This is a genomic window from Paenibacillus jilunlii (assembly GCF_900102965.1).
Taxonomy (GTDB): Bacteria; Bacillota; Bacilli; order Paenibacillales; family Paenibacillaceae; genus Paenibacillus_AQ; species Paenibacillus_AQ jilunlii.
Genome location: NZ_FNGM01000002.1, coordinates 362,082 through 419,752, shown reverse-complemented (window position 1 = coordinate 419,752; position 57,671 = coordinate 362,082). Strand labels below are relative to the sequence as shown.

At 47.7% G+C, this 57,671-nt stretch carries 46 protein-coding genes, 1 tRNA gene and 2 pseudogenes (1 of these 49 only partly in view); 19 read left to right on the top strand and 30 right to left on the bottom strand.

The window, feature by feature from the left end:
• From BLQ82_RS06615 to BLQ82_RS06600, 4 genes are all read right to left on the bottom strand, one after another.
• A protein-coding gene (locus tag BLQ82_RS06615; protein WP_020427543.1) for a carbohydrate ABC transporter permease crosses the window boundary here: on the bottom strand, positions 1–631 show its 5' portion. 251 nt of this gene lie to the left of the window's left edge; the window shows 631 of its 882 coding nt (coding positions 1–631); the start codon lies at positions 629–631; its stop codon lies off the left edge, out of view.
• Between the two features lie 225 nt (positions 632–856).
• Positions 857–1,684: a response regulator gene (locus tag BLQ82_RS06610; RefSeq protein ID WP_062523601.1), complete on the bottom strand. Its 828-nt coding sequence runs from the start codon at positions 1,682–1,684 to the stop codon at positions 857–859.
• 30 nt (positions 1,685–1,714) lie between these two features.
• On the bottom strand, positions 1,715–3,490 hold the full coding sequence (locus BLQ82_RS06605) for a sensor histidine kinase (RefSeq protein ID WP_143013361.1): 1,776 nt from the start codon (positions 3,488–3,490) through the stop codon (positions 1,715–1,717).
• 279 nt (positions 3,491–3,769) lie between these two features.
• Positions 3,770–5,113, bottom strand: coding sequence for an ABC transporter substrate-binding protein (locus tag BLQ82_RS06600; RefSeq protein ID WP_244280712.1), 1,344 nt, complete (start codon positions 5,111–5,113; stop codon positions 3,770–3,772).
• Positions 5,114–5,359: 246 nt separating this feature from the next.
• On the opposite strand from BLQ82_RS06600, the gene BLQ82_RS06595 reads away from it, so the two are divergent.
• Positions 5,360–6,082: a GntR family transcriptional regulator gene (locus BLQ82_RS06595; protein ID WP_062523599.1), complete on the top strand. Its 723-nt coding sequence runs from the start codon at positions 5,360–5,362 to the stop codon at positions 6,080–6,082.
• Positions 6,083–6,142: 60 nt separating this feature from the next.
• On the opposite strand, the gene BLQ82_RS06590 is transcribed toward BLQ82_RS06595, so the two are convergent.
• Positions 6,143–7,228 (bottom strand): hypothetical protein, encoded by a 1,086-nt coding sequence (locus tag BLQ82_RS06590; RefSeq protein WP_062523598.1) that lies wholly within the window; start codon positions 7,226–7,228, stop codon positions 6,143–6,145.
• A gap of 350 nt (positions 7,229–7,578) precedes the next feature.
• Between BLQ82_RS06590 and BLQ82_RS06585 the strand changes: the two genes are divergently transcribed.
• Both BLQ82_RS06585 and BLQ82_RS33170 read left to right on the top strand, forming a co-directional pair.
• Positions 7,579–9,963 carry a phosphoketolase family protein gene (locus tag BLQ82_RS06585; RefSeq protein WP_062523597.1) on the top strand — a complete coding sequence of 795 codons (2,385 nt, stop codon included), beginning with the start codon at positions 7,579–7,581 and terminating at the stop codon, positions 9,961–9,963.
• Between the two features lie 367 nt (positions 9,964–10,330).
• Positions 10,331–10,886: pseudogene (locus tag BLQ82_RS33170) on the top strand (PD-(D/E)XK nuclease family transposase).
• 76 nt (positions 10,887–10,962) lie between these two features.
• On the opposite strand, the gene BLQ82_RS06575 reads toward BLQ82_RS33170, so the two are convergent.
• A complete protein-coding gene (locus BLQ82_RS06575) occupies positions 10,963–11,811 on the bottom strand; it encodes a TIGR03915 family putative DNA repair protein (RefSeq protein WP_062523594.1) in 849 nt (282 codons plus the stop codon).
• Positions 11,811–13,130: a putative DNA modification/repair radical SAM protein gene (locus BLQ82_RS06570; RefSeq protein ID WP_062523593.1), complete on the bottom strand. Its 1,320-nt coding sequence runs from the start codon at positions 13,128–13,130 to the stop codon at positions 11,811–11,813. Before BLQ82_RS06570 ends, BLQ82_RS06575 begins: the two co-directional genes overlap by 1 nt.
• Before the next feature lie 189 nt (positions 13,131–13,319).
• Here BLQ82_RS06570 and BLQ82_RS06565 point away from each other — a divergent pair, with 189 nt between their 5' ends.
• Positions 13,320–13,508 carry a hypothetical protein gene (locus BLQ82_RS06565; RefSeq protein ID WP_020427553.1) on the top strand — a complete coding sequence of 63 codons (189 nt, stop codon included), beginning with the start codon at positions 13,320–13,322 and terminating at the stop codon, positions 13,506–13,508.
• Positions 13,509–13,567: 59 nt separating this feature from the next.
• Here the strand turns inward: BLQ82_RS06565 and BLQ82_RS06560 are convergent, their stop codons facing one another.
• Entirely contained in the window at positions 13,568–14,647 is a 1,080-nt protein-coding gene (locus BLQ82_RS06560) for a helix-turn-helix transcriptional regulator (RefSeq protein WP_062523592.1), read from the bottom strand.
• Between the two features lie 119 nt (positions 14,648–14,766).
• Between BLQ82_RS06560 and BLQ82_RS06555 the strand changes: the two genes are divergently transcribed.
• The 6 genes from BLQ82_RS06555 to BLQ82_RS06530 all read left to right on the top strand — a co-directional run bounded on the left by BLQ82_RS06555 (position 14,767) and on the right by BLQ82_RS06530 (position 22,963).
• Positions 14,767–15,483 (top strand): class I SAM-dependent methyltransferase, encoded by a 717-nt coding sequence (locus BLQ82_RS06555; RefSeq protein ID WP_062523591.1) that lies wholly within the window; start codon positions 14,767–14,769, stop codon positions 15,481–15,483.
• A complete protein-coding gene (locus BLQ82_RS06550) occupies positions 15,480–16,616 on the top strand; it encodes a saccharopine dehydrogenase family protein (RefSeq protein ID WP_062523590.1) in 1,137 nt (378 codons plus the stop codon). Before BLQ82_RS06555 ends, BLQ82_RS06550 begins: the two co-directional genes overlap by 4 nt.
• A 123-nt stretch (positions 16,617–16,739) precedes the next feature.
• Positions 16,740–19,529, top strand: coding sequence for a glycoside hydrolase family 3 C-terminal domain-containing protein (locus BLQ82_RS06545; RefSeq protein WP_062523589.1), 2,790 nt, complete (start codon positions 16,740–16,742; stop codon positions 19,527–19,529).
• A gap of 107 nt (positions 19,530–19,636) precedes the next feature.
• Positions 19,637–20,341 carry a guanylate kinase gene (locus BLQ82_RS06540; RefSeq protein ID WP_244280711.1) on the top strand — a complete coding sequence of 235 codons (705 nt, stop codon included), beginning with the start codon at positions 19,637–19,639 and terminating at the stop codon, positions 20,339–20,341.
• Between the two features lie 200 nt (positions 20,342–20,541).
• On the top strand, positions 20,542–21,420 hold the full coding sequence (locus BLQ82_RS06535; protein WP_244280718.1) for an SDR family oxidoreductase: 879 nt from the start codon (positions 20,542–20,544) through the stop codon (positions 21,418–21,420).
• A gap of 259 nt (positions 21,421–21,679) precedes the next feature.
• Complete coding sequence (locus tag BLQ82_RS06530) at positions 21,680–22,963, top strand: glycoside hydrolase family 18 protein (RefSeq protein WP_062523587.1); 1,284 nt, start codon at positions 21,680–21,682, stop codon at positions 22,961–22,963.
• Here the strand turns inward: BLQ82_RS06530 and BLQ82_RS06525 are convergent.
• Entirely contained in the window at positions 22,953–23,333 is a 381-nt protein-coding gene (locus tag BLQ82_RS06525) for a winged helix-turn-helix transcriptional regulator (protein ID WP_062523586.1), read from the bottom strand. The two genes, BLQ82_RS06530 and BLQ82_RS06525, sit on opposite strands and share 11 nt — an antisense overlap.
• 175 nt (positions 23,334–23,508) lie before the next feature.
• Between BLQ82_RS06525 and BLQ82_RS33165 the strand changes: the two are divergent.
• Positions 23,509–24,155, top strand: a pseudogene (locus tag BLQ82_RS33165) (NAD(P)H-dependent oxidoreductase).
• A gap of 91 nt (positions 24,156–24,246) precedes the next feature.
• Here BLQ82_RS33165 and BLQ82_RS06510 read toward each other — a convergent pair.
• Entirely contained in the window at positions 24,247–24,648 is a 402-nt protein-coding gene (locus BLQ82_RS06510) for an LSm family protein (protein ID WP_062523584.1), read from the bottom strand.
• Between the two features lie 488 nt (positions 24,649–25,136).
• On the opposite strand from BLQ82_RS06510, the gene BLQ82_RS06505 reads away from it, so the two are divergent.
• Together BLQ82_RS06505 and BLQ82_RS06500 are read left to right on the top strand one after the other, a co-directional pair.
• Positions 25,137–28,979 (top strand): S-layer homology domain-containing protein, encoded by a 3,843-nt coding sequence (locus BLQ82_RS06505; RefSeq protein WP_143013359.1) that lies wholly within the window; start codon positions 25,137–25,139, stop codon positions 28,977–28,979.
• A 124-nt stretch (positions 28,980–29,103) separates the two neighbouring features.
• Positions 29,104–30,015, top strand: coding sequence for an AraC family transcriptional regulator (locus BLQ82_RS06500; protein ID WP_062523582.1), 912 nt, complete (start codon positions 29,104–29,106; stop codon positions 30,013–30,015).
• Between the two features lie 97 nt (positions 30,016–30,112).
• Here the strand turns inward: BLQ82_RS06500 and pseI are convergent, their stop codons facing one another.
• The 12 genes from pseI to BLQ82_RS06440 form a co-directional block, all read right to left on the bottom strand.
• Positions 30,113–31,162, bottom strand: a complete 1,050-nt coding sequence (pseI, locus tag BLQ82_RS06495) for a pseudaminic acid synthase (protein ID WP_062523581.1) — start codon at positions 31,160–31,162, stop codon at positions 30,113–30,115.
• Entirely contained in the window at positions 31,140–31,712 is a 573-nt protein-coding gene (gene pseH, locus BLQ82_RS06490; protein WP_062523580.1) for a UDP-4-amino-4,6-dideoxy-N-acetyl-beta-L-altrosamine N-acetyltransferase, read from the bottom strand. Before pseH ends, pseI begins: the two co-directional genes overlap by 23 nt.
• A complete protein-coding gene (pseG, locus tag BLQ82_RS06485; RefSeq protein ID WP_062523579.1) occupies positions 31,699–32,772 on the bottom strand; it encodes a UDP-2,4-diacetamido-2,4,6-trideoxy-beta-L-altropyranose hydrolase in 1,074 nt (357 codons plus the stop codon). Before pseG ends, pseH begins: the two co-directional genes overlap by 14 nt.
• A gap of 16 nt (positions 32,773–32,788) precedes the next feature.
• Positions 32,789–33,586, bottom strand: a complete 798-nt coding sequence (locus tag BLQ82_RS06480) for an SDR family NAD(P)-dependent oxidoreductase (protein ID WP_062523578.1) — start codon at positions 33,584–33,586, stop codon at positions 32,789–32,791.
• Position 33,587: 1 nt separating this feature from the next.
• A complete protein-coding gene (locus BLQ82_RS06475) occupies positions 33,588–34,502 on the bottom strand; it encodes an aldo/keto reductase (RefSeq protein ID WP_062523577.1) in 915 nt (304 codons plus the stop codon).
• 23 nt (positions 34,503–34,525) lie between these two features.
• On the bottom strand, positions 34,526–36,295 hold the full coding sequence (locus BLQ82_RS06470; RefSeq protein ID WP_062523576.1) for an N-acetylneuraminate synthase family protein: 1,770 nt from the start codon (positions 36,293–36,295) through the stop codon (positions 34,526–34,528).
• 17 nt (positions 36,296–36,312) lie between these two features.
• Positions 36,313–37,512 (bottom strand): UDP-4-amino-4,6-dideoxy-N-acetyl-beta-L-altrosamine transaminase, encoded by a 1,200-nt coding sequence (pseC, locus tag BLQ82_RS06465; RefSeq protein WP_062523575.1) that lies wholly within the window; start codon positions 37,510–37,512, stop codon positions 36,313–36,315.
• Positions 37,509–38,474: an NAD-dependent epimerase/dehydratase family protein gene (locus BLQ82_RS06460; RefSeq protein ID WP_062523574.1), complete on the bottom strand. Its 966-nt coding sequence runs from the start codon at positions 38,472–38,474 to the stop codon at positions 37,509–37,511. The genes pseC and BLQ82_RS06460 overlap by 4 nt, the downstream gene beginning before the upstream one ends.
• 11 nt (positions 38,475–38,485) lie before the next feature.
• Positions 38,486–39,490 carry an SDR family NAD(P)-dependent oxidoreductase gene (locus BLQ82_RS06455; protein ID WP_062523573.1) on the bottom strand — a complete coding sequence of 335 codons (1,005 nt, stop codon included), beginning with the start codon at positions 39,488–39,490 and terminating at the stop codon, positions 38,486–38,488.
• A gap of 23 nt (positions 39,491–39,513) precedes the next feature.
• A complete protein-coding gene (locus tag BLQ82_RS06450; protein ID WP_062523572.1) occupies positions 39,514–40,935 on the bottom strand; it encodes a glycosyltransferase family protein in 1,422 nt (473 codons plus the stop codon).
• 16 nt (positions 40,936–40,951) lie between these two features.
• Positions 40,952–41,734, bottom strand: a complete 783-nt coding sequence (locus tag BLQ82_RS06445; protein WP_062523571.1) for a glycosyltransferase family 2 protein — start codon at positions 41,732–41,734, stop codon at positions 40,952–40,954.
• A 226-nt stretch (positions 41,735–41,960) separates the two neighbouring features.
• The gene (locus BLQ82_RS06440) at positions 41,961–42,941 is read right to left on the bottom strand and encodes a CgeB family protein (RefSeq protein ID WP_062523570.1); all 981 of its coding nucleotides are present in this window, start codon (positions 42,939–42,941) and stop codon (positions 41,961–41,963) included.
• Between the two features lie 109 nt (positions 42,942–43,050).
• Here BLQ82_RS06440 and BLQ82_RS06435 point away from each other — a divergent pair, with 109 nt between their 5' ends.
• The 3 genes from BLQ82_RS06435 to BLQ82_RS06425 all read left to right on the top strand — a co-directional run bounded on the left by BLQ82_RS06435 (position 43,051) and on the right by BLQ82_RS06425 (position 45,439).
• Entirely contained in the window at positions 43,051–43,488 is a 438-nt protein-coding gene (locus BLQ82_RS06435; protein WP_062523569.1) for a hypothetical protein, read from the top strand.
• A gap of 289 nt (positions 43,489–43,777) precedes the next feature.
• Positions 43,778–43,861, top strand: a tRNA-Leu gene (locus BLQ82_RS06430).
• 186 nt (positions 43,862–44,047) lie between these two features.
• The gene (locus BLQ82_RS06425) at positions 44,048–45,439 is read left to right on the top strand and encodes an MATE family efflux transporter (RefSeq protein ID WP_062523568.1); all 1,392 of its coding nucleotides are present in this window, start codon (positions 44,048–44,050) and stop codon (positions 45,437–45,439) included.
• Positions 45,440–45,469: 30 nt separating this feature from the next.
• On the opposite strand, the gene BLQ82_RS06420 is transcribed toward BLQ82_RS06425, so the two are convergent.
• On the bottom strand, positions 45,470–46,675 hold the full coding sequence (locus BLQ82_RS06420) for an MFS transporter (RefSeq protein ID WP_062523567.1): 1,206 nt from the start codon (positions 46,673–46,675) through the stop codon (positions 45,470–45,472).
• A gap of 282 nt (positions 46,676–46,957) precedes the next feature.
• Here BLQ82_RS06420 and BLQ82_RS06415 point away from each other — a divergent pair, with 282 nt between their 5' ends.
• A complete protein-coding gene (locus BLQ82_RS06415) occupies positions 46,958–47,497 on the top strand; it encodes a PadR family transcriptional regulator (protein ID WP_062523566.1) in 540 nt (179 codons plus the stop codon).
• A gap of 65 nt (positions 47,498–47,562) precedes the next feature.
• On the opposite strand, the gene BLQ82_RS06410 is transcribed toward BLQ82_RS06415, so the two are convergent.
• The gene (locus BLQ82_RS06410; RefSeq protein WP_062523565.1) at positions 47,563–48,849 is read right to left on the bottom strand and encodes a Gfo/Idh/MocA family protein; all 1,287 of its coding nucleotides are present in this window, start codon (positions 48,847–48,849) and stop codon (positions 47,563–47,565) included.
• 173 nt (positions 48,850–49,022) lie between these two features.
• Between BLQ82_RS06410 and BLQ82_RS06405 the strand changes: the two genes are divergently transcribed.
• Both BLQ82_RS06405 and BLQ82_RS06400 read left to right on the top strand, forming a co-directional pair.
• Positions 49,023–49,790, top strand: coding sequence for a helix-turn-helix transcriptional regulator (locus BLQ82_RS06405; RefSeq protein WP_062523676.1), 768 nt, complete (start codon positions 49,023–49,025; stop codon positions 49,788–49,790).
• Between the two features lie 60 nt (positions 49,791–49,850).
• Positions 49,851–50,276, top strand: coding sequence for a MaoC family dehydratase (locus BLQ82_RS06400; protein ID WP_062523564.1), 426 nt, complete (start codon positions 49,851–49,853; stop codon positions 50,274–50,276).
• Between the two features lie 88 nt (positions 50,277–50,364).
• Here BLQ82_RS06400 and BLQ82_RS06395 read toward each other — a convergent pair whose 3' ends face one another.
• The 6 genes from BLQ82_RS06395 to BLQ82_RS06370 form a co-directional block, all read right to left on the bottom strand.
• A complete protein-coding gene (locus BLQ82_RS06395; protein WP_062523563.1) occupies positions 50,365–51,699 on the bottom strand; it encodes a 6-phospho-beta-glucosidase in 1,335 nt (444 codons plus the stop codon).
• 6 nt (positions 51,700–51,705) lie between these two features.
• The gene (locus BLQ82_RS06390; protein ID WP_062523562.1) at positions 51,706–52,701 is read right to left on the bottom strand and encodes an N-acetylglucosamine kinase; all 996 of its coding nucleotides are present in this window, start codon (positions 52,699–52,701) and stop codon (positions 51,706–51,708) included.
• A gap of 125 nt (positions 52,702–52,826) precedes the next feature.
• The gene (locus BLQ82_RS06385; protein ID WP_062523561.1) at positions 52,827–53,816 is read right to left on the bottom strand and encodes a LacI family DNA-binding transcriptional regulator; all 990 of its coding nucleotides are present in this window, start codon (positions 53,814–53,816) and stop codon (positions 52,827–52,829) included.
• Between the two features lie 86 nt (positions 53,817–53,902).
• Positions 53,903–55,288, bottom strand: coding sequence for an ABC transporter substrate-binding protein (locus BLQ82_RS06380; protein WP_062523560.1), 1,386 nt, complete (start codon positions 55,286–55,288; stop codon positions 53,903–53,905).
• Positions 55,289–55,343: 55 nt separating this feature from the next.
• Entirely contained in the window at positions 55,344–56,222 is an 879-nt protein-coding gene (locus tag BLQ82_RS06375; RefSeq protein WP_062523559.1) for a carbohydrate ABC transporter permease, read from the bottom strand.
• Positions 56,219–57,076 (bottom strand): carbohydrate ABC transporter permease, encoded by an 858-nt coding sequence (locus tag BLQ82_RS06370; RefSeq protein ID WP_062523675.1) that lies wholly within the window; start codon positions 57,074–57,076, stop codon positions 56,219–56,221. Before BLQ82_RS06370 ends, BLQ82_RS06375 begins: the two co-directional genes overlap by 4 nt.
• Positions 57,077–57,671: the final 595 nt, after the last annotated feature.

The following is a 57,671-nucleotide window of genomic DNA, read 5'->3' as shown; positions in this document are numbered from 1 at the left end:
CCAGAGGCCAGAGGATGCTGCGGACGGTCTGCCAGGTGCGGGCCCCATCGATTTTGGCTGCTTCCAGCAGTTCACCGGAGACCTCCTGCAGCGCAGCCAGATAGATGATCATATTGTAGCCGAGCATGAACCAGATCCAGATGATATCAATGGCGTACATGGAAGATTCCATGGTAGACAGCCATCCGGGAGGATTGGCAATGCCAATCGCCCGCAGGATGCCGTTGATAGGGCCGTTATTCGGCTGGAACAGCAGCATCCAGACAAAAGCAACGGCCACCCCGCTAGTGATGTAGGGCATGAAATACAGCGCCCGCAGCAGTTTTTTCAAATATACAGAACGGTTGAGAACTACTGCTACAATGAAGGCAAGTCCAATGGATACAGGTACAGACAACAGGAACATCAGGGTGTTCTTGATGGCAATATAGAATACTTCATCGCCCAGCATTCTTTGAATGTTGTCCAGGCCTACAAACTTTGTATCGGGGCTCATAAACTTGTAGTCTGTGAACATCAGATAAAAGGAATAGATGGCAGGTATAATAAAAAATAGAATCACGCCAATCATATTGGGCCCGATAAACAGATAGCCCAGATGCTGCTGCCGCTTCATCCAAGATGTTTTCACATCGTTTCACTCCTCTTCTTCGTATGCTTCTTCATGTCAAGCATAACAAGCGGAATGAAAGCGGTTAAGGAACAAAACCCCCGACTTCATGCTACAGAAGTATACATTTGCGCCCGGCGGCTGCACGGCTCATTCGTAGTTTTGTTCTATTTTGTATCTGCACACCAAAACAGCGGCCCTCCTGTTACGGAAAGCCGCTGCTGTACAGCCGGGCGAAATCAAGATTTAGATGGTGACGGGTTCAGGTTTGCTTTTTTGGTTCTGCCTGTACTGGCTTGGTGTTTGTGCGGTCAGGCGCTTGAATATTTTGATAAAATAATTATCGTTAACGAAGCCCACCCGGTTGCCAATCTCATATACGGGCAGGTCAGAATGGCACAGGTACTGAACCGCCTGATTCACGCGCACCCGGTGCAGGTAATGGATCAGCGTTTGCCCGGTTTTCTTTTTGAACAAGGTGCTGACATAATTTTCACCCATCATGACATACTGGGACATCGACTTCACGGTAATATCCTCCGGGTAATGGGCATGGATGTACTGCAGAATTTTCTGGATCTCCGGATGGGAGGTGATTTCTTCATGGAGAAGCGGCTGCAGCCCTTTGGTGTTCCGCTCATCGGTTCCGGTCTTCACCTGCACCAGGGCAGGACTACTGCCGCGCTTATCACCGTCCTTCAGCAGCTCATTGCTGATTTTGCGCAGCGTCTCCCGCAGCGAATTCACACTCATGGACAGCTTCAAAATGTAATTCGAAGCCCCGTATTCCATCGCCTGCCGGACATATTCGAAATCGCTCATGCAAGTGAGCATTACAAAACGGGAGCCATAGCCTTCTTCCCTGGCTCTTCTAAGCAGCTCGACGCCATCCATTTCAGGCATAATAATATCCGTAATCACCAGGTCGGGTGCGTCCCGCCGGATCATATCGAGGGCTTCTGCGCCATTACCTGCCTCCCCGCTAACCGTGAAACCGAGTTCTTCCCAGGCGATGATCTCCCGCACAGACTCCCGTACAAAGACTTCATCTTCAACCAGCAATACTTTCCACATGAATGATTACCTCCCGGTGTATAGGATGTATTAAGCCGGATGTTCCGTGCCGTAAGGTGTGGATAACAGAAAAGGCAGGGTGAACCGGACCGTGACGCCTTGGTCAGAGGAGAGGATGTCCATAGAGCCTTCCCCGCGGAACAGTAGCCGCAGCCGCTCCTCAATATTGCTGAGTCCGATGCCCGGACGCCTGCGTTCCGTACGTTTGAGCTTGGATTGCTCCATACCCACTCCGTTATCCTTAATCTCCACAATGAGCTTGCCGGGCCCCTCCCGGTATACTTTAATTTCAATTAAGCCGTTGCCCGGCAGCGGTCCGATCCCGTGAATAATGGCGTTTTCTACAAGCGGCTGCAGGCTGAGCTTAGGGACCAGCGCGTACAGAATGTCTTCATCATACTCACAGGTGACCTCGAATTTATGGCGGTACCGGACCTGCTGGATATGGACATAGGCCTGCACCAGCTCGATTTCATCTTTTAGATAGATCAGATCCTTATCGGTGTTCAGACTGGCCTCCAGCAGCTTGCCGAGGGAAAGGGTCATATTGGTGATGTCCTCATTCTGCTCCCGGATGGCGATCCATTTGATGGTATTCAGCGTATTCAGCAAAAAGTGAGGATTGGTCTGGGCCAGCAGCATTTGAAAATGGACGGCTTCCTTCTGCCGCTCTTCCGTCTTCAGCTTCTGAATCAGCAGGTTGGTGTCATCCAGCATAGTATTGAAGGTCCGGGTCAGATCCAGAATCTCACCTCTGAATTTATGCTCCGGCAGCCGGATTTTCAGGCTTTTCTGCACAGCAGCCTTCATCTTGTTCTGCAGGTGGGACAGCGGGCGGGTAATCGTTGTAGCAATAAGGAAGGTCATCATCAGAAAAATACCCATCAGCGCAAAAAAAGTGATAAAGTACTGCCGCTTCAGCTCCTCAATCTCCACAAACAGCACGGACTGCGGGATGCGGTTGACGATGTACCAGTCCAGGGATTCCACATAGATATAATTAATCAGAGAGTTAGAATCTTTGTCGATAAAATATTGCTGCTGCGGATGCTCAGCGATTCTGGCCTTGACCTGCTCCGGCAAAATGCTCTTCGGAACCGACTGTGAAATGTCTTCCCCCGTGTGCGTGATTAAAAAGTATTGCTGCTGAAGATCCGATTGCTTGTGAATGGACTGCAGCCAATACGAATAATCAATGCTGATCCGGGCCATGCCGTAAGGCTTGTTCTGCGTATTCTCCAGATAAGCGTATAAGGACAACAGGTAGGCACTGGTCGACACATCCCTCAGCACATAGTTGCTGTCATTGGGAACCCAATGATACGAGCTGGGATTCATCAGTTTCCGGTCAAACCCGGGACTCTCGCGCAAATCCTTGTAAATCAGAGACTCTCTTGGCGGGTATGAAGTGTATGCGCTTTCATATAAATCGAGAATCATAAAATAAACCGAAGGATTATAGAGAAAGAAGCTGTTATTCAGATTTTTGAAAATGTTCTCGATCCGCCTTTTGTTTTCAAGCCCGCTTTGCTGCTCGGGATGGGTCAATACCGATCTTACCGTCTCATCCTGCTTGAGGAAGATGAGAGTTTTAAAAGCGATGCTGATCTGATCCTCCAGTGTCCGGTACATCTGCTCCAGCTGATAGTGGCTCTGCTGGCTGATTTTTTTCTGAACCAGGCTTTCAATGCGCTGATAGTTGTAGATATTCAGAACACAGAAGGGCAGCAGGATCAAAAAAACAAAGGCTGCGAACAAGCGGTATTTCAGCTTCTGGGGAATCAGTAAACGCATTAGTTTTGACACACGGATGCGACCTCCAATACGTTGTGGGCGTTACATAAATTATAACATAATAATAAATATACATACGCAATATCTAAAATTGCATGGTTTTGTTGCAAGAAGGCGGTCTTTAGGCGGAAAAATACAAAGATTTGTTCTACTCGGGCGGTAGCGTGACACAAAAAATAGCGGAGAGGGCAATGCCCGCTCCACTATGGACAGGTTCTTTCTGCTAGTGGAAATAAGTTGAATTAGTGTTCCCAGCATAGAAAATTATAAGTTCAATCTATATATCCCTCTTTATTTATTTTGCTTCAAATAACTATCATGCCGGGCCACCATGGCATCAATGGTCTGATCCAGCGACTGTGAACCAAGGAAGTATTTCTCATACTCCTGGGAACGCAGATCCATGACCTCCTGCGGCAGACTGCGCACATAAGTTGGCGTCTTGTCGTCGAACATGACATACATGAGTGAATCCAGGTCATAGGTATCGCGTTTATCACCGAGGAGGCTGTTCAGGGCATCGTCCTGGTTCGCATCCTTGGAGGCCGGAAGTCTTCCCCCTGCAGCCATCGGGGCCATACCTCCGTCGGAGTACCATTTCAGGAATTCCCAGGCTGCCTCTTGTTTTTTGGAATTGGCGTTAATGGAGATGTAGTCTCCCAGGCCTCCGCGGGTCACATATTGGTCTGCACTGCCTGCAAGCCGGGGAACCTGGGCAAAGGCAATCTTGAAATCGCGCGGGAAATCCGTGAAGTTGTTCGAGCTGCGCAGCAGCCAGGCCCCAATGTTGAGCATAGGCACTTCACCGCTCAGGAATACCTGTTCAACGGGCATTTTGGAAGTCAATTGTTCGCCAAGCGGCGGGGTGGTCTTATCCTCCAGCATCATTCCATTCAGCGTTTCCAGCCACTTCCGGACAAGGGGGTGATCCAGATTTGAAGTACCGTCCGCTTTGGTGTAACCCTCCTGCGACAGCACAGAATCAATAGGGTCCACGAACGGTTCCATATTCTGAATGAATCCGTATTTGTCGCCTACCTTCAGTTTTTTCGCGTATTCACGCAGTTCATCCCAGGTCCAGTCCTTCGGAACCGGCAGGCCCGCAGCGTCAAGGGCATCTTTGTTCAGTGCAATGAAGAATGCGCTTTTTGTCGTGGGAACACCGTAATATTTACCGTCAATCTTCCAGCCTTCCGCATCACTGCCCATTTTCTCATCAATATTGTAATCAGTGAATTTGCTGAGGTCGAGCGCCAGATTGGATTCTACCCGTTTGGCCGCATGGGAGACCGTATAGTTCACGAATAAGTCTACATCCTGCCCGGTAATCATGGCCGTGTCGAGCTTGAGATTTCCGTCATCATCATTGACGAAGCGGACGTATTCCACCTGAATCTCGGGATGCGCCTTATTCCAATTGTCGATAACCTCTTGCGGCCCTGATTCCGGCGGAACGCCGCCCCACATTTTCAGCGTAACTGTACCTTTGGATGACTCAGAATTATTTTTGCCAGCGCTTTCATTATTGGGAGCAGATGAATTGCTATTGCCGTTACCGTTGCCGGAGCATCCTGCCAGCAGCCCTGTTAGAAGAACGAGTGATGTCATCCCCGCAAGCCATGTTTTCTTTTTCAAAAGCGACAACCTCCCTTATAAACTTTGTAGTACCGCTTACAAATCCAGAATAGCAGATCAGGAAAACTGCCAGAAGTAACAAAATAACAGAGTATATGGAACATAACTTTACAATAAAGACGCTTACACGAGCCGCATTTGTATGAAAACGTTCTATTTCATCCGTCCGGTATGAACCCTGTCCTAATTATGATATATTTAATCGTGAATGTTTAGTTCTGTATAGATTTCAAAAAGGAGTACCCCATGAGCCAATTTGTCTATAAGCAAATTATTGATGACCTCAAAATGAAGATCTTTGCGGGACAGTTTGCCGATATGAGGTTGCCGGATGAACGCAGTCTTAGCGAAACTTACCAGGTGAGCCGCAGTTCGATCAAACGTGCACTGATGAAGATGGAGAATTCGGGAATTATTTTCAAAAAACGGGGTTCAGGCACCTTTATCAACCCGTTATACATAAAAAATGAATCGATCTTTAACTACGAGGGCACTAATCTGGGGGTTACCGACAATTTTCAGATGGATGGCAAAAAGCCTAAGGTCAAAGTGCTGAATTTTGAGGTGATCCGGCCTACGGAAGAGCTGCAGCGTGATTTGTTCCTGCAGCCCCATGATTTTGTATACAAAATTATCCGCCTGCGCCTGTTCGATGACGAGCCGTTTATGATCGAAACGGGCTACATTCCCATCAAAATTGTCCAGAATCTGGACCAGACGATTATCGAAGGCTCGATCTTTCATTATTTGGAGGAGTCGCGGAATCTGGCGGTGACCAAATCCTTTTTATCCATTTTTGCCGAGCCGTCCGGGACCCATGATCAAGAGCTGCTCCATCTGCAGGCAAATGAACCTGTGGGAATTATGGAGGGAATATTCTTCCTGGATAATGGCACGCCCTTCGAATTCTCGCATATGCGGTTCCATTATAAATATTTGAAGTTCAACACGTTTGTATCAGTTCAATAACGAAAGGACCGGGAAATTTCCCGGTCCTTTTTAGGTCGGATCGTTAACTATAGCTTCGATTTAGCGCGGATTCACTGTTTTACGGGAATGCTTGAACAGCTCTTTCAGAGCAGCCAGACTGCTCACTTTACTTAACTCTTCTCTTTTAAGGGTTACTGTCTCTGTCTCTTTGTTGGTTTCGTACCTCAGGTTAAGGGCAGTCATGTTAAGAGGCAGCTTAGGGACAAACATAATCGCCTTGGTATAGCACTCATAAATTTCGGCAAGCGCTTCTTCCCTTCCCTCTGCCGTTACCGTGTGGGCGGACACATTGGCTTCGAAGTTGTTCAGGTCATTCTCCGTAAACTTTATAGCAAAGCTCCCGCCCGTATCCGGATATTCCGCATCAAAAGCGTAGGATACCCGTTTGGCAATCCCCCCTCCAATCTGGCTTACCATCTTCTGTTTGAATTCCATTTCACTCAAAGCCCGGAACCCTTTTTTCCAGTGCTCTCCTACTTTGAACTTAAAGCCAAGCATTTCGAACCGCTGCGGCTCTGTACCTGCATCTCCGGAGGAAAAGCTCATGTCATCCTCGAAGCGGAAAAACAGTTTTTTGAGTCGATGGCTTTCCGCTTCACTGAAGAATGCTGTGGCTCTGGAAACGATGTCGTCCAGATTCGCTCTGGTCACCACTATGAAATTTTCATCGGATATCTCACGGGATGAATCGGCCCCCCAATAAACTGACATAGGAATATCCTGTAACTCGATTCCAAAATGTTTTTTGACCAGGAGAGGGTAATACTTTTGTTGTGCGGTTTCCTCATAATTGTCGCTGAGCTGCCTCCATAGCGGAAGGCCGCCATCAACGTGGCCGTTGACCCGGCTTACTGTAAATACTAGGCTGCGGTCATTCGCCGGGGATGCTTTGAACACCTGATATCCATCATCATTCCGTCCTTCTTTAGACACAATTACAAATTTAGATTGATACGTTGAATTTAAGGCCTTGATGATACCCTTTTGATAAAAATGTCCGCTTTTGGCAAAGAATAAGCCGAGTCCTGCCCAAAAGGCTATGCCGATTGCAGCTAGAGCAACGAATCCTACGATTGTTAGTACTACCGTATTGCGGATGAGGGAGGGCTTATGTGATGTCTTCACTGTTACTCTGTTCTCCTTCCTGATAGCAGTGGATAAGTAGATTGTTTTCGTTCCATATTTGCAGGTAAATTCCACCAGAATAATACCGTATTTAGAATGAGGTTGTCCAGAACATCCAGTGCGCTTAAGGATTTTTTTCCTAAATATTGAATAGAATATAATTACATTTTGTATAAAATAAAATCTATTTTACATAGTATTGCTCTGATTTTCATACTATGTTCAAAATTTCACAAAATTGGACCGTATCAATTGTTAAAATGATTGAATTTTATAAACGCAGAGGTATGATGTACTTGTGAAAGTAATTAGGTTCAGGAAAAAGAAAAATGGATTAGGAGTGGATTGAAATGGGATTGTCAACTCTGCCTGTGGATTATTCATCAAAAACGTACTTGGCCAAACTCGACGCTTATTGGCGTGCAACTAACTACATATCGGTGGGACAGCTGTATTTGAAGGATAACCCGTTGTTAAGAGAACCTTTGAAGGATGCAGATATCAAGGTTAAACCTATTGGACACTGGGGAACCATTCCCGGCCAGAACTTTATTTATGCCCATCTGAACCGCGTGATTTGCAAATATGATCTGGATATGTTCTATATTGAAGGTCCGGGCCATGGCGGCCAGGTTATGGTATCCAACTCCTATCTGGATGGAAGCTACACCGAAATCTACCCGGAAATCACGCAGGATATCCCTGGCCTCAAAAAATTGTTCAAGCAATTCTCCTTCCCTGGCGGTGTGGCATCACATGCGGCTCCGGAAACTCCAGGGTCGATTCATGAAGGCGGAGAGCTCGGCTACTCCCTGTCCCACAGCGTGGGGGCAATTCTGGATAACCCGGATCTGATCTCTGCCGTGGTTGTGGGTGATGGTGAAGCTGAAACCGGCCCGCTGGCGGCTTCCTGGCTCTCCAACCGGTTCATCAATCCGATTACAGACGGTGCGGTGCTGCCGATTCTGCATTTGAACGGCTTCAAGATCAGCAACCCGACGATTCTGTCCCGGATGTCGAAAGAGGAGTTAACCGCATATTTCACAGGCATGGGCTGGGAACCGTTCTTTGTAGAAGGTGAAAATCCTGACCTGATGCACCCGGAGATGGCGAAGGTTCTGGACACAATCATCGAGAGAATTGCAGCAATCCAGAAGAACGCGCGTGAAAACAATGACACTGCCCGCCCAGTATGGCCGATGCTGGTTTTCCGCACACCTAAAGGCTGGACCGGCCCGAAAGAATGGGATAAAGTGCCGAACGAAGGCTCTTTCCGTGCCCACCAGGTTCCGATTCCAGTGGATCAAAAGAACATGAAGCACGCTCCTGCACTGCTTGATTGGCTGAACAGCTACAGACCGGAAGAGTTGTTCGACGAGAATGGCCGTTTGAACGCAGACCTGGCTGAAATCCTGCCTGTTGGCGACAGACGTATGGGTATGAACCCTGTAACGAACGCCGGGCACCTGATTAAAGACCTGCATAAACCCAATTTCCGCAACTATACACTCGATAACTCCGTTCCTGGGCAAGTCATTGCACAAGATATGGCGGTACTGGGCAAATACCTGAAAGAGGTTGTAACACTCAATGAAGAGAACCGCAACTTCAGAATTTTTGGACCGGATGAAACGATGTCGAACCGCCTGGGACCTGTGTTTGAAGTGACCAAACGCCAATGGATGGATGAAATTAAGGAACCGCACGATGAGTTCCTCGCTCCTTATGGACGTGTAATCGATTCGCAGTTATCCGAGCATCAGGCAGAGGGCTTCCTGGAAGGTTACGTATTAACAGGCCGTCACGGTTTCTTCGCAAGCTATGAAGCATTCCTGCGTGTAGTGGACTCGATGATTACCCAGCACTTCAAATGGCTGCGCAAAGCAACAGACCAAAGCTGGCGTGCGGATATTCCGTCCCTGAATGTCATCGCAACATCGACAGTGTTCCAGCAGGACCATAATGGCTACACTCACCAGGACCCGGGCTTGCTCGGCCACTTGGCAGACAAGAAACCGGAATTTATCCGTGAATATTTGCCGGCGGATGCCAATACCCTGCTGGCTGTCTTCGATACGATCTTAAACGACCGTCAAAAGATCAACCTGATTGTGTCGTCCAAACATCCGCGCCCGCAATGGTTCTCGGCTGACGAAGCCCAAGAGCTGGTGGACAAGGGACTGAAAATCATTGACTGGGCTAGCACAGACAAGGGTGGAGAGCCTGATGTGGTGATTGCTTCGTCCGGTACTGAGCCTACCATGGAGAGCTTGGCTGCGATTTCCATCCTGCATGAAAAACTGCCTGATCTGAAAATCCGCTATATCAACGTGGTTGATCTTCTGAAGCTGAGAAGCCAGAAGCTGGACCCGCGCGGTTTATCTGACGATGAGTTTGATCAATTTTTCACAAAGGATAAACCGGTCATTTTCGCATTCCATGGCTATGAAGGGCTGATCAAGGATCTGTTCTTCGACCGCCACAACCATAACCTGCATGTGCACGGGTACCGGGAGAACGGCGATATTACGACACCATTTGATATGCGTGTACTGAATCAGATGGACCGCTTCGACCTGGCGAAGGAAGCTGTACTGAGCTTACCGGATGCCGGTAAATATCAGGCAATCACAGATGAAATGGATGCTATGGTGAAGAAGCACAACCAATATATCCGTGAAGAAGGCATCGATCTGCCGGAGGTAGAAAACTGGGTATGGAAGGCTTTGAACTAAAGGCATAAAGATCTATATAGGGATGTCCTGAACGTCATGAAAATGGCTGCCGGGCATCCTTTTTTATTTTTTAGCAGGTGAACAGTGCTAGAGGGAAAAAGGGAACTTATTTCTCCCACAAATCAATAATTGTGAGAAATAAGTGGAAAAAGGAAACTTAATTGGGCCATATTACTTAGTCAGGGGCGAAATGAGCTGAATTAGTTAACCTTTTTCCACGGCAACGCAAACTGAAATCTTTCCAGTCAATTGGAGACACCTTTCGGGGTGTCTTTGCTTTTCTTAAATGGACGATGGAATGCAAATATTTGTCTCTGTATAAAATGGGTTTAAGATTAATGATATAATTGCGGTATACGATTGAGTGATGATTTTGGAATTACTAGACGCACGGAACGGTTTTATTTTTAAACGCATATTTGGCAGTGAAAATAATAAGGATGTCCTGCTGGCTTTTTTAAACAGTACGTTTATGGAGGCCGGTGAGCCACCGCTTACTGAAATCATATTAATGAATCCATATACAGACAAAGATACGCCCGCAAAAAAACAGTCGATTCTGGATATAAAGGCTAAAACCGCAGAAGGCAAACGTATTAATATCGAGATGCAGTTGTTTAATCCCTTTGAATGAACCGATGTTGAAAAAGGCGATGGATACATTGGAGTTCCTGAGTCAGGATACCGCTACGCGTATGGAGTACGAAGCCCGGATGAAATATCTGCGTGATGAGGTTTCACGGATGGAAGGGGCTAAGGCAGTAGGCATGGCTGAGGGAATAACTGAAGGTATTATCAGGGAAAAGAAAGAAATGGCGCGAAAGCTTCTGGCAATGGGAAATGATGTGGACTTTGTAGTTCAGCTCACCGAATTACCGGAGCAGGAAGTTAAGTCGTTAAGTAAAGAGATCAAGCCCAATTAAATATCGTTTATTTAAAAGCGAAGCCTTGGATTTACGGGGACTTCGCTTTTTTAGTTGTTATTTGTAAAAAGGGTTTCTACTGCGAGTTAAAGACTTCCCCATCTCCCAGCCGTGGGGCACCTTCTTCCAGCATCTTGCTGCTGCCGGTTGGCTTACCGCCACTTACTGCTGTTGTGCTGCCCTTCATCTCCGTAAGGTGCTTCCAGTACCGCTTGGGCATCAGCGAGGAACGCAGCCGGTCGTTCCTGCGCTCGCGGATGCCGATGGCGTTATAGAACCCCTTCCATAGGCGGCGGTATTCTTCCTCCGCAGCATCCGGCTCCGGCGGTATCCATTCCTCGAGCGGAATAATGGCCTGCTGTCCGGGCTGGTGGATAAGGGCCATGCGGTGGGTTTTGTCGTAAATCATGAAGCTTTCGCCGTAGAAGCGGTCGCAGAAATGATCCTGAATGACGGGCAGTACGAATCCCTTGGGCTCAATGACCGCCGCCATAACCGGACCGTACACGGAAAAGCGCACAAAACCCAGGTACAGATGTGCCTCCCGCCGGAGCTGCTGAACCGCCTTATGCAGGGTATTCACCGTATCGTCAGCAAGCATGTTCATTACCTTGCGGCCATGGGTGAAGCCGAGGTACAGAAAATTCAGCAGCAGCAGTTCCTTGTCCGGTGTGCATGACCAGAAACCCAGGCGCACAAGTTCCTCTGCCTCAGGACAAATGCGCAGCGGGAGCGATTTCAGCACCCGGCCTGCTCTGCTGCTGTCGGTAGCAATCCATTTCGATTCCAGCAGCAGGCCCTGTTCTTCTCCGTCCGAATGAATGGCAAGCGGGGTTTCCTTCCATTGATAGCTCTCGAACACGCAGCACAGCAGGCCTTCGAAGCTGCCGTCGTAGGTATAGGCCAACGCAGCTGGTTTAAACATCAAGGCCAGTCTCCTCCCTTATGCGCCGCTGCTCCTGCCGCCGGCAGCGCTGCGAGATCGGAGTCGCTGAAGAGAGTGAGCTGCTCGTACTGCGGGGGCTCTATTGCAGCAAGCTCCTGTCCCGACATGAGTGAACGCAGCAGGGTGTGTTCGCTTACTTTTAGCCCCTCCAGCATCCTTCCCTTGCAGGTAATAAAAAATTGTGCTCGCTTGAGTACCACGCCAAGCTTCTTCAGGGCAGTGAAATCCAGTGCTCCGGCACGGCGCGCCTTAACAATCCGCTGGGCACTCCTTACACCGATTCCGGGTACCCGCAGCAGCTGTTCATACGCAGCGCGGTTGATTTCAACCGGGAATTGCTCCCGGTGGTTCACCGCCCAGCTGCATTTGGGGTCCAGCAGGGGATTAAAGTTAGGCGCAGCTTCATCCAGTAACTCCCCCGCCTGAAAGCCGTAGAAGCGCAGCAGCCAATCGGCCTGATAGAGGCGGTGCTCCCGCAGCAGTGGCGGTTTGGTGTCTAGCGCGGGCAGAAGGGAATGCTCCACCACAGGTGTATAGGCAGAGAAAAACACACGTTTCAAGCCGTACTTCCGGTACAGCCCTTCAGTGAGGGTCAGGATACGGAAGTCCGTGTCAGGCGTGGCCCCTACAATCATCTGGGTGCTCTGACCGGCAGGAGCGAAGCGGGGGGCGTGGTTATATTTGACGAGATCCGAGCGGTTCTCGTTAATCTTTTCCTTAATCAGGGACATGGGCTTCAGAATGGAATTTTTGCTCTTGTCGGGGGCCAGCAGGCCAAGACTTTGTTGGGAAGGCAGCTCGATATTGACGCTCATGCGGTCAGCCAGCAGGCCAAGTCTCGACAGCAGCACATCGTCTGCGCCAGGTATCGCCTTCACATGGATATAACCCCGGAAGTGGTAGGTGTTCCTTAGGAGTTCAAGAGCGGCAATCATTTGCTCGGTTGTATAATCGGGACTCCGCATAATCCCGGAGCTGAGAAACAGACCTTCTATGTAATTGCGGCGGTAAAACTGCATGGTCAAATCCGCTAGCTCTTCTGGTGAAAGTGCAGCCCGGCGTGTCTGGTTCGATTTACGGTTCACGCAGTAAGCGCAGTCGTATATGCATCCGTTGGTCATCAGCACCTTAAGCAGCGAAATGCAGCGTCCATCTGCTGCAAAACTGTGGCAAATACCCATGCTGACCGCATTGCCCAGGCCGCCGGCCTGGTTTTTACGATCGGAACCGCTGGAGGTGCAGGCGACATCATATTTGGCCGAAGCCGTTAAAATTTCTAGTTTCTCCATCATATCCATACAGAATCCCCCTCATATTGGGAATTATATACCGAACATGTGTTCTTGTCAAAGAGAGATGGTGTGGATGATGCCGGGCTTTTTTGCGAAAATGTATGCGCATTCCTTCTTATGCTATAATAGCAACTAATAGCTAGGAGCATAAGCATTATTAGTTGTCATTAATAATAGAGCGGGAGTGTTGAGGGGATGAGAGGGTATAATATTTGGCGTCCATTGATGCTGATTATGGTTGCGCTGCTTACAAGAACATTGGTGAATAGCGTGTGCCTCATGTTTGGGATGTCGCCGGATTCGGCAAGCAGTGTTGCGATGATCGGGATGATTATTGCCGCGCTGGTGATGTATAACCGGATGATGAAGCAGCGGAGGAAGTAACCGAATACGTCCGGCAGTCTGCATGACCAGTTTTTTGCAGTTTTCACTTCACCCTTGGGCTAATTGGAATGATATTGTGAGTATAACAGCCAAATAAGCTCTCTGCGGCTGCTGACGCCAGCTTTGGTGAAAATGGATTTCAGATGATCCTGTACTGTATATGCAGAGATATGGAAGTATTGGGCAAGCTCCTTGGTGGATTTCCCCTTCGATAGTTGGTCTACGATTTCTTTCTCGCGTTCCGTCAAGCCGTATGCTTCGGTGATCAGGGGGAGCAGCTCTGATGCCTTTGTTGCCGTAAAAGAAACTGCAAGCTGAACAAGGCCGGAAGGTCCCTCAAGCTTGCTGGCTGTAAGCGTCAGGAATTGCCCGGTCTCCACTGGAATACAGAGCTTTGCTCCCGGAAAGCTGCGGTCTGGAGTCTTCTCTTCAGCCAACGCTCTTAAGCTGGCCGCACGAATCGGGCCGGGTAAGGACTGCGGCGCCTGACGCTCTGCAAGCCGCAGCTTGTCCAGCCAATATTTCCCTCCGGAATTAAGGCTTACTGGAACCAACTGCTCATTAAGCACTAGGATGCCTTCCTCCAGTGGCTGCTCAAGGCCAGAGCCGCGCATCCGGCTGAGAGCCTTTGCTTTTAGCTGGCTGGCTATTAAGGGGCCGGCATCGCTTATTAGTGTTATCTCCTCAGGCTGAAAATAGCCGCCTCCCCTTTTGCGGAACAGGGTCAAAAACCCCCAGCAAGCGTTCCCCACCTTAAGAACCGCCCTCAGTTCATCCCCAAAACCTGCCTGATGCAGCACCTCACGGTAACGGCGGCTCCGCATCGGCTGTCCGGCCGTTGCCTCCCATAAGGACCCTGCAGCAACCGGAGCCTGTGCCAGGCCGGTGAATTTGTTGTAGTCGTCATCCAGATATTCATTATCCAGGAGATTGCCGTGAATGGCTTCAATTCCCTGTTCAGTCATGGCACCTGTGGTGAGCAGGGTAACAGGATCGACGGACGTACAGCAGGCTGCATCAAAAGGCAGCACCGTTCTTAGCCTTGTTAACATGATCTCCCTGTACATCAGAGATGACAGTTCCCGGTCCCCATCCAGTTCCTGAAGAAGTCTGGTAATCCGAATAGATGCTTCTTTCATGATGCCGCCCTCCCTAAATCCCATAAATGTGGGATAGTGTATTTGATGTCCGGTCCCGATAATGAGAATAGTTCTTATTATATATGATGGTAACCGATCATCAAAATGGAGGGTTTGCTATGAAAGACGGCATGGGTAGTCCCTGGGAGCAGGCGGCGGCTGATCAATATTCCCATAAAATAAGTCTTAAAATACCTGGCTACCAGCTGCAGTATGACCTGATGGATACGCTGATGGCCGCATTATTCGATGAGCAGCCTTGCCCGGAGGTGCTGGTAGTAGGCGCAGGCGGCGGGCAGGAGATTCTGACACTGGCCCGGAAACATCAGGACTGGAGATTCAGCGGTGTGGATACTTCCATACGGATGCTGGCGGCGGCTGAGCGGCGGGTTGCCGAAGCGGGGCTTGAGGCCAGAGTTCAACTGCAGCATGGTGAGCTTGCCGCCTGGAAGAGCAGCAGGCTGTATACTGGTGCGACTTGTATGCTGGTACTGCATTTTGTAGAAGGGCGGAAGAAGAAGCTTGCCCTCCTTCAGTCCATCGCCGGACATTTGGAAGCGGGTGCTCCGCTGTTTATCTCTGCGATCAATGGCGATACCTCCTCTCCGGCGTGGTCCCTCCAGATGGCAGGCTGGAAGATTCATATGCTGAATAACGGGATTCCTCTGAAGGAATGGGAACAATTTGAACAATCATTTGGCGTGACCTCTTTTCCGCTTCCGCCTGAAGAGATAGAACTGCTGCTGCGGCAAGCCGGCTTTACCGCCGTGACCAGATACTTTGGCTCTTATCTGATTGACGCATGGGTAGCTGTTGCAGGAGGGGGCGCTGAATGAGAACAGATATTGTTGTGATTGGCGGATATGGCCATGTGGGGGCACAAATCTGCTTGCTGCTGAGTGACAGGTTTCCGGGCGTCGTCTATGCGGCAGGCAGAAGTCTGGAACGTGCTGAGCAGTTCTGCAAGAGCACCGGAGGCAGAGTTAGTCCGCTACAAATGGATGCCGCCGAAGCATTTTCCGCAGAAAAAATGCGCGGCGTTAAAATGGTGGTAATGTGTCTGGATCAGCAGGACAGCTCTTTTGCAGAGGCTTGCCTGACCGAGGGGATTCATTATATTGATATTACGGCGAATCTTGCGTTTTTCGGACAAATGGCGCGCCTTAACCAATCTGGCAGTAAGGTTGGAGCAACTGCGGTACTCAGTGTAGGGCTGGCCCCGGGGCTGACCAATTTGCTTGCGGGCGAGGCAAGGCTGATGATGGATGAGGTTCAGCAGCTGGATATTGCCATAATGCTCGGGCTGGGCGACAGCCATGGACAGGCAGCCATAGAATGGACCGTTGACAACCTCTCTGCGCGGTTTGAAGTCATGCAGGATGGCAAGATGGCCAATGTAGACAGCTTTACCGGTGCCAAAAGAACAGATTGGGGTGCAGGCCTCGGAATACGCCGGGCCTACCGTTTCCCCTTCTCCGACCAGCTGATTCTGCCGCAGACATTAGGCATCCCTTCGGTGTCTACCCGCCTATGCTTTGACTCCCGGGCGGCTACCGGCGGGATAGCATTGCTCCAGAAGCTTGGGCTGCTCCGCTGGCTCAGGCACGGACGTTTGCGTGCGGCGGCTGTACGTTCTTTTGGCAAAATCCGCTACGGTACAGAACGTTATGCCATCAAGGTGGAGGCAACAGGTCTGAAGAATGGGGCAAAAGCAACCGCTGAGTATGTAATACAGGGCTTCCGGGAATCGACGATCACGGCTCAAGTGGCTGCCATTGCAGCCGGGGCTGTGTACAGGAACGGCAGCGGCACACCGGGAATTTATCATTTGGAGCAGCTGCTCCGGGTCCGGCTGGGCGAAGACCGTATTTCTCTCTATTTGCCGGGTCAAGAGAATGCGGGGATGGAGGAAATTAGAGGTCTTCACTGCTGGTCCCGGGATTCCTATAACAATACCTTTGATTCTTGAAAAGGGATTCTTTATAGTAGTAGATATGCATAGGTTCGCGATGTTGTAGAAGTTTCGGGAGGGACATGTCCCCTTCTATAGAACCTGCACTGGATAGGAAATGACAATCAGGAGGAAACGGATTTGACTACAGAAAACTTAGGAGTTCCATTAGAGGGCTTTGCAGAATTCAGCCGGACAGTAGGGGCAGAAGGCGCGGTGCTGCTGAGCAATGAAGGCCAGGTGCTTCCGCTGCGGAATGGTGAAACCGTTTCGGTGTTTGGCAGAACCCAGGTGAATTATTACCGCAGCGGCACAGGTTCGGGCGGGAGTGTGCGTGTCTCCTACACAACCAACCTGCTGGATGGGCTGCGCGGCAAAAAGAACCTTGCTGTCAACGAAGAGCTGGCGGCGGTCTATGAGAAGTGGATCGAGCACAATCCCTTTGACAACGGCGGCGGGGCCTGGGCGGCAGAGCCATGGCACCAGAAGGAAATGCCCTTGACCGATGAACTGGTAGCCCAGGCCAGAAGCAAGTCGGATAAGGCGATTATTATCATCGGACGCACAGCAGGAGAAGATCAGGATAACGCCGATGCGCCGGGAAGCTACCAGTTAACAGCGGACGAGCAGACAATGCTGAAGCAGGTAACGGCTTATTTTGAACAAACGATCGTCGTGCTGAATGTGTCGAATATTATGGATATGAGCTGGCTGAACGATACCAGCTATGCGCATCCTATTCCTTGTGTGATTTACTCCTGGCACGGCGGGATGGAGGGAGGCAATGCCATTGCCGACGTGCTGTCTGGAGAAGTGACGCCAAGCGGTAAATTAACCGATACCATCGCGTATTCCATCAACGATTATCCTTCAACTGCAAATTACGGCAATGAGTTCAAAAACTTCTATCAGGAAGATATCTATGTGGGCTACCGTTATTTCGAAACCTTCTGCCCGGAAAAGGTTCATTTCGAGTTCGGCTACGGGATATCTTATACCACCTTCCATATCGAGCCGGAAGAAGCCAAGCTGGTCAGCCGAGACGGTAAGAAATATGCTGAAATCGCTGTGAACGTAACCAATACAGGAACCGTTTATGCCGGAAAAGAAGTCGTTCAGGTCTATTACGAAGCACCGCAAGGCAAGCTGGGACAACCGGCCAAAGTGCTGGCGGCATTCGGCAAAACCGGGGTCCTCCAGCCGGGCGAGTCGCAGCGTCTCATGGTGAGCTTCCCGGTTCATTTGATGGCCTCTTATGATGATGCCGGTGTGACCGGGCATCCTTCTGCTTATGTGCTGGAAGCGGGGACCTACCGTATTTATGCGGGAAGCAGCATCAAGAAATTGGTCGAAGTGCAGGTGGAGGGACGCAGCGGTTATGTGCTGGAAGCGCTGGAGGTGGTCGAACAGCTGCAGGAGGCGCTGGCGCCAACCGAAAGCTTTACGCGGATGAAGCCGGGCGCCCGGAAGGAAGACGGCTCCTACGAACTAGTCTATGTTGACGTACCCACACGCAAGGTCTCGATGAAAGAGCGGATTGAGCAGAATCTGCCCGCAACGCTTGAACAGACCGGGAATCAAGGCTATACCTTAAGGGATGTGCATGATGGAAAAGTAGACATGGCCGCCTTCATCGCGCAACTGAGCGACCAGGATCTGGCAGTCATTGTCAGAGGGGAAGGGATGAGCAGTCCGCTGGTTACACCGGGGACGGCTTCTGCTTTTGGCGGGGTCAGCGACCAATTGTTCAACTACGGCATTCCGGTAGCTTGTACGGCAGACGGCCCTTCCGGGATCCGGATGGACAGCGGACACAAGGCGACTCAGGTTCCAATCGGGACACTGCTTGCAGCCACCTGGAATGCAGAGCTGGTTGAAGAGCTGTATGTCATGGAAGGCCAGGAACTGGTCAGAAACGGTGTGGACACGTTGCTCGGACCGGGACTGAATATCCGCCGCAGTCCGCTTAACGGACGCAACTTTGAGTATTTTTCGGAGGACCCGCTGATTTCCGGGGTTTTTGCGGCAGCCTGCACGCGCGGAATTATGAAAGGCGGCTCGAATGCCACCCTCAAACACTTTGCCTGCAATAACCAGGAGAAGCACCGCAGCAAGGTGGATGCCATTGTATCTGAACGTGCGGTCCGTGAGATTTATCTGAAGGGCTTTGAGATTGCGGTAAAAGAGGGCGGAGCCAACTCGGTCATGACCTCCTATAATCCGATTAACGGACATTGGGCTGCTTCGAACTATGATCTGAACACTACAATTCTTCGCGGAGAATGGGGTTTCCAGGGCATTGTAATGACCGACTGGTGGGCCATTATGAATGATGTTGTGGACGGGGGACCGGCAGACCGCAAGAATACGAACTGGATGGTCCGTGCCCAAAATGACCTGTATATGGTGGTAAGCAACTATGGCTCCGAAGTTAACGCGTATGATGACAATACCCTGGATTCGCTGGACAATGGCACGCTGACCCGGGGCGAACTGCAGCGCTCTGCCATGAATATCTGCCGGTTCATTATGAATGCGCCGGTATTCTCAAGACCGCATGTGAGTGAGGAAACTGTCGAGAGCTTCAAGGCGAACCTGACTCTTTCTGCTGAACAGGCACAGCCGCTGGCCCGCAATGCACAGGTGAAGCCTGATGCAGCCGGAAGGGCCGTTATCAGTGTGGAGCAAGCCGGGGAGTACCGGATTATCGTGGGCATCATGAGCACTGAAACGGAATTGGCGCAGAGCGTATGCAATGTGACATTGAACGATCAGATGCTGGCCACTATTCAGACGAACGGTACGGACGGCAAATGGATCAGACAGAAGCTGGTGAAGGTCCAGCTGGAAGCCGGCCTGTATGAAATGAAGCTGGATTTCGTTAAGCCGGGCCTGCAGATTGACTGGATTGAATTCAAAGAGTTAAGATAATCAGCATGGATAATAAAAACGGCCTCGCTGTTACAGCAAGGCCGTTTTTATTTTTGGGGCGGAGGGATTTGGAGATATTTGTCGAATTAGCTAGGTATAGCTTGCATGTGAAGGAGGTGAATCCCGGTGCCGCTGGTGAAGTCTTCAGCAGGCATACGGGAGAGGCAATGTGGAACTGGCTGAGAACACCCAAAGCATCGGAGGCCAAGCAGGAGAGTGTGGACCAACGTGCAGATACGCAGGCAGAAACCTTCGATCCCAAAATCATTATCATAACCGGAACAAGCGGTGCAGGGCGGAAGCGCACGGCCAAACAGCTTAGTGCCGCTCTTGGAATCCCTTATGTCATCCCCTATACTACACGTGCGATTCGTTCTCAAGAACGGGACGGGGAGCATTATCATTTCATCTCTGAGGGTGAATTTCAGGCAATGGCCGATAAGCATGCGTTCATCCAGTCCGTCCATTTGGAGCGGGGGTGCTATGGTATTGCAGAGCTTGAGCTCGTAAAGGGTCTTGAACAGCATAATGCTGTCATTGTTGTGGTCAATCATGAAGGCGTCCGGGCATTCCGGGAAAAATACGGCGAGGATGCCTTGCGGATTTTTATATACGTGACGAAGAAGGACATCCAGCTGCGGCTGGAACGGGAAGCGGCTCCGTTTGACCTGATAGATGAATACTTGGGAAATTATACGGAGCAAGTAGTCTATAAAAGGGAATCGGAGTTTTTAATTCAGAATATGGACCCGGAAGTCACGGTCCAGAGAATTAAGGAGTTTGTGGAAGCGAGAATATCAAGGCAGATTTAGATTGCTGCAACCATATATAGGCTGGCAAGAAGGCACCTTAAGGAGGTGTCTTCTTGCCGTTTATGGAGCTGCAGGAGAGAAAAGCTATGTTTAGAGCGGGAACAACCCGGTTACATTACAAGGAGTAAGGGCTCTCCAGACGGAATCAATTCACCATTCAATTCAAGAGGAGGAAACATAAGATGACTGACCAATACAAGATGCAGGACCCGGTCAAGCAGTACACTAAGGCTGGTCCGGAATTTGAGCAGCAGCAGAACCCTCCGGGCCTTGAACAGGAAATGAACCCGCTGCCGGATGCGGGACAAGATACGTACCGAGGAACCGGGCGTCTTGCCGGCCGCAAAGCGATTGTAACCGGAGCGGACAGCGGAATTGGCCGCGCGGTGGCGGTTGCTTTTGCCCGGGAAGGTGCAGATGTGGTTCTCTCTTATATGCCTGAGGAAGAAAAGGATGCTCAAGAAGTGATTAAGCTAGTGCAGGAAGCAGGCCGCACCGCAGTCGCTGTGCCGGGTGATCTGAAGGATGAGAAATACAGTGAACAGCTCGTGGCTGCCGCTATGGAGAAGCTGGGAGGCATTGATATTCTGGCGAATATCGCAGGCATGCAGCAGTTCGTCCCGGAGATCGCTGACCTTACCACAGAGCAGTTCGATGCCACATTCAAAACCAATGTCTACGGACTGTTCTGGCTGTGCAAAGCGGCGCTTAAGCATATGAAGCCGGGCAGCACGATTATCAACACCTCTTCGATTCAGGCTTATGAGCCTTCACCGATTCTGTTAGATTACGCAACAACCAAGGCTGCGATCAATACGTTCAGCAAGTCTCTCGCCCAGCAGGTTGCCGGCAAGGGGATCCGGGTCAACGTTGTGGCCCCTGGTCCGGTATGGACGCCGCTCCAGGTATCCGGCGGACAGCCGACGGAGGTGCTGAAGGACTTCGGAGCCAAGACCCCGCTTGGCCGACCGGGGCAGCCGGCTGAAATGGCCCCGGCCTATGTATTCCTGGCCAGCCAAGAGTCGAGCTACATCAGCGGTGAAACGCTGAACGCCAACGGCGGCATGCCAACGCCATAAGCATCTTGTGACAAGCGGCGGGCCAGGACGGCTGCCGCCTGGCCAAGCTGGATATGCTCGCCCGCGGACAATGTGAATAGTGTATAAACCGCCCCTTAAATAGGGGCTTTTTTTGAGAGGTAAGGATTTATGTGTTTCACGCCACAAATCATGTTTCTGTGGGATAAGTCCGTTTGGTCTTTTGGACCTGGCTGCATACCCTCCCGTTCAGCCGAATAAAATGTAATATTCGTTGTCCGGTGATGGAGAGGGTGGTAATATGCAAATTCATGTTGTGCAAGCAGGTCAATCGCTGTACGGCATCGCACAGGCCTATGGGGTAACCGCAGATGAGATTAGTGAAGCAAATCAACTGTCCGCACCTGGCAGACTGGTGGTTGGACAAACGCTGATAATTCCAATAACAGGGATGTATTACTGGGTTCAGCCAGGGGACAGCTTGTATACTATCGCCCGCAGGTTCGGTATAGGCGTCAGTGATTTGGCCGCAAGCAACCAGTTATCCTTGAATCAGCCGCTGCAGATAGGGCTTCGCTTATATATTCCGCCTAGACCGAAGCGGAATGCCGAAATTAACGCCTACATAGAGCCAAGAGGGGAAGTGTCCCAGAGCCTGCAGAATGCTGCCGCAGAAGCTGCGCCCCATCTCACGTATCTGGCTCCCTTCAGCTTCCAGGTGCAGCGGGATGGTTCCCTTGAGGCGCCGCCCCTAGATGATCTGGTTTCGACTGCCGCACAACACCGGGTAACCTTGATGATGGTCGTGACCAATCTGGAGAATGCCCAGTTCAGCTCAGAGCTGGGGCGGATCATTTTAAATGATCAGGCTGTTCAGAGCCGTTTGCTGGAAAACATCATCAGCACCGCGAAGCAGCTGGGCTTCCGGGACATCCACTTTGACTTTGAATTTCTCCGTCCGGAGGACCGTGAGGCGTACAATGCTTTTCTGCGGAAAGCAGCGGGCCGGATTCATCAGGAGGGGTTCCTGCTGTCAACCGCTCTGGCCCCTAAGACGAGCAGAACCCAGACAGGTGCCTGGTACACTGCCCACGATTATAAGGTGCATGGCGAGGTCGCCGATTTTGTGATCATTATGACGTATGAGTGGGGATATAGCGGAGGGCCGCCGATGCCGGTCTCGCCGATCGGGCCTGTCCGCAAGGTACTGGAATATGCCTTAAGTGAAATGCCGGGGGCCAAAATCATGATGGGGCAGAACCTCTACGGCTATGACTGGACGTTGCCTTATGTTGCGGGCGGACCCTATGCCAAGGCAATAAGTCCCCAGGCGGCGATTGATCTGGCCAGAAGCAGGAACGCGGCGATTCAGTACGACTATAAGGATCAGGCACCGCATTTTGACTATACCGACGATGCCGGCAAGCCCCACAAGGTCTGGTTCGAGGATGCCCGGTCGATTCAGGCCAAATTCACGCTGCTGAAGGAGCTGGGTCTCAGAGGGATCAGCTACTGGAAGCTGGGGCTTCCATTTCCGCAGAACTGGCTGCTGATTGAGGATAATTTTCGGGTGGTTAAAAGATAAGCGGACCAGACAAGGCGAGTGAATCTTTGGACGGACTCTGCTCCTTGGCGGCTCCGAGATGAACCTCTCCCCAGTCATACATGCTGCGCAGGATGGGAACGAAATTCTCTCCGGTGGCAGTTAGTGAATATTCCACCCGGGGAGGGATTTTCCTGAAAATCTCACGGTGCACAAAACCGTCCTCTTCAAGCTCCCTAAGCTGTTTGGTCAGCATCGCCTGGGTGATATCCGGAAAGGTGCGTTTGATTTCTCCGAATCGTTTAGGGCCGCGTGACAAATACCACAGAATGACAATTTTCCATTTGCCGCCGACGATTTTTTGCACCTTGGTTAAAGGGCAGTTTGTAAAAAAATCAGTGTTTTCGCTCATCCTGATCCTTCTCCTTACTGCATTTGTATACTGTAAACCCTGTGAAATCAATTAGTATGATTTATGATAGTATATACTATAAAACTGCCTACTTGTCCTTTGGATACCATTGGCTTAACAGTACCTTAGCATTAAGGCATTGGCAAGCCAATTATTCATTCCGGAGGCGAGTAGCATGAACATTAGTATTTTATACGGTCATCCGTACGATAAGAGCTTTAACAAAGCGATTTTGGAGCAGCTTACCACCCATCTGAAGCAACGCGGGGCTGCAATTAAGGTGAAGGATCTGATACAGCTGTCCTTTGATCCGGTGCTTGCACTGAAGGATCTGGAAGCCAAGTTCACCAAGGTTTTGCCAGCGGATGTAGCGAAGGAGCAGGAGGACTTATTGTGGGCTGATGCGATGATTATCATTCTCCCGTATGGTGGGGGGCATTTCCGGCAGTCATTAAGGGATATATCGACCGGGTGTTCACAACAGCGCTGGTCCGCTCTGCGGAGGGGGTATACGGACTGGAGGGCAAACGTGCGTACTCCATTTTTACCACAGGCTCTTCGGAGGACTATATCCGCACCTCCCGGCAAAAGGATTTGCTCTACGCGGCCAACGACAATTTGTTCGGCTTCGCCAAGTTTGCGGATGCTGAGCTTAAGCTGCTGTATTCGGTACCACGTGTAACACCGGAAGAGCGGCAGGCGATGCTGCTGGAGGTTAACCAATTTGTCGACCGAATCTTTGATCTGAAGCCGGGTGAAGGGGGAAGCACAAAGGATAGCCTCTCACATCTGGCTTTGTTGGAGGATTTGGCTAAGCATTGAAAGGACGGGTTGGACGGATCAAAGGCAGACGCAGACCAAAAAGACACCCCTGCAGGTGTCTTTTGTGTTTTTGCTTATCTGCGCAACAAGCTTAGCCGCCGTTTCCCATAAGCCCCTTCAGACCGTTAAAAAAGGGGCGGATGGTTTTAATCATACCGTAGCCCATCTTCATCACCGGCATTGCCTTTTGGATAAATCCCAGGAAGCGCAAGCCGCCGCCAAGCCCTGACGCTAAGCCTGCACTTGCTCCCGAGCCTCCCAGAAGAGAGCCGAAAAGCGGCATGAATGAGGAGACTTCAGCTTTCTGCTTACGGCTGGACGGTTTCTTGCCGGATGCCCGGGCTGTACTTGTATGGGGTCTGGAGAGAATCAGCACTTCCTTTTCCACCCCGGTGATATAACCTACATACGAACGTCCGTCATGAAGTGTAATGCAGACTGGCCGGCCCTTCAGCGCCTTGGCCCGCTTGCGGATCTTAGTTGGCTGTCCCATTTGCTATTCACCTCGTTGTACTATTTACTCCTATATTACTCAGGGAATGAGGTGTGGCTTGTGCGAACGGGAAAATTTTAGGGGATAAAAAGGAAAAATAGAACTTTTATAGAATTAACCTAAAGCACTGGATTTTTGCATGCAGTTAAGGTCTTTGGCCCTATATAAATTGAACTGGAGAACTTGAAGGCTTAGGGGTCTCAATGAAACGCACCAGGAACTGAAGCGAAGTGGAAAAAGTAAAACTAATTAGCTGAAATTCTGGTTGCAGAAGGTTTTAGTTGGATTTTGTACACCTAATTCCTGCATATTCATCCCCTATGGTCGCTTTCAGTCGGATTAGTGGTGCTTTTCCTACATGGAATACTCCATAAGCCGAATGAGTTCGATTAGTGATACTTTTTTCACTAACGATAACAGCTCTTTGCTTTTTCAAGTTCAATCTATATAGTGCTTTCACTAAATTCTAATGGGGAGTGACCTATCTATTGGTTAAGCATCGGTTCTTTAGAAATACTTGCTTCATTTTAATCTTATTTGTGCTCTTGCCTTTTTCACGTATTTACGCTGGTACGGAGCAAATGACAGATATTAAGGGACATTGGGCGGAGACAGATATTCAAGAATGGCTGGATAAAGGACTAATTACGGGATATCCTGATCATACCTTCCGGCCGGGGGCTGAAGTAACTAGGGGAGAATTTGTAGCTCTCGTGAACAGGGCTTTTAAGTATTCTGATACGACCACTATCGGCTTTAAAGATCTAAAACAAACGAACTGGGCATACATAGAAGTGCAAAAAGCTATGGCACAAGGCTATATTAGCGGCTTCAACGATCATACCTTTCGTCCTGAGAAACAAATAACGAGACAAGAAACAGCCGTTATCCTATCGAGATTACTAGAGCTCAACAATAAAGGGGAATCCGTTGCGGTTCCTGCAAAAGATGCGAATCTCATTCCTGACTGGAGCAAGCCTGCAATCAGCTATCTTTTGGATAAGGGCATTATGAGCAGTGATCCGGATGGAAGGTTTCAGCCACAGCGTGAAATGACCCGTGCTGAGTCTGTGGTAGTGATTAAGAAGGCGCTGGCATTGAGTACGGTCGTGTACGATAAGGCAGGTGTTTTTGGCGAGTCTAAGGTGAATACGGTACATGGCGATGTTAGAGTTCAATCCTCAAATGTTACGCTTAAGAACATGCATATTCTGGGCGATTTGCTGATTTCGAAAGAGGTCGCGGATGGGGAGGTGTCCCTTGAACAAGTTCAGGTGGATGGGGTAACGTGGATTGAAGGCGGAGGCACGAACAGCATCCATATCAAGGACAGTCAGTTGGGAACCGTGTATGTGAACAGATTGAATCAAGCCGTCCGAATGGTTGCAGAGGGTACTACCACTATTCAGGATACGCAGGTTCTATCCAGTGCCAGCATCGAAGAAAATGGTATTTCTGGCGATGGTTTTGTGAATGTAAAGGTACTTCCCGAAACACAGGCAACCTCAGCGCGGAAGATACTACTCGCAGGTGACTTTAACAATGTCTCTGTTAATGCAAGCCTCAATGAATTCAATGTTCGTTCAGGTACCGTAGCCAGCTTATTTATTAAGGAAGGTCTTGTGATTCCAAAGTTACTTCTTAACAAAGACGTCATCATTCAGAAGCTGGAATTAAAGAGCAAGTTGACTATTTCTGGCGAAGGTAAAGTTAAGGGAATAGTATTGTCCGAGGAGGCAAAAGATTCTGTACTGCCAAAAGAAGAGACGCCTGTCGTTCCTTCAGTTGGAGGCGGCGGTGGTGCTTCTGGAGGTGGGGGTGGAGGTACCTCTGACCCTGGCAACGGAGGCGGAGCTGGACCTGTGAATCCAGCCTTGGCTGTGACCCGCATTACTGCCGCCAATGGAACAATTGATGTCCTGTTTAACCAAAGCCTAACCACGCTGCCTGAAGCTGCGGATTTCGCGGTGCTTGGCAAAGTGAACAATGAAGATTTTCAAAAGGTGGCTGTTTCTCATATTACCCTGCTGGACAACAAAACGACAGTGAGACTGACGATCCCGTCGATTGGCAACGGTGAAGTTAATCAGGTGGTCGTATACTCCCTGTCTTTTAAAAGTGGAATCCCTCTGTTATCCGAATCCATTACCATACCGAAGTCGAACGTTAGCGTAACAGGGCGAGTATTCATTCAGCCCTATACTGCGACCACACCGCGTCCTGCCTTCAACTTGCTTGTCTTCTTATCAGGAGTGAAGGGGACACAAGGAACGTACACTAGCATAGCTGGCAAAAGCGGGGAGATCGTTTTCAGCAATGTGGTACCTGGCACTTATTTTGTGGATATCCGTATCTCGCCATACAGATATTATACGGATGAATTCACAGTAGAAGCAGGTAAAGATGTGACCCTGCCAGATATCATCATCAAAGAAAAGACGCCTGAACCAAAGGTTGAGCCAATTATCTATACAGATAACCCTTATTTTTCTGGCAGTGTTTTCTATTTAAGAGAGCCGTTCAAAGTCAAGGTGGAGTCGGAGAATGGAACGGAACTGAATGGTCCGTCTGGCAATTTCGATACTTTTTTCAGCTTCAATTTATATGATTATAATCCTGGGTTGCTCCTGAAAGACAAGGAAAAATTGTTTGTTACCCTGTATGGCAGCAGCGGTTGGACCAGTAAACGGTTTGAGGTTAATGTAGTGGAAAGGCCGAAGACCAATGTTCCTGTTGTAACCAGTGTGGTATATGAGGACACCAAGATTATCAGAGGTACAGTGGAGGACGATTCCAGTGAAATCACGATAACCCGTGAAGATGGAACTGTAATTGGTAGAATGTATAACAACCCAGGCAACAAGTTCGGAATATATCTGTGGGACAACGTAACCTTCGCTGCCGGTGAGAAGCTGATGGTCTATGCACAGGCAATGGGGAAAAGAAAAAGTGATCCTGCCGTTATCAATGTCGTAGCTTCCACTGCGGTAACAGCACAGCCTGAGATAGACAGTGTAGTCGAAAATGACTGGCATGTAACCGGCAAGGCTGAAGGGGATTCAATCATTGTGGTCAAACGGTCCGATGGGACGGTAATTGGCCAGGGGAAAACCAGCGCTCAGGAATATGGAGGCAAAATTGATATTCAATTAGATCCTCGTCCGATTGCGGGGGAGACTTTATATGTAACCGCCAAAGGTTATGAAAAGCTCATTAGTAAGCCCATTTCGCTGACTGTAGGCAATAGACCTGTTACACCGACACCAACAATCGTTGGCGAAGTTTACAGTGATTATACTGATATTGAAGTGTTTCTCCAGTATTCTCAATCAGTATCGGTATCTCTGAAAGACATCAATGGCGTCGTTATTCAGGAATTCCCTACCTTTAATGGTAAGGTTACTTTCCGGAATTTGCAGCTCGCTCCAAATGGGCAATACCAACTGACGGCGGTTACAGCGGGCTTGAAGGAGAGTGAACCCCTAATCTTTACAGCGATAGAACCTACCGCTGTGACACCTGTACCGAAGGTTACAACATCCGTGTATGCAGATGATGATTCTATATTCTATGGAACGGCAGAGCCATATAACACTGTGTATCTTTATGGTGGCGATGGTACCCTCATCTCCAGCAGTGAAGCGAATGGGCAGGGGGAGTTCTCCTTGTCTATGCCTTCTTATCCAAAGTCCGTTTCTCCTGGAGAGAAGCTGAACATCAGAGCCGACTCAAGGGGGAAGCTGATAAGTGATACTCTTGTAATTACGGCGACAGCTCCCGTTGAAAAGTCTAGCCAGCCTATGCTGAATAATAGCGAGGTGTATGGATATACGGGGGCGTTAAGTGGTACAGCCGCTAAAAGCACTGTTATCAAAGTATTTCATGAAGATGGCCGTCAAATCTTTACTGGTGTGTACTCAGACATGAACACTGGACAGTGGTCCATGGGATTATGGTTCTCTATTCTGCACGGTGGAGACCGAATCTATATCGTTGCAGATGAAGCAGGCAAGCTACCAAGTGATCCATTGTATATAACAATTCAAGCAGCCCCCAAAGCGGATATGCCTGTAGTTACTAGCACAGTTAATGCAGGAGATGCGAAGATTCAGGGTACGTACTCCGGGGCCGTAGTGAGTAATTATGTTAATACAACCATTTTTCTTGTAAATGAGAACAATGAAGTTTATGATTACGCAATAGTACAGAGCGACGGTGCATTCTCTTTCAATACGTATTTTAATCCTTTAGTATCCGGTCAGACCATTAAGCTGTTTGCAAAAGAGGGCGAAAAGGAAGCAAGCGATCTGTTAATCATCACGGTAAACTAAGATAAGGATAGCAAAAAGGATGCCTGCGGGCATCTTTTTGGTTTACCTGACTTTTACTGCAATTCAAGTCAAAACTACAACCCCGGGCCCTGCTAAGATCAATAGAGAAAGGAGGGGGCACGACATGTACGAATGGAATGAGATGGTTCAGCTCATGGTGGATTGGGTCGACAGGGATCTTACTACAGTGCCTTCGCTTCTGAAAATGTCGGAGCAGCTTGGCTACTCGCCATATTACTGCACGAAGCAGTTTCACTCGCTGACCGGAATGACGCTGCGGGACTACATCTGGCAGCGGAGAATCAGCCGCGCTGCTCTGGAGCTGCGGGACACGGATGCCCGTATTCTGGACATTGCCGTGAAGTTCGGCTTTTCGTCACAGGAAGCGTTCTCACGGGCGTTTGTGAAAGCTTTTAAGATTACACCGTATGCTTACCGGAAGGCTCCCAGGCCCATTCCGCTCGCGATTCGCCCTGAAGTGTTCTCTCCTTATCACTACTTAATCAAGGAGCGGGATAAGATGAAACAGGTGCATTTGCAGGAAGCGGAAATCAAAATCGAGCACATACCGGCCCATAAGTTCATTGGAATCTGGGATGCTGAGGTGGACAATTACGGCCAGTTCTGGAACCACGGTCATGATTGCGACGAGGTATCGGGAACGCTGGAAAGCATGTCCCATCATACTCTGCCCGGACAGATTGGCCAAACCGCGGGCTGGTTCTACCAGAACGGACGAAAAGGGTACCTGTATGGAATCCCTGTGGCAGCGGACTATAACGGGGAGATCCCGGAGGGAATGGAGGTCAGAGATATCCCTGAATCCGAGTATCTGGTCTTCTTCCACCCGCCGTTTGATTATCTGAAGGACAACGGAAGGGTGATGCGGACCGTGGAGCAGGTGGCCTGGAATTATAATCCGGAAAGCATGGGCTATCAGTGGGATGAGGATACCAAGCAGGATTATCAGCGTCATTTCCCGGAGGGTTACGGGTATGCGGTGCTGCGGCCGGTGAAGAAGCTGGGTAGGGTTTAAAGGGCCGTCAGAAGTATTGCTTGAACAAAGAGAAGCGCCCTTGCGCTTCTCTTTAATTACTCCCACATTTTCGGCTAATGTTCCAAAACTAACATTATTACAATAACTGCTCCCAGCTTAATGGAGTTCCGATTTTTAGATCTCTTTTAATTTGCTTTCCCAAGAGCAGATCGTAGTATTTTGGATCCAAACCAAATCCTGGACGAATCACGCTTATATTATCCATCGTCAACACTTCGCCAGCCTTTATATCCTTAGAAATATAAATCGAGCGTCTGAATTGAAGTGAATGTTCTTCCTCCTTTGTGGGGCCGATTGCAACTCCGCCCAATGACTTCCAAGCGGTATCGGTCTCTTTCACCAGTGTGGCAAATTCTTCAGGCTCCAGGGAAAAAGCAGAATCAACCCCACCTTCATCACGGTTAAGTGTAAAATGCTTCTCAATGACTGTGCTGCCAAGTGCTACACTTGCAACAGCTGCCCCAACTCCCAATGTATGGTCTGATAGACCAACCTGACAATGAAATACATCTCTTAAATAGGGAATCGTATGAAGATTCGAGTTTTCCGGTGAAGCTGGATAACTGCTTGTGCATTTTAATAAAATGAAATCATCGCAGCCTGCATCCTTAATGGTTTTTACTACATTTTCAATTTCCCCCAGGGAGGCCATCCCTGTTGAAATAATCATCGGCTTTCCCTTAGCTGCGACTTTTCTTAATAAAGGGATGTCATTATTTTCGAAGGAGGCAATCTTGTAGCAAGCAACATCCAGGGTTTCTAAAAATTCAAGCGAGGTTTCATCAAATGGTGTACTAAAAGGAATCATCCCTAATTCCTTGCAGCTATCAAAAATCGGCTGATGCCATTCCCAAGGGGTATACGCCTCTTTATAGAGTTCAAATAGAGACTTCCCTTTCCACAGTCCATTGGATTCAATCATAAAATCCCCGTCTTGAATATTAAGGGTCATCGTCTCGGGAGTATACGTTTGAATTTTGAACGCATGTGCGCCTGCTTTTGCCGCTGCCTTAACAATACCCAGCGCCCGGTCGAGGGACTGGTTATGATTTCCTGACATTTCCGCTATGATAAAGGGAGGATTGCCGTTGCCTATACGTCTGTTACCGATTGTTATTTCCTTCATTTGCTTTCACAACCTCCTCTTTTAAAAATTCACTTTGCTTCATCCATTGTTCCTGAAATATACCCATGAACACCACATCGGCATATTTATTTTTTTTTAGAATTTGCTTTACTAGCCGGCCTTCTTCAGTAAAACCTAACTTTGTGTGATAGGATAAGCTCTTGCTATTAAAGTCTAGTATTTGGGCACAACATTTCCTCATATGTCTTTCTTTAAAAATCAAATCCAAAGCTAAGATCCCCATGACCTTCCCGGACCAGCGGGGGCAGGTCTTATCCCCAATATAAAACCCCCATTCACAGGTTTTGTTCTTGGGATCGATTTGTGAAAAGTTAACTAAACCAATCGGGTTTTCTTTATACAAACACAGTTTTACCAGTTTACTTGCATCGTCTTCCACAGACTCAAACCATCGGTAATGATCTTCCAGCCGGATGAAATCATCATTCATCATAAAGGAACGGATATGATCTGCATTACGCCATTCCCATACAAGTTTTAGATCTTTTTGTCCTAAAATCTCCAGTTTATAATCGTTAATGTCTGCCATTGTCCCCTCCCATAATCTTTTCTATAACGTCATTAAATTTATCCTCTCCCATAAGCTGAAGGGCATTTTCGGACATCTCTTTCACGAGTGACGGGTTGGCAAGCATGGTGTTTATTCCGTCTTCAATCCTTTTCGTTGTTACATCAGCACTAACCCCTAAGCAGCAAGCAGCCCCTTGATCATGCACCAGCTTGGTTATTTCCCTTTGGTTATCTGCAGTTACAATGGAAAGTGAAGGCAATCCTAAATAACACCGCTCCCATGTGGAACTTCCGCCTGCTCCGATTGAAAAGTCGGCCTTCCTCATTAATTCGGCCATATAATCAATCTGACAATGAAAAAATACATTTGGCATATGATTGCATATTTGTTGAATGACATCCTTGTTTTTATTCATTTCACCTACTACGACATCGATGTGTAAACTGGAGAAATGGAAATCACTTAATGCTTGTAATGTTTTTAAGGTTTCATTGGTAGGGTCTGTGCCGCCAAAAAACACAAGAATTCTATTTATCCTTCCATCACGATCAGCTAACTGCTTCTTAACTGTCCGAAATTCAGGCCGAAGTATTGCATAACTGGTCCCTATTAATTTCACGCAACCTTTTGGGACTAAATCCTGGTAACGGTCCTCAGCATACGAACAATTTTGATCTAGTAAAATGCTGCATTGATGCGGCCGGTCGGCTAAGTCATCAATCACCACAATCTTCGTCACATTCTTTTCAATACATTTCTCCCATCTTTGATCGATTCCATAATGGTCAATGATCAAGCAATCAACAGGCGAGGATTCCATAAGGATTTGTGCGGTTTCTATCGCATCTGTTTGTAAGTCCACTTGTAACCAAGATGAATCCCCTTTGATGTGGAAAGGCAGCAAAAATACAGGATAACCTCTGTCCGTAATATAGTTTGTCAGATTTCCAGGCAAATCACGGCAAATGAACGAGACTTTCGCTCTTTCTTTTGTAAGTTCATCGGCAAGTGTTAGACAACGCATGACGTGACCCGTACCCATTTCATAAGAAGAATCCACTCGAAAGATTATGTTCATATCACAACTTCTCCTATTACCATGCTGTCCAGCCGCCATCGACAGAAATATTCTCACCTGTGATATAAGCAGAAGCCGCGGATGCAAGAAAAACCATAATTCCTTTCAGGTCTTCAGGTTTACCGATCCTGCCTAAAGGGTTTTTCTCTTCAAGGTGTTTAATAAAATTTGTATTCGCTTGAACTGATTGATTTGGAAAGGGGCCAGGTGATACAGTATTTGCCCGAATCCCATGTTTACCGTAGTGGCAAGCGATATAACGGGTAAATTGATTAATTGCTGCTTTGCCTGCTCCGTAATTAGCGGGGTTATCCATTCCGCTGTCGCCATAGACCTCAGGGTTTGGAGAGACTACACCATACATAGAAGACATATTAATGATCGAACCCTTTTTTTGATCCATCATGTAGGGCAATACAGCTTTTGTACATCTAAAAGTTCCATTAATCGTTCCATCCATGCCCTTTAACCAATCCTCTTCACTCATGGTGACTAATTTTCCCGGTGAGCTAAATGCAGCATTATTCACTAAAATATCAATACTCCCGGCAGCTTCAAATATTTCTTGAAAACACTTTTGGATGGATGCTTCTTTTCGGATATCGATATATTTACCGAAGCATTTAGCTGCAGTGTTTTTTGCAATCTTTTCCGCTAAACCGATACATTTCATTTCATTCGGACTTACAATGTAAACATTAGCACCAGCCTCAGCAAGACCTTCTGAGATCGCTTCTCCTAAATAACCCGCACCGCCTGTCACTACTGCTGTTGTACCTTCTAAATTAAAAATTCTATTCATAGTAGATTCCATTTTATTTCCACATCCTAGGATCAATAATCTTGATGGGAATATCTAAAAATAATTGATTGATCTCTTTAATCATCTCTTTTTTTAAAGGGGGTAATTCCATCATCTTGAGATTATCCTTTAATTGATCTATCGTCTCACACCCAATGATGATTTTTGATACCCCCGGAAGATCTCTTACAAACAGAAAGGAAAGCTCCTTTATGGATATCCCTGTTTCTTCGCTATATTTTGCTAATCGTTCCAATGGTTTTTTGGCTTGTTTCAGCTGATCGGGAAGATGCTCCGGAGCCATTAATAATAATCCTTGAAGATAGATACTCCGTACAAATATTTCTATTCCTTTTTCTGAGAGTTGTTCAAGCATTCCATTTCGTATCAATCTTTGGTCAAATAAATTAATGGGCACCTGAATACTGTCAAAACAGCCTAAGTTTAAATACATCTCAATATCTTGTGGATTATATACGGAAACACCAATTTTATGGATAATCCGTCTTTGCTTCAGATCACGAAGAATGTTAATTATCTCGCCATTTTGGTAGTTCATATCCATAGGATCATGCAAAAGACATCGATCTAAAGCAGAAAGCTTTAAATTGTCCAGCGAAGAAAAAATGGAAGAATACACAAAGTTGTTTCGTTCTTCTTCAGTTTTGAAACCTGATGTTTGTACAGAGGGGAGCTTCGTCACAATAACCGGCTTGTTATCCACATTTAAATGTTTCAAGCATTCCCCAATCATTTTCTCGCTTTCACCATATCCCGGCGCTGTATCCAAATAACCAATACCTGCGGTAACGGCATATTTAATTAATTCGCAGCTTTTCTGCCTGGACGGCATACCTGCCACATTAGCAATCCCATATTTTGTGCCTAATTGAGCCGTGCCCAGCATAAGTTTAGAACCGTTTCTCATCCGGCAACCTCACACTTTCATGTTCAAATAAACTTTGTCGCTTTATTCAACTCGTTAATTAGTGACGTATCCTCCAACCATTTCACTTTGATTCCACTATTAATATCCATCAGCTTCGGGTTATTCAATAAAAAGGACTTTAATTCTTCAAAGTAAAGCGGCCGTTTTCCAACATCTAAATCTTTAAATATTTTCTCAAATAACTCCAAATCCTTAGCTTCATCCAGGGTTAATCTCCAATCCGGAAAAATCCATTGATCAGGAATATCGATAGAGTTTACATTGAACAGTGTTGGATTATTCATAAAATAAAAAGACAGATATTCTGTATAAGTGAGATCCTCTGAATGTTGTAATAATTGCAATAATCTTCTAAGCGCTTCAACTGTAATCACATCACCAACAGTCCCCATTGTAGATTCCTTTGCATGGGTAAAATCGGCCCCACTATTTATATGTTGATCTATTAAATAAGTGAGCATTTCGGGTGATATAAAAGGATCGTCACCTGTGACACGAACAACAATATCTGCATTGGTTGCTTCAGCAGATTGGAGTATTCTTTTGGGAACATTTGTTGGATCTCCAGTTACAATTCGCACCTTATGATCCAAAGTGAAATTCGTAAGGGGCTGATCCTCTGGAAGATCAGAGGTTGCCAGGACTACTTGATCACAATTAGGGACTGCCAAACAATTCATTAGACATCTTTCAATCGAAGGGATACCGTTTAGAGGAAGCAGAGCCTTTCGCCGAAGTCTTGTTGATTTCAATCTGCAAATGACCACAATGCAAACCCTGGGTTTATTAACCATGTCCGGGGTGATTGGGGTATCGGCGGGAATGACTGATTTTGAGATCAGCGGAAATTGTTCTGAAGCGTTTTGTGCCATAAATGCATGGGGTACGGAAGACCGTTTATATCTTATTTTTTTATCTGTAATAATCTCACCTGGACTAATATCTTTTCTGGAAACTATTTTTAAAGATGAATCCTCAAGATACTTTCTTTCTGATTCTTTTATGTCCAAGCTACCGAGTACAACCTCTGCTCTGCGCAGCTTTTCGACCATTACTTTAAATTCGTCCGGTTCCAGTGCTGAATAATAATCAATCCCTTTACTCGAACGGTCAATGGTAATATGCTTCTCAATGATTCCTGCCCCCAATAAGTGGGCATAGACAGGCAGGTCTATTGCCATTTCATTGCCGGCATCTTCGTGATCAGCAAATCCAACCTCCAATTGATATCTTTGTTTATAGTAAGCGAGACGACTTAGATTTGAATCTTCTGTTCGCGTAGGGTATCCTTGAAAACCATGCATTAAAATGATTGGACCCTTAAAGTTATTTTTAATGTAGGATAGCTGTTTATCAATTTCTTCTTCATACCAGCCTCCCACACCAATTAATAATGGTTTTTCAAACTTCTTTAAAGCTTGAATTAACGTATCGGACTGTATTACTGTTGTTGCTAATTTCAAACCATCCACTAAACTTTCAAGCTCAGCTAATAGCTCAATTCCCCATTCATCGTATATGTCTACCCAAACTTCTAATCCCAAACCTTTCGCGAGTGTTAAGGAATCGGCCCATATTTTGTTGTCGATGGACAAATCAATATAAGTTTGATAGTGAATAAAGTCCGGTGTAGCTATACTGTCGTATTTAAACCATTGAAATTTCACACCATCTGCGCCACTATCTGCGGCAGCAATGATCAATTCTGCCAGCCTGGCAGGGTCACCTAAGTGGGCATTAGCTATCTCAGCAATGACTTTCACCTTTGCCACCTTGATCACTCCCTTCTTTATTTATTGGAATAGTGGGTTATCACCTTCTTCACAGCCTCAACAACGTCCAGCGCATCGCGATGATCCATTCCCGCAAATAATGGGAGAGAAATAAATTCTTCGTAACAGCTTTCAGCGACCGGACAAATTCCCTTATGAAAGCCTAAGCTTTTGTAATAGGGGTGAAGATAAACGGGGATATAATGGACATTTACACCGATATTTTCTTTTTGCAGTGCTTGAAATATCTCTTTCCTGCCGGCAGTCAGTTTTGAGAGTTGAAGTCTTAGAATATAGAGATGCCAGCTCGAATCAACATCGGAAAGCTGATGCGGGAGAATGATTTCTTCTATTGAGCTCAGTTCCTTGGTATAGAATCCTGCAAGTTGCTTGCGCTTCTCTATAAAACGCTCGATTTTTTTCAACTGTGATATGCCTAGTGATGCCTGAATATCCGTTATCCTGTAGTTGAACCCGAGAAATTGCATTTCATAATACCAGGGTCCATGGTTTTCCCTTAATAGTTGTTGCTCCCTTGTAATTCCATGTGTCCGAAATTGCAGTAATTTCTTATACAATTCTTCTTTATTCGTTGTAATCATTCCACCCTCTCCAGTTGTTATATGCTTCACTGGATGGAAGCTAAACATCGTCATATCACTAATTGAACCAATACTTTTATTCTTATATTTTGCACCCAGCGCATGTGCAGCATCTTCGATCACAACTAAGTTGTTTTCCCGGGCGATGGTTGTGATTTCATCAAGCTGGGCGGGCTGGCCTGTAAAATGAACCGGAATGATTGCTTTTGTTTTTTCTGTAATGTTTTCCTTTACCAATTTGGGGTCAAGGTTATAGGTTAGCGGATCGATATCAACGAATACCGGTTTTCCTCCTTGGTATAACACACAGTTAGCTGAAGCGGCAAAGGTCATTGGTGTTGTAATGACCTCATCACCCTCGCCAATCCCGGCAGCATGGCAGGCACCATGTAACGCTGCTGTTCCGCTTGAAAATGTCACAGCATACTTCGCTCCAGTGAACTTTGCCATCTCAGATTCAAATTGCTCAATGGCAGGACCACTTGTTATGAAATCACTCTGCAGCACCTCAATAACCGATTGGATATCCATCTCATCGATGACTTGTTTTCCATAAGGCAGATAGTGAGCACGTACGGGAGATCCGCCATGGATTGCTAATTTACTTTTGCTCATGATTTGAAGGGCTCCTTTCTATGAAAGGTTGATTGTATCCATTGTTCCGTCTGTTGTATCCCCTCTTCAATCGTTACCTTTGGTGTCCAGGACAGCGTTTTTTCAGCTTTTTGAAAATTGCATAACAGCTTTTGGATCTCACTCTGAGGATGAATATGGGGAATATGATGAATAGGCACTTGCTCTTTTGAAATAAGCTCTGCTAACTGATTGATTGAAATATCTTTCCCTGTACCTGCATTAACAATTTCTCCATTTAACTGATCGCTGTAACCAGCTTCAACCACAAAATCAGCACAATCTGCCACATATAATAAATCTCGTGATTGTGTACCCTCTCCATAGATATTCAGTGGTACGCCTTTTAACTTATTGTGAATAAAGATGGCCACAACTCCGCCTTCACCGCCGGTTCTCTGAAAGGGGCCATACGTATTAAAGGGTCTTACGACAACCGCGGGTAAACCGTATGCGAAGAAATAGGATAATACCATATTTTCAGCAGCAATTTTTGCTCCGGCATATGGAGAAGCTGGTTTGATCGGCGATTGCTCGTCAATTCCATGTTCATCACTTGCTTTGGCGTAAACCATACATGTACTCATAAAAACAATTTTTACTTGCTGCTGTCTGCACTCTTCCAGTAGATAAAAGGTAGCAACAGTGTCGTTGTTAAAAGTAGTTTCAGGATCATCGATGCTGTCTTGTACATTGATGCTTGCTGCAAGATGGTAACAAAGCTCAAATGTGGTCTCCCGAAAAAGCTCATGTAAGGATTCCCGGTCTTTAAGATCCATAATTTTAACCATTTGCAGGTTTTTATTGTCAAGAAACTCGTTCACATTCTCAATTGAGGAATTTGCTAAGTTATCTATTACCCATACCTTGTGTCCATCCCTTAACAAACGTCCAACGACCCATCTGCCAATAAAACCGGTGCCACCGGTGACTAATATGTTCATATTAACCTCCACTAGATTAGATTTTGTTCAACCGTTAACTTCCGCACTTGTTCCTTAGTCAGCGGGACCGCTCCTTCCGAGCTATAGGTACCGGGTTTCGGTTTGCTTGCCTCCTTGTAAGTTTTTTTAGGGGCAAACGGAGAAGGAACAATATATAAATGGGGTAATTCATAAGCACTTAATGATTCGTCGTACGTCATCAGTTCTTCATATCTTTTTTCACCAGGCTTTAAGCCAATTTCAACGATACCAGCCGTGGACGGGCCAATCCCGTATTTCTTCGGCGTTTCTTCCACAACAATCTCTGCTAAGTCCTGTAGTTTAATCACAGGCATTTTCAAAATAAACGTTTCTCCGCCCTTAGATATTTGCAGGGATTGGATTGTAAGTTTGGTGGCCTGCTCTAACGTCATCATAAATCTTGTAATCGATAAATCTGTTACCGTTATAGCCTTGCCTTCTCTGACTTGCTTAACAAATAACGGGATGACCGAACCTCTGGAGCCCATTACATTACCGAACCGCACAGTAGAGAATACGGTTTTTCCTGAGCCTTTCGAATATTCTGCAGAGGAAATAAGTTTCTCAGCGGATAGTTTTGTTGCTCCATAGTTGTTGGTCGGAGAAATGGCTTTATCTGTACTTGTAAACACTACTTTTTTTACGTTTTGTTGTTTCGCTGCTTTAATCACGTTATACGTGCCGATAATATTCGTAAGTACAGCTTCAAAAGGGTTATATTCACAAAATGAAACATGCTTCATTGCTGCTGTATGAAACACGTAATCAATATCCTCCATCGCACATAACACACGATCATAATCACGAATATCTCCTATCAAGAATCTTAACTTTGAACTTCCATTCACTTCATTTTGCAGCTCGAATTGTTTATACTCATCTCTACTAAAAATTCTGATAGCTTCAGGATCCTCTTGTAGAATATGTTTCACAATATTTTTCCCGATTGTGCCTGTACCACCAATAACCAGGATTTTTTTATTCTTAAAAAACATACCAGCCCTCCTCCCTTCTTCATTTATTCAGGTCTTTCATTGATCAATTGGTTAATCAAATCTGAAAGCTCTTTGCCCGAATGTTTTGTTGTATAGGATTTTAGTAAAAAGTTATTTTTTACATCTTCAAAATTTAATTTCTCTTTTTCATTTGTAAAATATGAAGAGACCGTTTTTATTAATTCTGTCGGTTCGTTCTGAATATAATTCTCAAGGGAATTATAATAATCGTATTCACGGTTTGCCTGAATGAAATGGAAGACAAAAACGGGTTTATTAAATAAAAAAGATTCCAATGCAACGGTAGACAGTGAAGCGACGACACCATCTGAATTCATTATCAGATCACGTGTATCTGCTTTTTTATCTTTGCTAACATGGACAGATTTATACTCTCTTTCCAAGTCCGTATAGAGTGAAATCAGCTTTTTTGACAGCTCCCAAGGATGAGGTTTTATGATGCATTGAAATTTCTGATTCTTAGCCAACTCCGTGATTAGCGTTCGTATCTTATCTGCATCTAATCCCGGTCCGGTAGCAACCAATAACGTAATTTTATTGGGGTCAAGATTGTACGCTTCAAAAAACGTATCATTTGGCAGCCGTGCAGAAGTGAAGATTTCATCATATCGGGGGTGACCGATCACTGCGATTCGTTTTTTCTCAAGACCCCTTGTTATATACCATCTTTTCTCGTATTCTCCATATATCCCTATGTGGCTTGAAAAAACAGGAATAAACGCTTCTTCCCCCATTAAAATCCCATGCTGCAAACAAATGCTGGGAATTCCTTTCATCCCTCCAACGACCGCAAGAGACCGGCTGACAACATCTTCTGTCGTGCCTATCACTACAGCACCTACCGGAACTTGCTCGTACAGGTTATGAACAGTTTCTATTGCATCGACAATACCGGGAATTCGCTTAATGAAGGTTTGGCTAAAAAAGGGATTACTAAAAGCAGGATGTCCTTTGTATTCCGCTAAAATTGAAGTTGCCTGTGTGATTAACGCTTCGGACGCCTGTCCGGTATCACTCTTAAAGCTTCCAATACATACATTTGGAATCCCAAAATATTCAGAGGCTCTGGAACGCGACAACATTAGCGTATGATCTCTACTAAAATGATCACTTAGTGTTTTCACTGGAATTCTTGTATAGTCTAGATTAATCAATATCTTTCCATCTAAATTATTCTTAAAGGGCTGCCTTAAGGGTGCTGCTATTTTCTCGAAAAAAGGTTGAATCTCGTTTTGGTTCTTAATACTTGAATCGTTCAGTTTCATCTCAAAATCTGTTCGCCCCATATCACTTCTTAGTTCATCATTAATTTGTTGATAGAAATTCGTCATGAGGGCAATGGGGATGTCCCTATATTTTAAATCCTTCAGAACATTGATGAATTCACTATAAAGAGACCAGTAATTTGAAAGATAGATAGACACTCCGTTTTATCCCTCCTTATTTTATGGTTTTTTGCTGTTTCATTGATCTTAGTTCTTCTCTAAGCTCCTTACATGTTCTTTGAGGCGGCAACATTTGTACAAATTCACTCTTTTCTTGTTGCTGCAGCTGATAATGAATGGATAATTCTGTTATATAGTTATCATCCAAAATATCTTCCATCGGATAGAAATCCCAAAATTGATTTAGCCGCCAAAAAAACCTGGCATCGCCAATTCTATAAAATTCCGGGTTCTCGTCCCAATAGGAGCCAAATTTTTCTTTTATGACAGGGAGGATGGAGCTTCTATGCATGACTGAGCAATGATCTATCTGGCAGGGGGCTACCGGGACAATTCTTTTTGCAGGTCTTAATTGTTGTTTCGTTATCTCATTCCTCTCATTGAAGTAATTGACTAATGAGGCAGAGTAGACAATCATGACACTCTGATCGCTCTCTAAATAATCCACCATTTTTTTCAGTCTATTTTTCCTATAACAGTTATCATCAGTTGCATATGAAATATACTCACCCGACACTTTGTGCAAAGCTTCATTTATTAGAGCGGCGTATCTTACCTTCTCCACTCTTTGGTTTATTGTCTGAATATCGCTTTGATAAAATTTGATTCTTTTATCTTTTAAAAAAGGTTCGATTGCTTTAATTGTTTCTGAATTCGAGTTATCATCCATCAGGAAGAGTTCAAAGTCTGTAAAAGTCTGATCTACGATAGATTGAATGGACTTTGTGATATATCCAGGCTTGTTGTAGCTAGTCATTATTATGGATACCTTTGCCAAAAATAAGACCTCCCTTGCTGTTTACTTTCTATACTATGTTTTGATAATTGAAACGTAATAGGATATAAGGCTAAATTTTCCAAACTATTAATAATAGGGTAAAGAGGTATGATTACAAATCAAATAAGAGGGCGGTAAACCCTCGCAAGGAAAGCGGAAGAAAGTGAATACAGTTTTGGGGGTGGTTTTTTTTTCGGATAGAAATCTTGATGAGGCGTAGGGGGGCTCATAATTCTGATTGAATCTTCATTAACAAATGATCGATCCGATGTTGAAAGGTGTGTGAAGTCAACACGCGTTTTCTTGCATTTTGGGCAATTTGTTTGCGTTCTTCGTCATGGGCAATATAATAATGAATCTTCTCAAGTAAATCATGCTTATCTTCAAAAGAAACAATTTCCTTCCCTTCCTCAAAATGATTTGCAAGATCGTCCTTAGCATCAATAAGTTGAAATGCTTCACAACTGGCAGCATCAAAGGTACGGTTGTTGATACTTTTAGCGATAATACCCATGCTGTTTTTATTGTATTTCTCATTGGAAGGGCGGTGGATATTTAAAATAATTTTGGAACCATTATAATATTTCACAACTGTTTCGGGCTTTACCCAGGCATTCACTAAATCTAAATCCCGATTTGCATTTTTTATCCATTCATAATTATGCTTGCTCCACCCTCTCCCAACGATTTGAATTGGATAGTCTGTTCTCTTTAACAAGAGTTCAATAAGCTCAATCCGATTACTATAGGGTACTCCTACTAAACAAATATCACTTGTAAACTCTTTAGAGGCTAATGTGGAATGAAACACTTCCGGATCTGTTCCTAGCGGAAGGTGGTAGACATATGGATGGCCAAGTCTTTTGTATTGTTCTACTGCAGCTTGATCGATGGTAAAGATATAGTCGAAATAAGTGATAAGCGGAAGGGTCCAATCCATATAATAAGGATCTTCAGTCATCCAAATAGCTGACTTTACTTTTGATTCTTTTAAGAATTCCAGTATGGGTTTGGAGATTTTCAAACCGGCCATGGCAAAAATAAGATCTGGCTGCAAAGACTGTTTCATAAGCATTAAAGCATTTAAACCATTATTTAATGTGAAAGATTCACAATAGTGACCCGCATTCTGGAATGCTTCTACTACACTTTGTTCAAAAAAGTGGTAAACTGCTCTAAAACCTGAGGTAATAAAAATAACTCTCATTTTTTTCCTCCATTGTAAATTTGAGAATTTTTTTCATTAATAGGGCATTGCCACAAACATAAAAAAGAAATAACCGTATGATGATTTATAAATAAGTGGAGGTGAAAAGATGGCACAAACCTTAGTTGAATTCGGTAGGAGCGTCCAGACAAACCTGGACAATGGAGTTATTGTTCCCATTAATGCAACAGCAAAGTTAATATTAGAATTTGGTATTAATGTTCCAAGAGCAACCAACTTTGTAGAACTCACTACTACAGTAGGTTGGCAGGTGACGAACGTTTTTGCTACACCCCCAGAGCAACCAAAACTCTTCCTTCAAGTCCTTATGGATGGGATCGTTGTTGGTAGTGCTGAGCAAGAGTCCTTTTCAAACGAGGAAGAAGAACTGCTTGAAGTGGTCACAACGTTTCAGTCAATTCTTACGAATGTATCAATAGGATTTCATGTATTTCAAGTGTTTGCCTCAAACCCGGAGGATTTCCAGGGGGATATCACCCTAACGGGTCCAGTCAATATTACTGGGAAAGTCTACGCGCCTGCATAAACTTATTATGCTTCCTGGACGGAGACTAAAAAATTTCTGAGCAATGACTTCGTTACAAATCGTACATTTAGGAATCAAAGAAAAACTCCTTAGTAGAAGTTTTGTTTGTTTTAGGGAACAAACAAGGTCAACACCTTCTACTATAGGAGTTTTTTAATTATACTATGCATCAGAATGGCAGCATATGCTAAAGCAGTTGAACATGAAACATATAAACTTATTCTAAAAAACCTCTTGCGCTTACATCATAATCATGATATATTACTTCTTGCGTTGCATTTCATAATTTGCGGTCATGGCGGAATTGGCAGACGCGCTGGCTTCAGGTGCCAGTGGTAGCAATATCGTGGAGGTTCGAGTCCTCTTGACCGCATAATAACAAAAAAGCTTCTGTACTGCTCATCCGGGCAGCACAGAAGCTTTTTTTATCGATCAATAAGACAGCACCGTTGAAGCTGAGCGGGAGGAGGCCTGCTGATTGCGGAAGATTCGCCTTGACTTATGCAGCTCATATGTTAGAATAGCGAGGCCCTAAATTCTAATATAAAGAAGTGAAACTATGCTAGAGCCAAAGGTGAATGTGAGGCAGGGCCGCCTGCTTCTCGACAAGTATTTTTCCGGAGAATCGATTGACTACCGTCAAATTATATCGTTATTTCTTCCTATATTAGTAGACCAGGCCTTTGTGGTAGGGCTGAACGTTGTGAACACAGCAATGATCAGCTCTTCCGGAGTGGCAGCGATCAGTGCGGTGAATATGATAGATTCGCTGAATATTTTTCTGATCAGTGTGTTCATTGCCGTGTCAACAGGAGGTACTGTTGTAGTAGCGCAATATAAAGGCAGCGGAAACGAGCTTATGGTTTCCAAAGCCGCTGCAGGAGCAGTATCCTCCGTATCGCTGATGGCCTTTGCCATCGGCTTGTTTGGCATTGTGTTCCATGCCCCCCTGCTGCATTTGCTGTTCGGCGCGGCTTCGCCGGAGGTCATGGCGAACGCCCGCACGTATCTCATCGGGAGCAGCCTGTCCTATCTGGGAATCGCTGTGATGGAGGCGGTATGCGGCGCGCTGCGCGGCATCGGGAGGACCCGGGTCTCGCTTGTACTCTCGCTGATTATGAACTTTTCGTATGTGCTGTTGAACTTTGTGTTCATCAACGGGCTGCATATGGGGGTGTTCGGGATGACCATTGCGATCAACACCTCCCGGTATCTGGCAGCAGCCTGCTCGCTGATCTACCTGTTCCGGCTCGACAGCAGCCTGCGTGTGAAGATCCGGGACCTGCTGGCCCTCAACTGGACCATGATCAAAAGAATCATGTTCATCGGCCTGCCGTTTGCGGCGGAGCAAATGTTCTTCAACGGCGGCAAGATTCTGACGCAAATTTTTATTGTCAGCCTCGGCACCTATGCGATTGCCACGAATGCAATCTCTTCCTCACTCGCCGGGGTAATGCAGATTCCGGCCAATGCGTTGTCGCTGACCCTGATTACGGTCGTCGGCCAATGTATGGGCAGCCGGAATACGAAGGATGCGCGCAAATTCGTCAAATCCTTTCTGTGGCTGTCTTCCGCCTCCTTTCTACTTATGGCGCTGCTGATCTTCCCGGTATTTCATCCGCTGGTATCGCTGTTTCATCCGCCGGAGGAGATTGTCCGGGATATCTTCATTGTTTTTCTCATTAACTCTATTGCCCAGATCCCGCTGTGGTCGGTCAGCTTCATTACCCCTTCCGCACTTCGGGCGGCAGGCGATTCCAAGTTCACCTCGATTGTATCCATGCTGTCCATGTGGCTGTTCCGCGTTGTGCTGGGCTACATTCTCGGCATCGTGCTGAATATGGGCATTATCGGGGTATGGCTGGCAATGAACTGTGAGTGGGGCGTGCGCGGCTTCATCTTCCTCCGGCGTTTTCTCGGGGAGAAGTGGGTTCAGCACAAGGTCATTTAAGCCGTGGGTTCGATGTTTCTTATAACTCCGTTACCGGTCCTGAGCATTGCTGTTTAATCGGGTCACTTCCCTTTTGCGGAGACTTGGAAGCAGGATTAACATATACAAAAGTGCTACACAACCAACAGAGAGATACGAAAGTTTCAGCCCGATGGCATCGGTCAGCGCACTGCTGGTCACTGGTCCTACAATCATTCCGAACGAGTAGGCTGTGTTATAGAGGGCAAAGGTGATTCCATAGGAAGGAAGTCCGCTTTGTTCCGAAATGTCCGCAAGTGCAGGAAGACAAGGCGCAAGAACCATACCCATACTGATTCCCAGCAGCACTAGAGAAGCGCCCTGCATCCACATGGAGCCCGGCAGAGCGGAGAGCGGCAGGCTTATGGCAACTACTGCAAGTCCAATTAGCACAGCTTTCTTATACCCGATCTTGCTGGCTAACTTACCGATCCAAGGGGTGGCGAGGGCGTAGGATAATGTAGGAATAGCGAATAACATTCCGATAAAACCCGGCTCCGCGTTGAATTTCTCCTGTAAATGCAGTGGCAGGGTAGGCTCCAATACACTCGGTATAGCCGAACCGATAACCACAACACCACAGATTAGGAGCAGACTACGGTTGCGCAGCAAACCGAATGATGAGAGGAACGTTCCCGATGTTCTTTCGGGTAAATCACGTAACAGAAAAACTCTAAGCACTCCATCAGCTATAGCCAGAACTGCTGCAAAGAGGAAAGGAAGTTTGTAACCCCCTAACTGATACATCCAGCCCCCTAAGCTGGGCCCAAGAAGGATTCCGGCAGCCTGACCTGACAAGGCCAGCCCCATGGCTTTGCCGCGCTCTTCGGAAGGGTAAAGATCGGCAAGTATGGCTAATCCGGATGTCCAGGTAATCGCTGCGGCAAGTCCCTGCAGGGCTCTTGCTGCTATAAGCATCCAATATTCCTCGGCAAATGCAAACAATAGTGTAGCTGCAGCCAATCCAAGCAATCCCCACAGCATAGGCCCGCGTCGTCCAATCCGGTCTGATAAAGCTCCAAATATAGGTGTCGCGATGAACAACGCGATTGCGTAGCTCCCAAAGAGCAAGCCGATTTCGGTCTGGGAAGCCCCCAGAGCACTTGCATATTTCGGAAGAATGGGCACCACCAGTCCATAAATCAGCATATCCAAAAAAATCGCTATCCCGACTACTAACAGAGCTGCTTTTTGTTTGGTTTGGGTGATCGTGTTCATAATAAGACCTTCTTTCGCTTTGTTGGTTGAAAATGTGATTAAAATACTCCCATCTGTCCAGCCTTTACTAAATATATAGTAGTTTATATTTAATACTTAACATTTAGTATTGGATTTACGATTGTATTATAGCAACTAACCCATATGGTGTAAAGTGGGGCGAATGGGCGAATTCGTAATAAATTTTCTTTACAGATGAAAAGTTCAAATATAGAATTGAATGTAATAATTAGTACTATAGTTTTAATACTATGAATTTACTATTTGAGCGGAGCGAAGATCATGACAGATGTAATGGTACTTGGACTATTGTTGAAATATGGGTCAATGTCCGGCTATGAGATCCAACAAAAGATGATATCTGCGCAAACAGATAAATGGGCATACGTGCAGCCTGCATCTATTTACCATGCCCTAAGAAAACTGGACAAAGATGAATTAGTCCGTCTGGAAAAGCTTGAGCAAACGGGCAATCGCTCAAAAGCCATTTATTCCATCACCCCCAAGGGAAAGCATGAATTTAACAGCATGCTGATTAGCTCGTTTAAGAAAGCTTCCGTTGTTTTCCCGTCCGCTTTGTATACAGTTCTAACGTTTATGGATGAAGCGCCGAAAGAAGAAATCATTGGAGCGCTTGAGGTACAGCAGCAGGCGATCCAGACTATATATGATGAAATGAAAGCGGGACAAAAAGAAAAGGAGAAATATTCCGAGGTTTCAAAGAATGTGCTGTTGATTTTCGAGAATATGTATGAGCAATGTGAATTGCAATTGCAGTTTTTACAGAAGCTTAAGCAGGATCTACTGAGTGATTTGCTGTAGCGGCAAGTATACTTCATAAAAAAAGGCGTGCTCTCCGCTCTTGGCAGGAAGGCACGTCTTTTTGATTACATTTTCCAGATGTCGTCCACCTTCACCGGCTGGCCGGTACGCATGGAGCGGTTGGCCGCAATCCCGGTCATGATTGACATGGCCCCATCCTTGTGCGAGGCTGCACGGCCAAAGCGGTCCTCCTGTTTCCTGTCAAAAATGTCGCGCAGCAGCACCGGATCACCGCCCCCATGGCCGCCTGCACTGCTTTCGAATTGGACGCGGTAAGGCTCTTTGAAGTGCGGGTAGATGGTGATGTTGACCCCCTCCAACGCGCCTTCATTTTCTTTTTTGCCGCCGGAATTGACGTAGGATTGTTCGGTGACGCGAACCTCCATACGGCCTTCTGTACCGTTGAAGACGATTATGAAGCCTTCCCAAGGCATATAAGCGTTCAGCGAATAGTTCATAACGGTCTTATTCTTGTATTTGACCATTACATTCATGGTATCCTCGATGCTGATATTGTCGCCGAACACACTTTGGTCGCGCTGATACCCGTCTTCATGCTCCGCGTCCAGATACATGCTTTTCAGGTGCTCGTTGCGGTCCAGATGGAGCGCGAAGGGGTCATTCTCGGCAGCCTTGCTGCCATAGGCACGCTGATAGAATTCGGTGATGCCTCTTTTCTCTGCATTTTCCTTGCCGTAGAACCGCAGATCGCCCATGGCAAAGACCGTATCCGGCTGCGAAGCCAGCCAGAAGTTCATCAGGTCGAAGTGATGCGTCGATTTATGCACCAGCAGGCCGCTGCTGTTCCGTTTGTCCCGGTGCCATCTGCGGAAATAATCCGCTCCATGCCGGGTGTTCAGCAGCCACTCGAAATTGACGGACAGGATTTCGCCCAGCATGCCGTCCATAATAATCTCGCGGATTTTTGTGTTATGCGGTGCGTAACGGTAGTTGAAGGTTACCCGGAGGTTCTTGCCGGTATGCTCAATGGTATCGAAAATCTGCTGGCATTTCTCCTCATCAATGGTCATCGGCTTCTCGGAAATGACATCACAGCCCAGCTCCATGGCCCGGATAATATACTTGTGATGCGTACGGTCAATGGTCGTTACCAGTACGAAGTCAGGCCGGGTCTCTTCAATCATCAGGTCGAAATTCTCAGCCTTGTAGGTAGGCACCTCATGGTAGCCGTATTTGTCCGTCAGCATACGGTTAGCGAAATTCATCCGCGTCTGATTGACATCACAGATGGCGACCAGTTCGGAGGTTTCGTTGTAAACGGTAACAAGTGCGCCGTAAAAAAACTCGGCCCGGCCGCCGGTGCCGACGATTACATATTTCTTTTTGGACAAGGGGATCACTCCATTTACTTGGATTTGATTCTATTTTATAGTATAGGAAATGCAAAAAGTGAACGTTATTTAGTTCGATTCAGAAAAATGTATGCATATTTTATCCTCAAGGGAGGTGCGGTGTGGAGCCTTTTTTTCAGGTGGAGCAGCTCAGACGGTCCGGTAATTTCAATATGGATACCGATCATTTCCATGATTCCTATGAAATCTATTATTTGCTGTCCGGGGAGCGGCATTATTATATCCATAACCGGATTTATGCCCTGGAGGCAGGCGATCTGGTCTTCATCAACAAAAATCAGCTGCACCGTACAACCAGCCGCAACCGCTCGCGGCATGAGCGGATTCTGGTCAATTTTGACGACCTGTTCCTGGAGCCTGCTGCAGGCCTTGTGCCGGACCTCGCAGAAATGTTTCGGGGAGAGAGTTTTTTGCTCCGGCCCAACGCCCATGAGCAGGGGGAGATTGCGGATCTGTTCCAGGCGATGCTGCAGGAGCAGCGGGAGGAAGCGTTATGGAGCAGGCCGTATCTGCAGACTCTGCTGCTTCAACTGCTGATCCGGCTGGACCGCATCCGTAAAGCAAAGCCGGCGGTGGTGATTCCGGAGCAAAGTGAGGCACAGCACCGGGTCTACGGCATTATTGAATATCTGGAAGCCCATTATGGCGACAAGCTGACGCTTGGAGGCATTGCCGAGCATTTTTTCATCAGCACTACGTATTTATGCCGGACGTTCAAGCAGACGACAGGGTTTACAGTGATCGAGTATCTGAATTATGTCCGCATCCGCGAGACGAAAGCCCTGCTCCGGACAACGGATTGGAGAGTGACCCGGATCGCCCGGGAGACGGGATTCGAGAGCATCGCTCATTTCGGGCGGGTATTCAAGGAAATCACCGGACGTTCGCCGCTGCAATACCGGAAGCAGAACCGGGAGTAGTCCCGGGATAATCCAAAAGCCGGTTACCCAACATATCAAATCAGCTGAGAGGTGCGTTTAATGAAGTTTCATGAATTTTATGCCGGACAAGTTTTTACAACCAAGTCTATAACGATAACTAAAGAGAGTATTACGGGTTTTGCAGCGGAGTTTGACCCGCAGTATATGCATTTGGATGAGGAGAAGGCAAAGCAAGGGAGATTCAATGGAATTATCGCTTCAGGAATACAAACGATGGCTGTCTCCTTTAAACTTTGGGTCGAAACCGGGAGATATGGCGAGGATATTGTTGCCGGAACGGCTATGAATCATCTGAAATTTATAAAACCCGTGTATCCAGAGGATGAATTGCATACCGTCGTTGAAGTGACCGGGCTAAAAGAGAAAAAGAATGGGACAGGCAGCGTTACTGTATGGCTGTCAACATTCAACCAGAAGGATGAGAAGGTATTTGAAGGTGAATTGACCGTTCTGGTTAAGCAGTAAAATACCATTCGTTAATAAAGCCAAAAAGAGACGGTCCTATCCGCAGGATGTTCTGCGGATTTAGGCAGTCTCTTTTTGCTGAACACATTTATTGTCCCGGTATCCCGGCAGTTTTCTTGGCAAAAAAGTTCGGCAAATATTCCTTGTTGGCTTCCAGCATTTCGTCCAGCATAGCGATGGCCACTTCCACGGAAGGCACAAGCGGATGATGCGCCAGCGCTTGGATTGCCAGGCTGCGGTCCCCGGTCACGGCGGCGTCAATCGCGAGCTGCTCATAGGTTTTGACGGCATGGATCAGTCCTTTGGCCATAGGCGGGATCTTGGTCAGCGGCAGCGGCAGCGGTCCGGTCTTGGTCACCACACAGTTGACTTCAATGCTGGCATCCCCCGGCAGAAAATCAAGAATTCCGCGGTTCGCGACATTCAGCGTCTGGATATCGTTCGTGCCATTGTGGAGGGAACGCATCAGATTGACTGCAGCCTCGGAGTAAAAAGCCCCCCCGCGCTGCTCCAGCTGCTTCGGCTTCTCATTCAGCTCCGGGTTGCCGTAGATTTCGAACAGTTCTTCCTCTACACGTTTGACGACCTCGGCGCGGTTGCCGCCTTGCTTGAAGGATTCCGTCTGCTCTGCGAGCATGGCATCGGTCATATAGAAGTATTTCAGGTAGTAGGAGGGCAGAGCGCGCAAGGATTGCAGGAACTCGGGATTCCACTCCCGGGCCGGAACATTCTTTGCGCTGTAGCCTGCAGTATCTGCCAGCATCTCATCCAGCTTATCTTCACCCTCTACATCAATGCGGGTAATCCAATGCAGATGGTTCAGGCCGACGAATTCGGCATAGATCCGGTCAGGCGCAGCATTGTATTTGGCGGATACCTGCTTGATCAGTCCGATCGGGGCATTGCACAGCCCTATACTTTTGACGTTCGAATACCGCAGCACGGCCTCGGTAACCATGCCTGCCGGATTCGTGAAATTGAGCAGCCAGGCATTCGGGGCCAGCTCCTCGATATCCCGGCAGATATCCAGGATGACAGGGATCGTGCGCAGCGCCTTCAGCATGCCGCCCGGGCCGGTCGTTTCCTGACCGATCACACCGTATTTCAGCGGGATTGATTCGTCACGGCCACGGGCATCCAGCATGCCGACACGAATCTGGGTGCTGACAAAATCGGCGCCTTCAATCGCCTTGCAGCGGTCCGTTGTCAGGTGGACCTCGATCGGAAGTCCGGATTTTTCGACCATGCGCTTCGCGAGGCTGCCGACAATATTCAGCTTGCGCAGGCCCGGTTCAATGTCTACAAGCCATAGCTCGCGGACGGGAAGCTCCTTGTGATGAAGAATGAAGCCTTCTACAAGTTCGGGGGTATAGGAAGAGCCGCCGCCGATGACGGCGATTTTGAGACCTTGGTTAGCTGCCAAGATAAATCACTCCTGTCTGGTTGTAATGGGAATTGCTTCAAAATCCTGAAACACACGCATTTTCTCATGAATCCCGTTAGTTACGATAAGGCCGTCCTCCTCCAGTGCCGACCATACGGCACCAACGACAGGCTCCGTAGTTAAGGTGACTACCGAAGCGTTCGGAGCTGCATGGTGAACCGCCTGCTCAATCGGGCCGCGGATCCAGCCCCGGTCGCCCCGGGTGAGCAGGCTTCCAGCCAGGACCACATCGAACACATCGTTTTCCATGCCCAGCCGATGGATGACGGCAGCAGCGGCTTTGCCCAGCTCCACGCCCTGGCGGTGCAGAATAGCCAGCGCGGCGGCGTCGCCTTCAGCCGCTGCCGGGAACAGCAGGCGGGCGGCATCCAGCGGTACAGACTTCCCGTGATCGAGGAAGTCATTGAACATATCCTCCACCTGTGCATAACCGAGCAGCTTCAAGAGCGGCTCCGTCAGCAGAGTGGGCGCCTCGCGCCCGTCCCAGGCCCGGAGCACGGTGCGGAATACCTCGATGTTCAGCGCTCCGCCGCCGCCGAAATCGCCGTACATGTAATCAAAACCGCCGCATTGATAATGCCGGCCCTCGCGGCTGCGCCCGGCGGCGTTCGTGCCGGTGCCGCAGATCAGGGCAACCCCGAAGGGGCGGCTCGTGCCCGCCCGCAGACCGATTATCGGGTCGCCGCTGATCGTATAATTCACAAATCCGATGCTGCGGATCATCGGATGGAGGATATCGTAATCGGTCTTGCGGTCAGCACCGGCAAGTCCCAGGTAAGCGTGTGTTATATCGCTGAGCTGAAGTCCGGCTTCCGCAAGCGCCGCGAAGGCCGCCGCGCTGATGCTGGCTGCGGCCCGGCGGGCTCCCGTCTGGTGGTTGCCGTTGCCGCTCCTGCCTTTGCCGAGCACATTGCCGTGCTCATCGCAGAGCAGGGCGTAGGTTTTGCTTCCTCCGCCATCGATGCCCATATAGTAAGCCAATGGTCGTCACTCCTAAAGTTTTGTAGTCCACGTTTCCTTAATATACTTCGCAAAACCCGCTTCCAAAGCACACGCTAAGTTTTGTTAGCATTCACATCCTGAATTACTTCTTGTGGAGCAAAGGTCTACCTGGACGAGGTAGATTCCCGCACAATCAGCTCAGGGTCGATCTTTACGTTGGCACCGCGCTTCATTGTCCCGCCTATGCGCTTCAGCAGCATATCGGCAGCGGCCATCCCTATCTTATCCGCGGGCTGGCGCAGGGTCGTCAGATGCGGGCGAAGCTGCGAGGCGATGTAGTGATCGTCATAGCCGACGATGGATACCTCTTCCGGGATGCGGACTCCGGCCTCCATCAGTGCGTTGATTACTCCAAGGGCGATATTGTCATCGCCGGTAAAAACAGCCGTAGGCAGATTGCCTTCGGACAGCCAGCGTTTGGCCGTATCGTAGCCTTGGGCAATTTCGAAATCGCCATGAACAACTTCGAAGGGCGCCAGCCCCCGTTCCTCAAGCGCCTTCAGGAATCCCGCGCGCCGTTCCCGGGTACTGCGGAACATCTCCTGACCGCAGAGATGGGCGATAGAGGTATGCCCCAGCTCCAGCAGGTGGCAGGCTGCGGCATACCCGCCTTTTACATTGTCAATGGTGATCGAATAGCTGTCATTCTCCGGCTGCTGGTTATCGATCAGCACATAGGGGATGCCCCGCCGTTTCAGCTCTACAATATAATTGTCCTCCTGCATCGGCGAGAGCAGAATTAGACCATCCACCCGGTCCTCCTGGATCAGGTAGTGGTTCTCGTCGGAATCGATGCCGGTAGAAATGGAAATGGCCAGAAAATATCCATGCAGCGCCAGCACTTCATTCAGCTCTTTGACCACCGCATCGAAAAAGGAGTCCTGCAGCGTAGTAACGATCAGGCCAATGATGCCGGTCTTGCCGCTGGCCAGGCTGCGGGCCGCCGCATTGGGGCGGTAATCCAGCTCTTTGATGGCCTCCAGCACCTTCTGGCGGTTTTTCTCGCGGACCGAACCTGCGCCGTTGATGACCCGGGATACCGTGACCACGGATAACCCGGATTTTTTGGCTACATCAAAAATACTTACTTTCATCTCAAACGCTCCTTACAGCGGATTTTCCGAATCTAACCTTACCTTCAGTATACAGGGCTTGCCGGATATCCGCTAAACGCAGGGACTTATCTTTTAATAATCTCGGTCACTTTCTTCTGGATCACCGGCATAACCTCTTCCAGTGTCTTGTGCCCGGTTTCGACCGGCTGCAGCTCGTTGATGAACATGTCGTTGATCTGCGAGTAGTTGGTGATCAGATGGTTGTAGGATTCGAAGCCGTATTTAACCGCGCCCTCGTAGACCTTTTTCACATCCTGCGGATCAATGCCTTCAAAATGCTTATAATACGCTTCCGCGGCTTCGGTATTGACCGGCGGATTGCCGCCGCTCAGCTCGATGGACTTCTCCTGGACCTCGGTGGTTACCAGATATTTAATCCATTCAAAAGCTTCCTTCGGATGCTTGGAGTCCTTCAGAATCATCAGCGGATCGACGAACAGCGTGCTGCGCACCTTGTCATTGCCTCCCCAGGGAACAGCGGCTACACCAATTTTGAATGGAAAATCATTCGCTCCCGCCAGGTTCCATGAGCCGCCGATGGACATGCCGATTTTACCTGCGACGAAGGGATCGCCATTCTGGCCGGCTACGCTTTTGCTCCACTCGGAGGTTGGTGAGACTTTATCCTTGAATATCAGATCAAACAGCTTTTGATAAGCTGCAATCACCTCGGGAGAGTCGAAATGAGTTTCGGAAGGCACGCCCCCGTTCGACCAGGTGTCTTCAGAATAAGGCTCAGCTCCAAAATAAAGCGGCCGCATATCGCGTTCGGCCCAGGTGAAGTCCACACCGTACTGGGTTTTGGCAATATCATCAGAGACCAGGGTCATTTTCTTAGCTTCTTCGACCATCTTGTCAAAGGTCCAGCTTTTGTCCTCGTAATCGCTTGGCGGGTAGGAGAGCTTCGCCGCATCGAACATGTCTTTGTTGTAGAGCATCAAGGTGACATACATGTTGACCGGAATGCCGTAGGTACGGTCCTTGACGGTATAGATTTTCATGAGGTTGTCAGGAATGTGGTAATCCTCCGCCTTGAATCCGTCTTCCTTAATCAGATCGGTCAAATCAAGCAGCATGTCCTTGTTGTAATATTCGGCAAAACCGCCATATCCGTAATGGCTCGTGACATCCGGCGATTTGCCTCCGGCGATCAGTGTCTGCAGCTTGCTGTCAAACTGCTCGTAGGGCGCTTTTTCTACCTTGACTTGGATGTTCGGATGTTCCTTCTCGAAGTCGGGAATCAGTTTCTCAACAAATGTGCGGTCCTCCGAATCAATGGTATAGTAGGTAATCGTCACTGGTTCGCCTGAGCCGCCTTCACCGGCAGCCCCATTGTTCCCTGTGGCCACGTTGCCTGCCGATTTGCCTCCGCTGCAGCCGGATAAGGCCGCCATTGCAGTTAGACCGGCTGCAAGCAGCAGGGCGGTTGTTTTTCGGTTACGGTTGTTCATCAGCTAATCCCTCCATGATTTCAAGTCGTATTGGACCGCCGGATTAGGGCGGTAATTACTTGATGCCGGTTAGTACAATGCCCTCGACGAATTGCTTCTGGGCAAGCGCGAACAAGGTAACGATAGGCAGCATCGCCAGCACGGAAGCAACCATCAAGAGATGCCAGGGCGGAATGCGGAAGCGCGACGAGGTTAGGGAAGCCATGCCGACCGGCAGAGTGAACTTCTCCGACGAGCTTAAGTAGAGAACGGGAGTAAGCAGGTCATTCCAGCTGTAGATAAAAGCAAAAATCGCAACCGTTGCCAGTGCCGGAGCCGACAGCGGCAGGGCAATTGTCCACCACATCCGCAGCTCGCCGCAGCCGTCGATCCGCCCGGCATCGAACAATTCCTCGGGCAGGGTAGTGAAGAACTGCCGCAGCAGGAAAATGTTGTACGCCGAGCCGAAGAACGCGGGCACGATCAGCGGCAGGAAAGTATCAATCCAGTTCATGTGGGAGAAGAGCACGAACTGCGGAATCATAATCGCCGGATACGGCAGCATCATGGTGCTGAGCACCAGGACGAACAGGAACTGATTGCCTCTGCCTCTGAACCGGGCGAACCCGTAAGCGACCAGCCCCGAGGAGATCAGGGTGCCGATGACCGTCAGCACGGCAATGATCAGGCTGTTCTTGTAGAGCGTACCGAACTGCAGCGTATCAAAAATATCCCGGTAGTTGCTCCACGCCCAGCTCTCAGGCAGAAAGGTCGGCGGGAACTTCAGCATCTCCTTCTTCGACTTCAGCGAAGTGGAGACCATGAAGAATAGCGGCAGCAGCATTAGAAAAGTGGTGATCAGCAGTGTGATGAAGCTGGCTGCCTTCACGGGATCGATTCTCCGGCGGTGCGCGGAAGCGGCAGGGCGGTGGTTGGCTGTTCGGACAATGCTCATCGGCGTCCGCCTCCTTCATAGTGCACATAACGGTTCGACAGCTTCATAATAATGGCCGTGAATATCATGACGACGATCAGCAGCACCCACGCCAGGGCAGAAGAGTAGCCGGCCCGGTATTCCTTGAAGGCACTGGTGTAAAGATTGTAGACATAGAACCAGGTAGAGTAGTTCGGGCCCCCTTGGGTCATGACGAAGGCCTGGGTGAAAACCTGGAATGAATCAATCAGGCCCATAATGAGCTGGAACAGCAGCACGGGCGAGATCATCGGCAGGGTGATGTTCAGAAAAATCCTGAACCGCCCGGCTCCGTCAAGGTTGGCGGCTTCGATCAGGCTGGCTGGCACACCCTGCAGCCCGGCCAGGAAGAGGATCATGCCTGAACCGGCGGTCCAAAAGGACATGATGATCAAGGCATATAGTGCTGTATCCGGGTTCATCAGCCAGGAAGGGCCATGGATGCCGAACCAGGAGAGCATGTAGTTGAAGAGGCCGATCTGCGGGTTGAAGATCCAGTACCAGAGGAGCGACATCGCCACCCCGGATACCATGCTCGGAAAATACATCGCCGTGCGGAAAAATCCGCGCAGCGGAATCGTCTGATGCAGCAGAAGGGCGAAGCCAAGGCCCAGCAGCAGCTGTATCGGCACACTGACGAGGGTGTACCTCAGGGTAACCGTCACCGATTTCCAGAACAGCTCGTTGTGAAACATCTCCATGTAATTGGCGAGTCCGATGAACTTCGGCGGGTGGATGATGTCATAATCGGTGAAGCTGTAATACAGCGACGAAAGGATAGGGTACAAGGCGAACACCAGAAAACCGACTAGCCACGGAGAGATGAACATATACATATAGAACGTCTGCCGCCTGCTCTCACTCTTAATCACTTACACACCAGCCCCTCATGTTATAAAGTATAAGCGCTTTAACTTTTATGATAAATAAACATTGTAATATGGAGTAAACAAGGGGATATAATTAATAATCAGATTTAAAAGTTTAATCGTTTAAACTTTGTAATCAACCTGATGAGAATATCATAGAGGATGGCCTGAAAATAATCAACCCCCAATTTAAATTATAAAGCGCTATCAGTAAAGAAATGTGACGTATTATAAAATTTATAGGTTAATTTTGGGTTTTTAAGGTGGAAATTTAATCATGCGTGTTAGTTAATATTACATTTAATGGGCTGTGTGCTGTGTTTAATATGCTGTTGTAGGATGAAACAGGGAGTTGGGGAGTTACATGTATCTGCTTAGGCTGAAGCAGGGGGAGACAACGGGGAAATACCGTTGTTGGGTGCGCCGATGTTGGAGCAGGAAATGAGAGGTAAAAATACCTCTGATTCCGCTGCAAACGGGCCAGTGGGGCAAATGAGAGGTAAAAGTACCTCTGATTCCGCTGCAAACGGGCCACTGGGGGAAATGAGAGGTAAAAGTACCT

Bases quoted from the DNA above. Each gene is read 5' to 3' on its own strand.
- BLQ82_RS06500 (WP_062523582.1), top strand. From the start codon at position 29,104: ATGTACGAATGGAATGAGATGGTTCAGCTCATGGTGGATTGGGTCGAC.
- BLQ82_RS06565 (WP_020427553.1), top strand. From the start codon at position 13,320: ATGAGAGGGTATAATATTTGGCGTCCATTGATGCTGATTATGGTTGCG.
- BLQ82_RS06440 (WP_062523570.1), bottom strand. From the start codon at position 42,941: ATGAGAGTTATTTTTATTACCTCAGGTTTTAGAGCAGTTTACCACTTT.
- pseI (WP_062523581.1), bottom strand. From the start codon at position 31,162: ATGAAGGAAATAACAATCGGTAACAGACGTATAGGCAACGGCAATCCT.
- pseC (WP_062523575.1), bottom strand. From the start codon at position 37,512: ATGAGCAAAAGTAAATTAGCAATCCATGGCGGATCTCCCGTACGTGCT.
- BLQ82_RS06475 (WP_062523577.1), bottom strand. From the start codon at position 34,502: ATGAGAAACGGTTCTAAACTTATGCTGGGCACGGCTCAATTAGGCACA.
- BLQ82_RS06595 (WP_062523599.1), top strand. From the start codon at position 5,360: ATGAGCCAATTTGTCTATAAGCAAATTATTGATGACCTCAAAATGAAG.
- BLQ82_RS06375 (WP_062523559.1), bottom strand. From the start codon at position 56,222: ATGAGCATTGTCCGAACAGCCAACCACCGCCCTGCCGCTTCCGCGCAC.
- BLQ82_RS06460 (WP_062523574.1), bottom strand. From the start codon at position 38,474: ATGAACATATTAGTCACCGGTGGCACCGGTTTTATTGGCAGATGGGTC.
- BLQ82_RS06480 (WP_062523578.1), bottom strand. From the start codon at position 33,586: ATGGAATCTACTATGAATAGAATTTTTAATTTAGAAGGTACAACAGCA.
- pseG (WP_062523579.1), bottom strand. From the start codon at position 32,772: ATGAACATAATCTTTCGAGTGGATTCTTCTTATGAAATGGGTACGGGT.
- BLQ82_RS06385 (WP_062523561.1), bottom strand. From the start codon at position 53,816: ATGAAAGTAAGTATTTTTGATGTAGCCAAAAAATCCGGGTTATCCGTG.
- BLQ82_RS06570 (WP_062523593.1), bottom strand. From the start codon at position 13,130: ATGGATATGATGGAGAAACTAGAAATTTTAACGGCTTCGGCCAAATAT.
- BLQ82_RS06425 (WP_062523568.1), top strand. From the start codon at position 44,048: ATGCTAGAGCCAAAGGTGAATGTGAGGCAGGGCCGCCTGCTTCTCGAC.
- BLQ82_RS06530 (WP_062523587.1), top strand. From the start codon at position 21,680: ATGCAAATTCATGTTGTGCAAGCAGGTCAATCGCTGTACGGCATCGCA.
- BLQ82_RS06380 (WP_062523560.1), bottom strand. From the start codon at position 55,288: ATGAACAACCGTAACCGAAAAACAACCGCCCTGCTGCTTGCAGCCGGT.
- BLQ82_RS06510 (WP_062523584.1), bottom strand. From the start codon at position 24,648: ATGGGACAGCCAACTAAGATCCGCAAGCGGGCCAAGGCGCTGAAGGGC.
- BLQ82_RS06610 (WP_062523601.1), bottom strand. From the start codon at position 1,684: ATGTGGAAAGTATTGCTGGTTGAAGATGAAGTCTTTGTACGGGAGTCT.
- pseH (WP_062523580.1), bottom strand. From the start codon at position 31,712: ATGGCAGACATTAACGATTATAAACTGGAGATTTTAGGACAAAAAGAT.
- BLQ82_RS06400 (WP_062523564.1), top strand. From the start codon at position 49,851: ATGAAGTTTCATGAATTTTATGCCGGACAAGTTTTTACAACCAAGTCT.
- BLQ82_RS06420 (WP_062523567.1), bottom strand. From the start codon at position 46,675: ATGAACACGATCACCCAAACCAAACAAAAAGCAGCTCTGTTAGTAGTC.
- BLQ82_RS06535 (WP_244280718.1), top strand. From the start codon at position 20,542: ATGCAGGACCCGGTCAAGCAGTACACTAAGGCTGGTCCGGAATTTGAG.
- BLQ82_RS06575 (WP_062523594.1), bottom strand. From the start codon at position 11,811: ATGTTTAAACCAGCTGCGTTGGCCTATACCTACGACGGCAGCTTCGAA.
- BLQ82_RS06585 (WP_062523597.1), top strand. From the start codon at position 7,579: ATGGGATTGTCAACTCTGCCTGTGGATTATTCATCAAAAACGTACTTG.
- BLQ82_RS06550 (WP_062523590.1), top strand. From the start codon at position 15,480: ATGAGAACAGATATTGTTGTGATTGGCGGATATGGCCATGTGGGGGCA.
- BLQ82_RS06555 (WP_062523591.1), top strand. From the start codon at position 14,767: ATGAAAGACGGCATGGGTAGTCCCTGGGAGCAGGCGGCGGCTGATCAA.
- BLQ82_RS06405 (WP_062523676.1), top strand. From the start codon at position 49,023: ATGGATACCGATCATTTCCATGATTCCTATGAAATCTATTATTTGCTG.
- BLQ82_RS06560 (WP_062523592.1), bottom strand. From the start codon at position 14,647: ATGAAAGAAGCATCTATTCGGATTACCAGACTTCTTCAGGAACTGGAT.
- BLQ82_RS06415 (WP_062523566.1), top strand. From the start codon at position 46,958: ATGACAGATGTAATGGTACTTGGACTATTGTTGAAATATGGGTCAATG.
- BLQ82_RS06455 (WP_062523573.1), bottom strand. From the start codon at position 39,490: ATGTTTTTTAAGAATAAAAAAATCCTGGTTATTGGTGGTACAGGCACA.
- BLQ82_RS06370 (WP_062523675.1), bottom strand. From the start codon at position 57,076: ATGTATATGTTCATCTCTCCGTGGCTAGTCGGTTTTCTGGTGTTCGCC.
- BLQ82_RS06525 (WP_062523586.1), bottom strand. From the start codon at position 23,333: ATGAGCGAAAACACTGATTTTTTTACAAACTGCCCTTTAACCAAGGTG.
- BLQ82_RS06435 (WP_062523569.1), top strand. From the start codon at position 43,051: ATGGCACAAACCTTAGTTGAATTCGGTAGGAGCGTCCAGACAAACCTG.